54 protein-coding genes (2 of these 54 running past the window's edge) are annotated in these 56,594 nt (G+C 69.1%); 21 read left to right on the top strand and 33 right to left on the bottom strand.

The features are described from left to right. The 3 genes in view from KYX17_RS18775 to KYX17_RS18765 are tightly spaced (at most 58 nt apart) and all read right to left on the bottom strand, a layout consistent with a single transcriptional unit that may run on beyond the window. A protein-coding gene (locus KYX17_RS18775) for a carbohydrate ABC transporter permease (RefSeq protein WP_243228479.1) crosses the window boundary here: on the bottom strand, positions 1–758 show its 5' portion. 58 nt of this gene lie to the left of the window's left edge; 758 of the gene's 816 nt are visible here — the first part of the coding sequence; the start codon lies at positions 756–758; its stop codon lies off the left edge, out of view. Further along, a complete protein-coding gene (locus tag KYX17_RS18770; RefSeq protein ID WP_243228478.1) occupies positions 755–1,735 on the bottom strand; it encodes a carbohydrate ABC transporter permease in 981 nt (326 codons plus the stop codon). Before KYX17_RS18770 ends, KYX17_RS18775 begins: the two co-directional genes overlap by 4 nt. A gap of 58 nt (positions 1,736–1,793) precedes the next feature. Beyond that, on the bottom strand, positions 1,794–3,173 hold the full coding sequence (locus KYX17_RS18765) for an extracellular solute-binding protein (RefSeq protein WP_243228477.1): 1,380 nt from the start codon (positions 3,171–3,173) through the stop codon (positions 1,794–1,796). Between the two features lie 112 nt (positions 3,174–3,285). On the opposite strand from KYX17_RS18765, the gene KYX17_RS18760 reads away from it, so the two are divergent. After that, positions 3,286–4,317, top strand: coding sequence for a LacI family DNA-binding transcriptional regulator (locus tag KYX17_RS18760; RefSeq protein ID WP_243228476.1), 1,032 nt, complete (start codon positions 3,286–3,288; stop codon positions 4,315–4,317). Positions 4,318–4,968: 651 nt separating this feature from the next. On the opposite strand, the gene KYX17_RS18755 is transcribed toward KYX17_RS18760, so the two are convergent. Next, positions 4,969–5,568, bottom strand: coding sequence for a dihydrofolate reductase family protein (locus KYX17_RS18755; protein ID WP_243228475.1), 600 nt, complete (start codon positions 5,566–5,568; stop codon positions 4,969–4,971). Between the two features lie 310 nt (positions 5,569–5,878). Here KYX17_RS18755 and KYX17_RS18750 point away from each other — a divergent pair, with 310 nt between their 5' ends. Both KYX17_RS18750 and KYX17_RS18745 read left to right on the top strand, forming a co-directional pair. Further along, positions 5,879–6,391: a hypothetical protein gene (locus KYX17_RS18750; protein ID WP_243228474.1), complete on the top strand. Its 513-nt coding sequence runs from the start codon at positions 5,879–5,881 to the stop codon at positions 6,389–6,391. A 136-nt stretch (positions 6,392–6,527) separates the two neighbouring features. Next, positions 6,528–6,992: a hypothetical protein gene (locus tag KYX17_RS18745; RefSeq protein WP_243228473.1), complete on the top strand. Its 465-nt coding sequence runs from the start codon at positions 6,528–6,530 to the stop codon at positions 6,990–6,992. 24 nt (positions 6,993–7,016) lie between these two features. Here the strand turns inward: KYX17_RS18745 and dnaB are convergent, their stop codons facing one another. Then, a complete protein-coding gene (gene dnaB, locus KYX17_RS18740; protein WP_243228472.1) occupies positions 7,017–8,408 on the bottom strand; it encodes a replicative DNA helicase in 1,392 nt (463 codons plus the stop codon). A gap of 503 nt (positions 8,409–8,911) precedes the next feature. Between dnaB and KYX17_RS18735 the strand changes: the two genes are divergently transcribed. From KYX17_RS18735 to KYX17_RS18725, 3 genes are all read left to right on the top strand, one after another. Continuing rightward, positions 8,912–9,985 (top strand): hypothetical protein, encoded by a 1,074-nt coding sequence (locus KYX17_RS18735; protein ID WP_243228471.1) that lies wholly within the window; start codon positions 8,912–8,914, stop codon positions 9,983–9,985. Positions 9,986–10,085: 100 nt separating this feature from the next. Beyond that, the gene (locus KYX17_RS18730; protein ID WP_243228470.1) at positions 10,086–11,603 is read left to right on the top strand and encodes a hypothetical protein; all 1,518 of its coding nucleotides are present in this window, start codon (positions 10,086–10,088) and stop codon (positions 11,601–11,603) included. Between the two features lie 237 nt (positions 11,604–11,840). After that, complete coding sequence (locus KYX17_RS18725) at positions 11,841–12,797, top strand: DNA topoisomerase IB (protein WP_243228469.1); 957 nt, start codon at positions 11,841–11,843, stop codon at positions 12,795–12,797. 138 nt (positions 12,798–12,935) lie between these two features. Here the strand turns inward: KYX17_RS18725 and rplI are convergent, their stop codons facing one another. From rplI to KYX17_RS18680, 9 genes are all read right to left on the bottom strand, one after another. Further along, positions 12,936–13,388: a 50S ribosomal protein L9 gene (gene rplI, locus KYX17_RS18720; protein ID WP_243228468.1), complete on the bottom strand. Its 453-nt coding sequence runs from the start codon at positions 13,386–13,388 to the stop codon at positions 12,936–12,938. 11 nt (positions 13,389–13,399) lie between these two features. Beyond that, complete coding sequence (gene rpsR / locus KYX17_RS18715; RefSeq protein ID WP_040168021.1) at positions 13,400–13,654, bottom strand: 30S ribosomal protein S18; 255 nt, start codon at positions 13,652–13,654, stop codon at positions 13,400–13,402. Positions 13,655–13,798: 144 nt separating this feature from the next. Beyond that, complete coding sequence (locus KYX17_RS18710) at positions 13,799–14,293, bottom strand: single-stranded DNA-binding protein (protein WP_243228467.1); 495 nt, start codon at positions 14,291–14,293, stop codon at positions 13,799–13,801. A 5-nt stretch (positions 14,294–14,298) separates the two neighbouring features. Then, entirely contained in the window at positions 14,299–14,664 is a 366-nt protein-coding gene (gene rpsF, locus KYX17_RS18705) for a 30S ribosomal protein S6 (RefSeq protein ID WP_120227097.1), read from the bottom strand. A 173-nt stretch (positions 14,665–14,837) separates the two neighbouring features. Next, entirely contained in the window at positions 14,838–16,430 is a 1,593-nt protein-coding gene (locus KYX17_RS18700; protein ID WP_243228466.1) for a DUF6716 putative glycosyltransferase, read from the bottom strand. Next, entirely contained in the window at positions 16,427–17,299 is an 873-nt protein-coding gene (locus KYX17_RS18695) for an N-acetylneuraminate synthase family protein (protein ID WP_243228465.1), read from the bottom strand. The genes KYX17_RS18700 and KYX17_RS18695 overlap by 4 nt, the downstream gene beginning before the upstream one ends. Before the next feature lie 334 nt (positions 17,300–17,633). Beyond that, a complete protein-coding gene (locus KYX17_RS18690) occupies positions 17,634–18,830 on the bottom strand; it encodes an acylneuraminate cytidylyltransferase (protein ID WP_243228464.1) in 1,197 nt (398 codons plus the stop codon). Next, a complete protein-coding gene (locus KYX17_RS18685) occupies positions 18,827–20,176 on the bottom strand; it encodes an alpha-2,8-polysialyltransferase family protein (RefSeq protein ID WP_243228463.1) in 1,350 nt (449 codons plus the stop codon). The genes KYX17_RS18690 and KYX17_RS18685 overlap by 4 nt, the downstream gene beginning before the upstream one ends. Next, a complete protein-coding gene (locus KYX17_RS18680; protein WP_243228462.1) occupies positions 20,173–21,162 on the bottom strand; it encodes a glycosyltransferase family 2 protein in 990 nt (329 codons plus the stop codon). The genes KYX17_RS18685 and KYX17_RS18680 overlap by 4 nt, the downstream gene beginning before the upstream one ends. A gap of 118 nt (positions 21,163–21,280) precedes the next feature. On the opposite strand from KYX17_RS18680, the gene KYX17_RS18675 reads away from it, so the two are divergent. Beyond that, positions 21,281–22,240, top strand: a complete 960-nt coding sequence (locus tag KYX17_RS18675; protein WP_243228461.1) for a hypothetical protein — start codon at positions 21,281–21,283, stop codon at positions 22,238–22,240. After that, the gene (locus tag KYX17_RS18670) at positions 22,237–23,391 is read left to right on the top strand and encodes a DUF3137 domain-containing protein (RefSeq protein ID WP_243228460.1); all 1,155 of its coding nucleotides are present in this window, start codon (positions 22,237–22,239) and stop codon (positions 23,389–23,391) included. The genes KYX17_RS18675 and KYX17_RS18670 overlap by 4 nt, the downstream gene beginning before the upstream one ends. A gap of 213 nt (positions 23,392–23,604) precedes the next feature. Here KYX17_RS18670 and KYX17_RS18665 read toward each other — a convergent pair whose 3' ends face one another. Further along, positions 23,605–24,921, bottom strand: coding sequence for a GAF domain-containing protein (locus KYX17_RS18665; protein ID WP_243228459.1), 1,317 nt, complete (start codon positions 24,919–24,921; stop codon positions 23,605–23,607). 154 nt (positions 24,922–25,075) lie between these two features. Between KYX17_RS18665 and KYX17_RS18660 the strand changes: the two genes are divergently transcribed. Genes KYX17_RS18660 through KYX17_RS18650 form a run of 3 tightly spaced genes read left to right on the top strand, consistent with a single transcriptional unit; the run spans position 25,076 to position 26,606 of the window. Beyond that, positions 25,076–25,423, top strand: a complete 348-nt coding sequence (locus tag KYX17_RS18660) for a PadR family transcriptional regulator (RefSeq protein ID WP_243228458.1) — start codon at positions 25,076–25,078, stop codon at positions 25,421–25,423. Next, a complete protein-coding gene (locus tag KYX17_RS18655) occupies positions 25,423–26,430 on the top strand; it encodes a hypothetical protein (RefSeq protein ID WP_243228457.1) in 1,008 nt (335 codons plus the stop codon). The genes KYX17_RS18660 and KYX17_RS18655 overlap by 1 nt, the downstream gene beginning before the upstream one ends. 14 nt (positions 26,431–26,444) lie before the next feature. Beyond that, on the top strand, positions 26,445–26,606 hold the full coding sequence (locus KYX17_RS18650) for a hypothetical protein (RefSeq protein ID WP_243228456.1): 162 nt from the start codon (positions 26,445–26,447) through the stop codon (positions 26,604–26,606). On the opposite strand, the gene KYX17_RS18645 is transcribed toward KYX17_RS18650, so the two are convergent. The 3 genes from KYX17_RS18645 to KYX17_RS18635 are packed head-to-tail and all read right to left on the bottom strand — an operon-like array spanning position 26,552 to position 29,782. Then, complete coding sequence (locus tag KYX17_RS18645) at positions 26,552–27,895, bottom strand: sugar ABC transporter substrate-binding protein (protein WP_243228455.1); 1,344 nt, start codon at positions 27,893–27,895, stop codon at positions 26,552–26,554. The genes KYX17_RS18650 and KYX17_RS18645 overlap by 55 nt on opposite strands. A gap of 17 nt (positions 27,896–27,912) precedes the next feature. Beyond that, positions 27,913–28,830 (bottom strand): carbohydrate ABC transporter permease, encoded by a 918-nt coding sequence (locus KYX17_RS18640; protein ID WP_243228454.1) that lies wholly within the window; start codon positions 28,828–28,830, stop codon positions 27,913–27,915. A gap of 10 nt (positions 28,831–28,840) precedes the next feature. Next, positions 28,841–29,782 carry a carbohydrate ABC transporter permease gene (locus KYX17_RS18635; protein WP_243228453.1) on the bottom strand — a complete coding sequence of 314 codons (942 nt, stop codon included), beginning with the start codon at positions 29,780–29,782 and terminating at the stop codon, positions 28,841–28,843. A gap of 145 nt (positions 29,783–29,927) precedes the next feature. On the opposite strand from KYX17_RS18635, the gene KYX17_RS18630 reads away from it, so the two are divergent. Both KYX17_RS18630 and KYX17_RS18625 read left to right on the top strand, forming a co-directional pair. Continuing rightward, positions 29,928–31,187 carry a Gfo/Idh/MocA family protein gene (locus KYX17_RS18630; RefSeq protein WP_243228452.1) on the top strand — a complete coding sequence of 420 codons (1,260 nt, stop codon included), beginning with the start codon at positions 29,928–29,930 and terminating at the stop codon, positions 31,185–31,187. Between the two features lie 9 nt (positions 31,188–31,196). Next, positions 31,197–32,201, top strand: a complete 1,005-nt coding sequence (locus KYX17_RS18625; RefSeq protein WP_243228451.1) for a LacI family DNA-binding transcriptional regulator — start codon at positions 31,197–31,199, stop codon at positions 32,199–32,201. Between the two features lie 9 nt (positions 32,202–32,210). Here KYX17_RS18625 and KYX17_RS18620 read toward each other — a convergent pair whose 3' ends face one another. Together KYX17_RS18620 and KYX17_RS18615 are read right to left on the bottom strand one after the other, a co-directional pair. Then, positions 32,211–33,638: a CCA tRNA nucleotidyltransferase gene (locus KYX17_RS18620; protein ID WP_243228450.1), complete on the bottom strand. Its 1,428-nt coding sequence runs from the start codon at positions 33,636–33,638 to the stop codon at positions 32,211–32,213. Positions 33,639–33,661: 23 nt separating this feature from the next. After that, positions 33,662–34,381, bottom strand: coding sequence for a TetR/AcrR family transcriptional regulator (locus KYX17_RS18615; RefSeq protein WP_243228449.1), 720 nt, complete (start codon positions 34,379–34,381; stop codon positions 33,662–33,664). A gap of 76 nt (positions 34,382–34,457) precedes the next feature. Between KYX17_RS18615 and KYX17_RS18610 the strand changes: the two genes are divergently transcribed. Beyond that, positions 34,458–35,696: an NAD(P)/FAD-dependent oxidoreductase gene (locus tag KYX17_RS18610; protein WP_243228448.1), complete on the top strand. Its 1,239-nt coding sequence runs from the start codon at positions 34,458–34,460 to the stop codon at positions 35,694–35,696. A 3-nt stretch (positions 35,697–35,699) separates the two neighbouring features. Here the strand turns inward: KYX17_RS18610 and KYX17_RS18605 are convergent, their stop codons facing one another. The 3 genes from KYX17_RS18605 to KYX17_RS18595 are packed head-to-tail and all read right to left on the bottom strand — an operon-like array spanning position 35,700 to position 38,654. After that, entirely contained in the window at positions 35,700–36,014 is a 315-nt protein-coding gene (locus KYX17_RS18605; RefSeq protein ID WP_243228447.1) for a hypothetical protein, read from the bottom strand. 25 nt (positions 36,015–36,039) lie between these two features. Beyond that, complete coding sequence (locus KYX17_RS18600; protein ID WP_243228446.1) at positions 36,040–37,095, bottom strand: LLM class flavin-dependent oxidoreductase; 1,056 nt, start codon at positions 37,093–37,095, stop codon at positions 36,040–36,042. 29 nt (positions 37,096–37,124) lie between these two features. After that, positions 37,125–38,654 (bottom strand): methyltransferase, encoded by a 1,530-nt coding sequence (locus tag KYX17_RS18595; protein ID WP_243228445.1) that lies wholly within the window; start codon positions 38,652–38,654, stop codon positions 37,125–37,127. 96 nt (positions 38,655–38,750) lie between these two features. Here KYX17_RS18595 and KYX17_RS18590 point away from each other — a divergent pair, with 96 nt between their 5' ends. From KYX17_RS18590 to trxA, 4 genes are all read left to right on the top strand, one after another. Further along, positions 38,751–40,883, top strand: a complete 2,133-nt coding sequence (locus KYX17_RS18590; protein ID WP_243228444.1) for a DUF6049 family protein — start codon at positions 38,751–38,753, stop codon at positions 40,881–40,883. Beyond that, on the top strand, positions 40,880–42,496 hold the full coding sequence (murJ, locus tag KYX17_RS18585; protein WP_243228443.1) for a murein biosynthesis integral membrane protein MurJ: 1,617 nt from the start codon (positions 40,880–40,882) through the stop codon (positions 42,494–42,496). Before KYX17_RS18590 ends, murJ begins: the two co-directional genes overlap by 4 nt. Positions 42,497–42,566: 70 nt before the next feature. After that, on the top strand, positions 42,567–43,541 hold the full coding sequence (trxB, locus tag KYX17_RS18580) for a thioredoxin-disulfide reductase (protein WP_243228442.1): 975 nt from the start codon (positions 42,567–42,569) through the stop codon (positions 43,539–43,541). A gap of 65 nt (positions 43,542–43,606) precedes the next feature. After that, positions 43,607–43,930, top strand: coding sequence for a thioredoxin (trxA, locus tag KYX17_RS18575; RefSeq protein WP_243228441.1), 324 nt, complete (start codon positions 43,607–43,609; stop codon positions 43,928–43,930). A gap of 386 nt (positions 43,931–44,316) precedes the next feature. On the opposite strand, the gene KYX17_RS18570 is transcribed toward trxA, so the two are convergent. The 10 genes from KYX17_RS18570 to rpmH form a co-directional block, all read right to left on the bottom strand. Continuing rightward, a complete protein-coding gene (locus tag KYX17_RS18570) occupies positions 44,317–44,652 on the bottom strand; it encodes a tryptophan synthase subunit alpha (protein WP_243228440.1) in 336 nt (111 codons plus the stop codon). 9 nt (positions 44,653–44,661) lie between these two features. Next, a complete protein-coding gene (locus tag KYX17_RS18565; RefSeq protein WP_243228439.1) occupies positions 44,662–46,101 on the bottom strand; it encodes a sugar porter family MFS transporter in 1,440 nt (479 codons plus the stop codon). A gap of 70 nt (positions 46,102–46,171) precedes the next feature. Beyond that, the gene (locus KYX17_RS18560; RefSeq protein ID WP_243228438.1) at positions 46,172–47,131 is read right to left on the bottom strand and encodes a ParB/RepB/Spo0J family partition protein; all 960 of its coding nucleotides are present in this window, start codon (positions 47,129–47,131) and stop codon (positions 46,172–46,174) included. Next, positions 47,131–48,072, bottom strand: a complete 942-nt coding sequence (locus KYX17_RS18555) for a ParA family protein (RefSeq protein ID WP_243228437.1) — start codon at positions 48,070–48,072, stop codon at positions 47,131–47,133. Before KYX17_RS18555 ends, KYX17_RS18560 begins: the two co-directional genes overlap by 1 nt. Positions 48,073–49,831: 1,759 nt before the next feature. Further along, positions 49,832–50,458 (bottom strand): 16S rRNA (guanine(527)-N(7))-methyltransferase RsmG, encoded by a 627-nt coding sequence (gene rsmG / locus KYX17_RS18550; RefSeq protein ID WP_243228436.1) that lies wholly within the window; start codon positions 50,456–50,458, stop codon positions 49,832–49,834. Positions 50,459–50,488: 30 nt separating this feature from the next. Then, a complete protein-coding gene (locus tag KYX17_RS18545; protein WP_243228435.1) occupies positions 50,489–50,983 on the bottom strand; it encodes a R3H domain-containing nucleic acid-binding protein in 495 nt (164 codons plus the stop codon). Then, a complete protein-coding gene (gene yidC / locus KYX17_RS18540; protein ID WP_243228434.1) occupies positions 50,983–52,050 on the bottom strand; it encodes a membrane protein insertase YidC in 1,068 nt (355 codons plus the stop codon). The genes KYX17_RS18545 and yidC overlap by 1 nt, the downstream gene beginning before the upstream one ends. 3 nt (positions 52,051–52,053) lie before the next feature. After that, entirely contained in the window at positions 52,054–52,404 is a 351-nt protein-coding gene (gene yidD, locus KYX17_RS18535) for a membrane protein insertion efficiency factor YidD (protein WP_243228433.1), read from the bottom strand. Further along, a complete protein-coding gene (gene rnpA / locus KYX17_RS18530) occupies positions 52,401–52,706 on the bottom strand; it encodes a ribonuclease P protein component (protein ID WP_249223810.1) in 306 nt (101 codons plus the stop codon). Before rnpA ends, yidD begins: the two co-directional genes overlap by 4 nt. 51 nt (positions 52,707–52,757) lie before the next feature. Then, positions 52,758–52,895, bottom strand: coding sequence for a 50S ribosomal protein L34 (gene rpmH, locus KYX17_RS18525; RefSeq protein WP_005054680.1), 138 nt, complete (start codon positions 52,893–52,895; stop codon positions 52,758–52,760). A gap of 318 nt (positions 52,896–53,213) precedes the next feature. On the opposite strand from rpmH, the gene dnaA reads away from it, so the two are divergent. From dnaA to KYX17_RS18510, 3 genes are all read left to right on the top strand, one after another. Further along, positions 53,214–54,605, top strand: a complete 1,392-nt coding sequence (dnaA, locus tag KYX17_RS18520) for a chromosomal replication initiator protein DnaA (protein WP_243228431.1) — start codon at positions 53,214–53,216, stop codon at positions 54,603–54,605. Between the two features lie 769 nt (positions 54,606–55,374). Beyond that, positions 55,375–56,517, top strand: a complete 1,143-nt coding sequence (gene dnaN / locus KYX17_RS18515) for a DNA polymerase III subunit beta (RefSeq protein ID WP_243228430.1) — start codon at positions 55,375–55,377, stop codon at positions 56,515–56,517. Next, a protein-coding gene (locus KYX17_RS18510) for a GNAT family N-acetyltransferase (RefSeq protein ID WP_243228429.1) crosses the window boundary here: on the top strand, positions 56,518–56,594 show its 5' portion. It continues 388 nt past the right edge of the window; 77 of the gene's 465 nt are visible here — the first part of the coding sequence; its start codon is at positions 56,518–56,520; its stop codon lies off the right edge, out of view.

Here is a 56,594-nt window from a genome sequence, read left to right as displayed (position 1 = left end):
TAGACGATCATCACCGGCACGATCGCCAGCGTCGTGGCGGCGAACAACCCGCCGTAGTCGGTGCTGTACTGCCCATTGAACGTGGTCAGGCCGACGGCCAGCACCTGCTTCTCCTCGGACGAGATCATGAGGTACGGCCAGAGGTAGTCCTCCCACACCCAGAGGAACACGAAGATCGACAGCGCTGAGATGGCGTTCACGCTCATCGGGGCGACGATGCGGTGGAAGATGAACCACTCGGATGCTCCGTCGATGCGCGCGGCCTCGAGGATCTCGTCGGGAACGGCGTCCATGCTCTGGCGCATCATGAAGATGCCGAACGCGCTGATCACGGCGGGGATGATGATCGACGCCCAGCTGTCCGTGAGGCCGGCGGCGCGGAACATGGTGTACCGCGGAATGATGACGACCGCCCACGTGACCATCATGGTCGACAGGATGACCGCGAACAGCGCCCCTCGGCCCCGGAAGCGGTACTTGGAGAACACGAAGCCGCCGACGAGGCTGGTGTAGACGGACAGCGCAGTGATCGTCACCGACAGGAAGACGCTGTTGAAGAACAGCCGGAAGAAGTCGAGCTTGGTCTGGATCGAGACGAAGTTCTCCAGCGTCCAGTCTCGCGGCCAGAACGTCTGCTCGAATCCGACGATCTCGGCGTTGGACTTGAAGGCCGACAGGATCATCCAGAAGAACGGCAGCACGATGATGAGGCCGACGACGAGCAGCACGGCGTTCAGAGCGAAGACGCGCACCTTCATGAGGGGCTCCCTTCGGTCTTCGCGGCGCGACGGCGTCGACGCGGGACGTCCAGTGCGGACTGGTTCATTCGCCAGGAGGCGGCGGTCAGCAGGGCCGTGACGACCAGCAGCACGAACGCGATGGCGGAGGCGTAGCCGAAGTCGTACTTCACGAACGCCTGCTCGTAGATCATGAACGAGATGAGCTGCGTCGAGGTCCCGGGGCCCCCGTTCGTCATCACCAGGACCTGCACGAAGGCCTGCAGATAGCCGATCATCGATGTGATGACGACGAAGAAGAGCATCGGCCGCAGCAGGGGCAGGGTCACGTGCCAGAACGTCCGCCAGGCGCTCGCCCCGTCGACGGATGCCGCCTCGAGCACGTCCTCGGGGATCGCGTAGAGACCGGCGAGGAAGAGGATGACGGCAAAGCCGAAGTCCTTCCAGATCGTCATGATGACGATCGCGAGCAGCGAGTATCGCGGATCGAACAGCCAGTTGATGTCGAGGCCGAAGACGGTGTTGATGGCGCCGAACTGCGGGTTGTACATCAGCTTCCACAGGAACGCGACGGCCACGAGGGGCATCACGGTCGGCAGGTAGAAGACGGTGCGGAAGAACGTGCGCCACCGGCTCAGCTTCGAGAACAGCGCGTAGGCGATGGCGAGGCCGAGCACGATGCGCCCGACGATCGCGAGGACGCCGAACACGAGGGTGTTCACGGAGGCGCGCCAGAACGTCGCATCGGCGAACAGCTCGGTGTAGTTGTCGACTCCGGTGAAGTCGAAGGTGCCGTTGAGCGGGTTCCAGTCGTGGAAGCTGCCGACGAACGCGATGCCGATGGGGATCAGCAGCAGCACCACGATGGCGGCCATGATGACGCCGACGGTGAGGTTGCGCAGCCACAGCTCGCTCGCGGGCTTCTTGATGCGCCGCGTCGTCTGCGGCACCGGGGCCGTGTCCGGCACGGCGGGACGCGTGGAGGTCTGGGTGGTCATTGCCGGTGCCGCTCCCGGCCGCCGTCGAGACGGCCGGGAGCGCTCCTTCCTGCGAGGTTCAGTCGGCGGTGTAGAACGGGTAGAGACTCTCGGCCGAGCTGAAGTCCTTGCCGTCCAGGTCCTTCTCGATCGTCTGCTGCGCCGTCGCCAGCGCGTCCTCGGGGGCGACGCCGTTGAAGAGTATCTCCTCCCACATGGTCGCCGTCGAGGTCTCGAAGGTCGCGGGGATCGGACCCGGCCAGATGTACCGCTCGATGTCGCCGAATGCGGCGAGCGCCGGATCTTCCGTGAAGGCGGGGTCGTCCGCGATCGGCTTGTAGGCCGGGAAGATGCTGAAGCTCAGCGCCAGCTCCTTCATGGACTCCGCGTCGGTGAGGTAGTAGCGCAGGAAGTCCTGGGCCACCTCCTTCTCGGCGTCGTCCGCACCCGCGTTGATGCCGAAGGTCGACTCGCCGTTGTAGCGGTCGAACGCGTACGGCGTCTCCCCTGCCGTCGGGACCGGCGTCTGGAACGCGCTCCAGGGCAGGTCAGGGTAGTCGTTGCGCAGCGTTCCGGAGAACCAGCCCCACGCGTAGATCATCGCCGACTGACCCTGGCCGAAGCTCTCGGTGGCCGAGGCGCCGAAGTTCGCGTCGCCCGATCCGTCCGCGTAGATGTCGAGGAAGCGGTTGATGACCTCGAGGTTCGCCTCGTTGTCGACCGTTGGCGTGCTGCCGTCGGCGGCGAAGAGGTTCTGGCCGAGCTGGTAGGCCATGCCCATCTGCAGCGCCTGGCCGGTCCCGTTGAAGTTGAAGCCCGCCTGGCGCAGCTCGTCGCCCTCGCGGACGGTGAGCTTCTTCGCGACCTCGCGCAGCTCGTCCCACGTCTCGGGGATGTCGGCGTCGGTCAGCCCCGCCGCCTCCCACATGTCGGTGTTGTAGTAGATCGACCCGCTCATGAGACCGAGGTCGACGTAGTAGGTCTCCCCGTCGATGACGTGGGCGGCGGCGCCCGTGTAGTCGGCCTCGAGGTCGGCCGCGTCGATGTCGTACGGCTCCATGTTCGCGATGAGGTTGTCGTGCTGGGAGTTGTGCACGTTGAAGATCGCAGGTCCCCCGCCGGACTGCAGCTCGAGAGGGAGCTTGGTCCAGTAGTCCTCCCACGGCTGGTTCACGACCGTGATCGTGACGTTCGGGTGGATCTCCTGGTACGCGTCCGCGATGGCCTGGAACTGCTCGATGTTGCTCCACGCCCACCATTCGAGCTCGATGGGCTTGCCGTCGTTGACGAGGGTGTTCGGGTCGTACGTGACGTTGACGCCCGCGACGGGCAGGCCCTTGTCGGCCTCGGTGTCCTCGACACCGGCGCTGCCGCTCGTGCACGCGGTCAACGACACTGCGACGACGGCGGCCGCGCCGATCGCCACCGTCCCGCGTGCGCGCCTCGCTGATCGAATCATCAGGACTCCTTTGTCTGGTTTACCGGTATACCTTTACCGGTAAACTATGATGCATCAGGAGACGACGGCCCGTCAAGGGCAGGATGTCCGGAGATGACGAGGGGGATCCGACATGGTGACGATCGCGGACATCGCCCGCGTGTGCGGGGTGTCGAAGATGACCGTGTCGAACGTGCTCAACGGCCGGGACGAACGGGTCTCCGCGGCGACGAAGAAGAAGGTCCTGGATGCCGCAGCCGAGCTGAACTATCAGCCCAGCGCCGCCGCCCGATCGCTCTCCGTCGCCCGGAGCGAGATCATCTCGCTCGTGTACTACGCGGCGGCCGAGGGAGATCTCGGCCTGTCGAACCCGCATGACGCGATGCTGCTCGGCGAGATCGAGCGGCACGTCAGTGCGGCCGGCAAGCATCTCATGATCCACGCGGCGACGGATGCGGCCGACACGGCGCGGCGCCTGCGATCGTGGAACGTGGACGGCGCCGTCTTCCTCGGCGTGCTCGCGGACGAGGTCGAGCAACTGCGGAGCCATCAGGACGTCCCGATGGTGTTCATCGACGCGTACACGGATGCCGCCGTCTCGACGGTCGGCATCGACGACGCTCTCGGCAGTCACGAGGCGACCCGGCACCTGCTCGCGGCGGGTCACCGATCGATCGCCTTCGTCGGCCCGGGGGCGACGAGCGCGGGCGTCATCAACGCGCGGTTCGCCGGCTTCTCGCGCGCGCTGGCGGGCGAAGGCATCGACCCGGACGGGATGCGCGTGATCGCGAATCTCACGTTCGCGGATGCGGATGCCGCGGCCGACGACCTGCTCGAGCATTCCGCGGGGTTCACCGCTGCCGTGGTGACGGCCGACATCCTCGCGATCGGCCTCATCAAGGCCTTCGCACGCCGCGGCATCCGCGTCCCGGAGGACTTCTCGCTCGTCGGCTTCGACGACCTGCCCATGGCCGACATGGTGACGCCGTCTCTCACGACCGTGCGTCAGGACATCGCCGAGAAGGCGCGCGCCACCGTCGAACTCCTGATGGAGCAGCTCGACGGGCGACGCGATCCTCGACGGATCGTTCTCGACCCGGTGCTGGTGACGCGGGAGTCGGTGGCGTCTCCGCGAGACGGAGGGGCACCGGCGCGTCGACCGTGAACCGCGGGTGAACGTCCGGGGAAGCCTGCCTCCATCCTGCAGCGTCCTCCCCCGGAGCCGTGATCGGTAGTTCGACGGCGTGCTCTGATGGAGTCATGAGCCTCACCGATCCGGACGCGGAACGACGGCGACGGGATGCCGAGGTGCCGACCGCGGGTCGTCTCGTCCTCCCCGCTCTCGTCGCCTTCCTGCAGCCCGCGCTCGCGACGATCGCCATGAGCGGGATGGTGGCCAACGCGATGGACGACGTCTTCGACGGCACCAGCGTCGTCGCGCTCGTGATCGCCTTCCCCGGCACCGGGGCGACCGTCTTCGCGATCATGCGATGGGCGGCGCTCTCCCTCCGCAACCCCGGCCTGCCGGGCCTCATGGCACCTCTGGGGCTGGCGGCGCTCGGCGCGGCGGCCGGCCTCAGCGTGGCGGCTCCGCCACCGGCGTGGGTTCAGGCTCCCGCCGCGAACCTGGGCGTCGTGCTGCTCGGCATCCTGGGCGTGCTGCTCCTCGGCCTCGCCCTGTTCGCGCGCGGCTCCCGGCTGCGGCGCCGGGCCCTCGACGACGAGATCATGCGCACCTCCCGCCCCGTGACCGGCGTGGTCACGAACAAGGGGTACACCCTGCCGGCGACCGAGGCGAGTGCGATCCTGACGACGGTCACGTACGCGTTCCCGGATGCCGCGGGCACGCGCCGATTCGTCCGCAAGAGCGAGAGCATCCCGATGACGGACCCCCTCGTGGACGGCGCCCGTCGAAGGTGCGCGATTCGACGAGCTCGAGGCGCACATCGGGGTAGCCGTCGAAGATGCGATCGCGTCCGGTCGCGCCGGTGATGACGGGGAAGATCACGACGCGGTACCGATCGACGAGGCCTGCCTCCAGCAGCGAACGGCACAGCGCCACGCTGCCGAGCGTGCGCAGCGGGCGGTCCGATTCGCGCTTGAGGTTCCGCACGAACTCGATCGCGTCCGTGCGGACCAGCGTGGAGTTCTCCCAGGACAGAGGCTCCTCGAGCGAGGAGGAGAACACGTACTTCCGGATCGGATCGAGCACATCCGTTCCCGGCTCGCCGCTCGCGGTCAGCTCCGACATGAGGCGATAGGTCGTCGCTCCCATGAGGAGAGGATCATCCTTCTCCGGTGAGGTGTCGAGCCACGACAGGTACTCGGGACCCTCGATGCCCCACAGCCCCGGCCATCCCTCGGCCGCGCCGTACCCGTCGAGGGAGCAGATGAAGTCGATCGTCAGCTTCGCCATCGTTGCCTCCTTGGCCCCGCGCAGGAGTCTAGGTCGGCGTCGGGTGGGAGCGGAAGGCCACCCGGCATCCCGGCCTCCGACAGGGCGGCGCTTCCACGGCGGCCCGGGGCGGCCGTGAAAGACTGAGGGCCCACCGCTTCCCAGGAGTACCGATGACACGCGCCCCGTCGAGGAGTCGGCGCCGAGCCGCACTCGTGATCGCCGCCGCATGCGGGCTCGCGGCTGTCGGCTTCGGTCTCATGACCGCGGGACGATCGCCCGCGTCGACGCCGAGCTCATCCGCCTCACCGCGATCGGCCCGGATTCGCGCGTGACCGACGAGGTCCCCATAGACGCCGACACCGCCATCCGGATTCCCGGCGAGGAACTGCCCGCGGGCCGAGTCGTGCGTGGCGCGGGCGCGGATGCCACCGGCGAGGTCGTCGAGTTCCACGATCCCATCGCTTTCTACCGCGAGTACGAGGGCGGCGGCGCGCTGCCGGAGACCACGGACAGCTTCGGACACCGCACGGCGGCTCAGGGCACCTCCGACGAGGTCGTGAAGGTCGATGACGCCACCGTGTCGCGGATCTTCCCCGCCTACAACCAGAACACCTCCACCGACGAGCGGGTGCCGGCCTGGGACCTCCGGTTCGACCTCGCTGCCGCGCACGCCCAGGGTCGCACCAACCTTCCGCTGCCCCTGTCCTGGTACGCCTCGCCGTTCGCCCACACGCTCGACGCGGCGGCGCCCTGGCTGCTGGGAGCGAGCATCGTGACGGGCGCGGTCGCGCTCGTCATCGCCCGTCGGAACCGCAGCGACGACGGGCTGCTGCGCACCTGACAGCGATGCGGCTCGGTCCGGGGCGTTTCGCCTCGAGTGCGGGCCGGTTCGAGCGGGCGCGGGCGCAGGGTGCGTTGATCAAGGTGGTACTGCGGGGCTGAAGTTGTTGCGGTCCATCCCCGATAGAGTCTTGGACGTGCGCGAGGAGCATCTGTTCGGTATCCGCCTGTACCCGGCGACAGTGAGCGCAGACGTCGTTTCCGGAACGCGCGAGATCGGCAGTGTCCACGATGGAGAGTTCCTGGTCATGGAGGACAGTGACGGGACGACATCGGTGTATGACGTTGCGACAGGCGAGTGCTTACCGCTCAACCGCGACCGGCGAGCCACCGAAGGCTTCCTTGAGGCTTTCGCGGAGTATCTGAGCTCCGGGCCGCCTGCCCCGACGCCGGTGACGATGACGGCTGAACAGGCCGCTGAGCGTCTTCGTGCTTTCCGGGAGGGGCAGGTTCGTCCTCGCATCCTCGCAGGCAATGGGCTCTCTCACCGCACACGGCTGAGGAGGCTCCGAAAGCGGCTGCACGCCATCGACAGCACCGCGACCGGGCCGGACTCATGGTGGAGCGGCCTCATCGAAGAAGCGGAGAACGACCTGCTCTGAGCGGCGTCAAACTGAGCTGGTGCCCTAGTTGAAGTCGCCGCCACCGCCGCCGAAGTCGCCGGGTGCCATGTCCGCGAAGCGCGAGTAGTGGCCCTGGAACGCCACCTGGATCGTCGCGGTCGGGCCGTTGCGGTGCTTGGCGACGATCAGGTCGGCCTCGCCGGGGCGCACATCCTTGTCGTAGACGGAGTCGCGGTGCAGCAGGATGACCATGTCGGCGTCCTGCTCGATCGAGCCCGATTCGCGCAGATCGCTGATCGCGGGCTTCTTGTCCTGGCGCTGCTCCGGTCCTCGGTTCAGCTGGGACAGGGCGATCACGGGAACCTGCAGCTCCTTGGCGATGAGCTTCAGGCTTCGCGAGAATTCCGAGACCTCCTGCTGACGCGATTCGACGCGCTTGCCGCTCGTCATGAGCTGGAGGTAGTCGATGATCACCATCTTGAGGCCGGCGCGCTGCTTGAGGCGTCGGCACTTGGCGCGGATCTCGACGAGCGTCATGTTCGGGCTGTCGTCGATGTACAGCGGCGCGTCGTTGATGCGGCCGCGGGTCGCGGCGACGGTGGTCCAGTCGCGGGGGTCGAGCGTGCCCTTGCGGAGGTTCTGCAGCGGCACCGCGCCCTCGGCGCTGAGCAGGCGCATCGCGATCTCGGCCTTGCCCATCTCGAGCGAGAAGAAGATCGACGGCTCGTTGTGCCCGATCGACGCGGCGCGGGCGAAGTCCAGGGCCAGCGTCGACTTGCCCATGGCGGGCCGCGCCGCGACGACGATCATCTGCCCGCCGTGCAGGCCGTTGGTGAGCTCGTCCAGTTCCTTGAAGCCGGTCGGGATGCCGGTCATCGACCCGTCTCGGCCGCTGGCCGCCTCGATCTCCTCGACCGCGGCATCCACCGCGACGGTCAGCGGGACGTAGTCCTCGGCCGTCTCGGATCCGGTCACCGAGTAGATCTCGGCCTGCGCGTTGTTCACGAGGTCCGTGGCGTCGCCCTGGCCGTCGTAGCCGAGTTGGACGATCCGCGTTCCGGCGTCGACCAGGCGGCGCAGGATCGCACGCTCCGAGACGATGCCGGCGTAGTACCCGGCGTTCGCCGCGGTCGGCACGATCGAGGTGAGCGTGTGCAGGTAGTCGGCACCGCCGGCCCGGCCGAGCTCGCCGGTCTTGATGAGCTCGTCCGTCACCGCGACGACGTCGGTCGGCTCGCCGTGGGAGTACAGCGAGAGGATGGCCTCGTAGATCAGCTCGTGCTTGGGAACGTAGAAGTCGGCGCCTTTGAGCGTCTCGATGACGTCGGCCACAGCATCCTTCGACAGGAGCATGCCGCCCAGAGCGCTCTGCTCGGCGAGCAGGTCATGAGGCGGCGTCCGCTCCGGCGGCCGCTGTGCCCCGAGGCGCTCTTCCGAGATGTCGGCGATCGACACAGGGCTCCCTTCGGTGCGGTGGACGGTGCGGGCCCGAAGCCCTGCGGCGACGGCATCCGCCGGCGGAACACAGCGAACCACCCACCTCGGACATCGCGTCGCCCGATAACGCTAGAAGCGCCGTTGTCCACATGCAAGACGCCCTGTGGATAACTCTGTGGAGAGCTTGCGGAGAACGTCGGAGTGTCTGTGTAGAACGATTGTGGATAAGCCTGTGAAACACAGTTTCAGGGCACTTTTTTATGCGCCTGGACCGGGACTTTTCGCAGTCCCCAGCCTGTGGATGAGATTCAGTTTCAAGAGCCGGTTTAAGGTTTCCCCTCCGCGGTCGACATGTGTACAACCTGGGGAAAGTCAAGTCCGGATCCTGCCGGGCGCGTCACCGCGCGACACGCCGCGAAACACACGAAGACGCTCTGGACACGCATCCGACCCTCGGAGTAGTCTCGGCGCATCGGCGCAGGGTGCGTCGACAGCGTTTTCCTTCGGAGGGGGAGGTGAACGTGCCCGCGACATCAGCTCGACGCCGCCTGTCTTCCGGCGTCCTGTGGGGTGCGTTCGGCGTCCTCGCGTGGGCGGGCATCACCCTCCTGACCGGCACCGGGACCGCACACGCTGCGGATGAGGAGCCGGATGCTCCCCGCGCGCCCCTCACGTCGCTCGTGACCGGCGTCGCTGACACGCTCGGCACGGTCACCGAACCGGTCGCCGCGGCCGTCGAGCCGGTTGTCACCCAGGTCGTGAAGCCGGTCGTCACCCAGGTCGTCAAGCCCGTGGTCACTCAGGTGGTCAAGCCCGCGGTGGAGGACGTCGCGGAACCCGTCACGTCCAGCGTGCCCGAAGTCGTCGACACCGTCACCGACACCGTCGCAGAGGTTCCCGTCGCCGGCGACGTCGCCGCCCCCGTGCTCGAGACCGCCGGGGACGCCGTGACCGCCGTGACCGCGCCGGTCACGGATCTGGTGCAGGACGACCCGGTGTCGCGGATCACGGAACCCGTCCTCGACCTCGTCACCGGGTTGCCGATCGTCGGGGGCATCGTGGCGGAATCCGGCCTCGGCGGCCTCCTGGACGAGGTCGTGTCGGTCGTGGACGAGACGACCGACGTGGTCGGCGGCGTCCTGGATGACACGGTTCCCGGCGTGGTCGACGGTCTCATGCCCGCGCACCCGACCGTTCCGGGCCCGTCACCCGAGACGCCCGTCGTCGTGCCGGCATCTCCGCGCACCCACCCGCTTCCCGCTGTCGTGCTGTCGTCTGCGACTTCCTCCCGGGCGACGGCGCCGGTGGCGGATGCCGCGGCGTCCGCCGCTCTGCCTGCCGAGATCTCCGGCGTCGCCGCCGCGCCCGCCGAGGCCGGCACCGACGGGCCCGCGAGCCTTCCCTCCGCTTCTCCGCCGGGTTCCGCCCCGGCACCGACGTCCTCCGCCGGTCACGGCGGGGGATCCCCTACGGACGGCGCGCGCGTGAGCGATGCCGTCTCCGAGCTGCTTCGTGCCGGGAAGCAGCTCCACCCCGCCCCGGCTGACGACCTGCCGTCGTCTCCGGTCGCGGAGACCGACGTCTCTCCTGACTGATCGGTGATCACGTCGTCCCCCGCGGACGGCGATGCGGTGCTGCGCGCACACCCCACATTGCGCGCGTCATCCCGATCACTTTTCCGTCAGGAGTTTCATCATGCGCACTATCACCAGGCATGCCCTCTGGGGCGTGCTCATCGCCGGGGGGATCACCCTGCTCGGCGCGACAGCCGCCAACGCGGCTGAGACGGACGGAGACGACGGTCTCCTCTCCGGAACGCAGGCCGTCGCGCCCGTCACGGCGCCTGTCACGATCGCCGACAATGCGATCTCGGTGCTCGGCACCGCCACAGTCCAAGAATCCGAGGCGTCCCCGCCCGCACCGGCACCCGCCCCGGAGCCCGCCGCCACGACCGACGGCGCATCCGGCACGGCATCCGGTTCGCAGGCCGTCGTGACGGTGAACGTCCCGGTCACCGTGCAGAACGTCGCGGTGAGCGTCCTCGGATCCTCCGAAGCCGGCACCTCCGCCGCCGTACCCCAGCAAGAGACGCCCCAGGTCTCAGAGCAGAGCCCGGCCCCCCAAGCCGACCCGGCTCCGGCGGCGGAGGAGCCCCTCGTCGAGACGAGCGGCAGCGACGCTCTCCTCGGCGGCACCCAGGGGCTGATCCAGGTCAACGCCCCCATCACGGTGAGCGGAAACGCGGTCTCGGTGCTCGGCACCAGCGAGGCCGAGCAGGGCGGAGACGAGGATGCTGCGGCACCGGCATCCCCGTCTCCGGATGTCTCGGCCGAGACGGACGGCACGGACTCCACGGCCGGCGGGACACAGGTCGTGGCGCCGATCACGGCACCGGTCACGATCGGCGGCAACGCCGTCGCCGTCCTCGGTGACAGCACCGCGGAAGGACCGGCGCCTGCCGCCTCGGCGGCCGCGCCGCAGGCGGAGGCGACCACGAATGGCGGGGACGCGATCCTGGGCGGCAGCCAGGTCGTCGCACCGATCACGGCACCCGTCACGGCCTCCGGCAACGCCATCGGCGTCCTCGGAACCGCGACCGTCGACGACAGCGCCGAATCGACGCCCGCCGCACCGTCGACGGCCCCCGCCACGACCACCGACGGCGAAGGATCGCTCGGAGGCGGCACGCAGGTCGTCGCACCGGTCACCGCACCCGTGACGGTGGCCGGCAACGCGGCCGGCGTCCTCGGGACCGGCACGGTCACGGCAGGCAGCGGCGCGCCGCCTGCAGGCGGCCAGAGCACGGATGCCGTCACCACCGGACTCGAATCGATCCTCGGCGGCACCCAGGTCGTGGCACCGATCACCGCGCCCGTCACGATCGGCGGGAACGCCATCGGCGTCATCGGCGAGGCAGAGGTCGTCGACCCGGGAACAGACCCCGGCACGGACCCGGGAACGGATCCCGGGACAGACCCTGGCACGGACCCCGGAACGGATCCCGGGACAGACCCTGGGACAGATCCGGGCACGACTCCGGACGCCGGCGCGAGCACGCCTCCGCACTCCGGCGGCCAGGCGGCTCCGGTGAGCGCGATCTCCGGCGCTGAGGCGCTGGCCTCCACCGGGGCGGGTTCCGTGCTGCCGGCGATCTCGATCGGGTTGCTCTTCCTGCTTCTCGGAGCCTGCCTGCTGCGCCGCCGTACGGCGTAGCGCCCGACCCCGGACCGGGTTCGGCGTCCTCGGGGGAGGAGCCGTCGGACCCCGTCCGGAGCGTGCGCGCCCGTGCGGCCGGCTTCCCACCGGTCCCCGCCGTTTCTCGGCGCAGCGCGCACGCGCCCGGGCGGATGTCCCGAGTTCGTTCTCGGGGCATCCGTCACGCGCCCGTATCGTCAAGGGGTTGACGATACGGGCGCGAACCGGTCTCCTGGCAGCAGAACAGGAGGCCGCATGGCACGCATCCACCGGGTCGATCCCGCGACCGCTCCCGGGATCCGCCGGCAGCGCGCACGTGGCCGCTTCCGATATCTGGACGCCGACGGGCGACCGGTCGATGAGGCCACCCGCCGACGGATCGCCGACCTCGTCATCCCGCCGGCGTGGACGCACGTCTGGATCAGCCCGGACCCGGACGGACACATCCAGGCGGTCGGCACGGACGTCGCCGGTCGTCGCCAGTACCTCTACCACGAGCGCTGGCGGACCCGACGGGACGGAGAGAAGTTCGACCGGGCGCTGGACCTCGCCGCGGCTCTGCCCACCGCCCGCGCGCTCGTGACGCGGGATCTCCGCGGCGACGACCCCCGCCGACGGACCCTCGCCGCCGCGTTCCGGATGCTCGATCGCGGAGCGGTGCGCATCGGTTCCCCCGGGTACCTGCGGCGATACGGCAGCCGCGGACTGCTGACGCTGCGCTGGGGCGACCTGCACCTGCGCGGGGCGACGATCTCCCTGCGGTTCACCGGCAAGCTCGGGCAGCCTCAGCTCGTCGAGTTCGAGGACGACGATCTCCGGGTCTGGATCCGCGCTCAGCCGGCGCGGCCGCTGCGCGCCCTCATCCTGCGCTATCGGGCGGGGCGCCGCATGCGGTCCGTCACGCCGGGCGAGCTCAATGCCTACATCGCCTCGGTCACCGGCAATGCGTTCACCGCCAAGGACCTGCGCACCCTGCGCGGCACGATCATCGCCGCGCTCGCCCTGGCCGATCCGGCGGAGGACGGCGGGGGCGCGGAGGAGCGGGAGCGGCGCGCCGTGGATGCCGTCGCCGCGGCCCTCGGCAACACCCGGGCCGTCGCCCGCGCCAGTTATGTCGATCCCCGGGTGCTGCGGGCCGCTCGCGCGGGCCGCGTCCTGGACCGAACCGTGTCCCCCGAGACGGCTCTGCTCCGCCTGCTGCGCGCCTCGTGACCGCGAGCGCACGGCATCCCGTCGAGTGCACGATCCGGCGACGCCGACACGTCGAGCACTCGGTCCGACCGGTGCGACCTGCCCACACGCACGAACGCCGCCCTCCGAGCGGAGGACGGCGTTCGTCGGTGTCGCGCCTTACTTGGCGGCGACGACCTGCAGCGTGATGACAGCGGTCACGTCGTCGTGCAGACGAACCGTGGCCTCGTGCTCACCGGTCGCCTTGATGGCGTTGGTGATGTGCACCTTGCGCTTGTCGATCGAGCCGAGACCGGCGGCCTCGACGGCATCCGCGATGTCGGCGGTCTTGACCGAGCCGAACAGGCGACCGGCAGCGCCGGCCTTGACGGCCAGGCGGACCTTGGTGCCCTCGAGCTTGTCCTTGAGCGCCACGGCCTCGTCGCGGTCGTGGATCGCGCGCGCCTTGCGGGCGGCCTGGATCTGCTCGACCTGCTTTTCGCCACCGCGGGTCCACGCCGTAGCGAAGCCCTGCGGGATGAGGTAGTTGCGGGCGTACCCGTTCTTGACCTCGACCACGTCACCGGCGCTTCCGAGCCCGGCGACCTCGTTCGTGAGAATCAGCTTTGCCATGTCGGTACCCCTCAGCGGCCAGCGCCGGCGTAGGGCAGGAGAGCCATCTCGCGAGCGTTCTTGATCGCCTTGGCGATCAGACGCTGCTCCTGCACGGAGACACCGGTGATACGACGGGCACGGATCTTGCCGCGCTCCGAGATGAACTTGCGAAGGGTCGCGACGTCCTTGTAGTCAATGACGCCGACCCGGATCGACTTCGCGGGGGCGGCGTTCTTCGCGCCCTTCCGCGGCTTGCGGCGGTCGCCGCTCGACTTTCCAGCCATGAATATTCCTTAGTGATGAAGACGGATGCCTCGGCATCCGGAGGTTTTGTGACGAGGGTTTCGACTCGATCGCCTTCGGCGGTCTCGCTCAACCTTGAGCCGCTGGCGCGTCAAGGTCGCTTCGCGACCGTGACCCGCCCCGGCTCAAAAGGGGGTGTCGTCGCCGAAGCTGCCCGGAGTGCTCCAGGCATCGGCGCTGGTCGACGAACCGGGCGTGGACCACGGCTCCTCGGACACCTGCTGCTGCGGGCGGGACTGCCCACCGCCGCCACCGGAGGCCGCACGCGTGACCTGCGCCGTCGCGTACCGCAGCGACGGGCCGATCTCATCGACCTCGAGCTCGATGGCCGTGCGGTTGTTGCCCTCACGGTCCTGGTAGGAACGCTGACGGAGGCGACCCTGCGCGATGACGCGCATGCCCTTCGTCAGCGAACCCGCCACGTGCTCGGCGAACTCGCGCCACACGGACGCGCGGAGGAACAGCGCTTCGCCGTCCTTCCACTCGTTCGCCTGGCGATCGAAGGTGCGCGGCGTCGATGCGATGGTGAAGTTCGCCACCGGCAGCCCGTTCTGCGTGTACCGCAGCTCGGGGTCGGCCGTGAGGTTTCCCACCACGGTGATGACGGTTTCGCCGGCCATGAGACTTACGCCTTCGCAGCCTTGGGCTTGCGGGCGGCCTTCTCCTCGGCGCGCTTGGCCTCAGCGGCGACCATCGCCTGCGCCTCTTCGGCGCGCAGGACCTTGGTGCGCATGATCTGCTCGTTCAGGCCCAGCTGACGGTCGAGCTCCTGCGTGGCCTCGCTGGTCGCGGTGAAGTTGACGACGGCGTAGATGCCCTCGCTCTTCTTCTGGATCTCGTAGGCCAGACGGCGCTTGCCCCAGATGTCGACCTTGTCCACCGTGCCACCATCGTTGGTGATGACCTTGAGGAACTTGTCCAGCGTCGGGGCGACCTGGCGCTCGTCGATCTCGGGGGTCAGAATGACCATGAGTTCGTACTGGTGCGTCACTTACCCACCTCCTTCGGACTAGAACGGCTTCCGGGACTTTCCCGGAAGCAGGAGGGTGTGTTGCACGTGTCTGTCCCGGCACCCGATGGATGCCGACGGGCAGACAACCACAGCAGTCTACCGGAGATCCGGGCGTGTCGCGAACGGATGCCGCGGCTTCGCGCGGAGCGACGTCAGCGACGGATCGGGTCGACGTGCGGAGTCGGCTCGAGCGTGTAGTCCGTCCCGGTCTCGGACCAGGTGTCGGCGAGCGCGCGGCGACGGGACAGGATGCCGCGCACGAGCGGAGTCCCGACGGCGAGCGCGACGGCGCCGGCGACGCTGCGATCGGCCGAGCCGAGCACGCTCTTTCGGTGCCATGCGGCATGCAGTCGTCCGCCGCGCGCCGCGGGCACCGGACGCGCGGGAAGCTCACCTGCCCGCCGCCGCGCGATGAGATCCTCGACGTCCTCCCACCACGTCGACTCGGATGCCGGGTGGAAGTAGTTGTCCCACAGCCAGCCCGGGTGCGGGTGGCGGAAGCGGCGCCGGATCACCTCTTCGGCGCCGCCGAGCAGTCCGCTGCCGATGAACACGGTGTTCAGCAGCGACTTGTGCACGCCGAAGGTGTCCAGCGCGATGACCGGCACACCGAGGGCGAGCGCCTCGATCGCCGCGGTCGAGCTCAGGGTCACCAGTCCCTGTGCGCGCTCGAGCGCCACCGTCATGGGCTGGTACGAGAACACCAGGTTCGGTGGCCGGTTCGTCAGCAGGTCGACGTACGTGTCCCGCTCGAGGTGCGTCTCGGTCTCGCCCGGACGCGAGCGCAGCTTCACGACGACGCGGCGCCGCGGGTCCGCCTTGGCGGCGCGGATGAGGATGTCGGCGATCGCCGCGCGCTCGTGCCGCTGGGCCGGAACCATCGCCTGCGCGGCGAACACGAGATCGTTCGCCTGCGGATGCCGGGTCGGCGGCGGTGTCGCCGGTGGGGTTGCGGACGGGGTTGCGGACGGGCGGGTGAGGACGGCCGTGGCGGTGCCTGTCGCGTGCCGGGTGTCTGCGGCGGGGGCGAGATCGGCGTGCGGGGCGGGACGCGTTTCGACTCCTCGCTCCGCTCGTCGCTCAACGAGCGAACGGGGGGCGGTCGCTCGGTGCTCAGCGAGCGAACGGGGGGCGGCCGCCCGTCGCTCAACGAGCGGATGGGGGGCGGCCGCCCCGTGCTCAGCGAGCGATCGGCGAGAGGCCGCGCGGTGCTCGAGGACCTCGTCGGGAACGCCCGCGCGACGCGGCTCGACGGCGTATGGGAGCGTCGCCAGCGCGAGCGGCACGTCGAGGCCGATGCGTCGGCCGAGCTCCGCGAACGCCCGCTTCTCCCGATGCGAATGGAGCACCAGCAGATCGCAGTACCGGCGATAGTCCAGCGCTCCGCACTGCGCCGGGATCGACATGCCGGGGAGCCCGCCGATCACGACCGGGCGTCGCTCGAGCCGGTCGATCACGCCTCCGAGAAGGCGCACGAACGGGCCGCGGCCGGCCAGCACCACGGCGTCCGGCTCGTGGCCCGCCAGCCATCCGCGCACCTCGTCGAACGACAGGCGGGTGACCTCGGCATCCGTGAAGCTCGTGCCGGCGAGCGCCGTCCGCTCCTGCTCACGGCTCACCGTCAGGGGCGTCGTCACGAGCAGCAGGTGCCGCCGGATGCCGTCGACACCGGACAACAGCGAGGCCGACCACTTGACGAACGAGTCGGCATCCGCGATCGCGACGACGCGCAGGCGTGCACTCATGCGGGAACGCGACGCAGCTTCGCCATCGGCGCCAGCTCGCCGGGGAAGACGCGCTTGATGCCGTCGCCCAGGGCCGTCTCGATGACGCGGATGTCGCGCACGAGGTGGTGGAGTCCGCCGGGCTCGAGCGATGCGGCGTGATCCGAGCCCCACATCGTCCGGTCCAACGTGATGTGCCGCTCGACGGCGACCGCGCCGATGGCGACGGCCGCCAGGGAGATCTGCAGTCCGCGCTCGTGCCCGGAGTAGCCGACCGGGATGCCGGGGTAGCGGTCGCGCAGCGAGGCGATGACCCGCAGGTTCGCCTCCTCCGGCTCCATCGGGTAGGTCGAGGTGGCGTGCATGAGCACCACGCGGTCCGTTCCGAGCACTTCCAGAGCGCGATCGATCTGCTCCAGCGTCGACATCCCGGTGGAGAGGATGACCGGCTTGCCGGTCTCGCGCAGCGCCTCAAGCAGTTCGAGGTCGGTGAGGCTCGCCGAGGCGACCTTGTGCGCCGCGACGTTCAGGTCCTCGAGGAAGTGCACGCTCGGCACGTCCCACGGCGAGGCGAACCAGTCCAGGCCCTGCATCGTCGCGTGGTCGCCGATCTCGATGTACTGCTCGCGGTCGAACTCGACGCGACGGCGGTACTCGAGATAGGTCATGGTGCCCCAGGGCGTCTCACGGGGGACGTCTCGCATGTGCTCGGGGGTGGAGATCTCCGGCGTGCGCTTCTGGAACTTCACCGCGTCCGCGCCGCTGCGCGCGGCCACGTCGATGAGTCGCTTGGCGAGCTCGACGTCGCCGTTGTGGTTCAGGCCGATCTCGGCGATCACGTAGACGGGCCGGCCGCCTCCGATCACGTGCGATCCGATGCTCACGGTCATGTCGTCCTCCAGTCGTGGAACCCCCGTCCCTCCTGGGTACGCCGCGGGGGTGAACGTCACGCGACCGGCGGGTTACCCGCGGTGGTCCGTCTGCTGTCGGGTGGGCGGCCCCGCTCCGGTCGCAGTTCCGGTCGGCATCCGGCATCCGTAGGCGCTCAGGTCGCACTTCGTGTCGGTATCCGACACCCACCCACGCTCAGGTCGCACTTCCTGCCGGAATCCCGGGCGCGAAGCGGCACGGATCGCGACCGGAGATCCGTCGCGGCGCTCTGAGCGGCACGGATTGCGGCCAGAGACCACTCGCCAGGACGCCAGGCCCCGGACACCGCCCCGGTCAGCGCGGGAGCACCCGCTCGACGAGCTCGCGCACCGCGCCGGCTCCGCCGCGGCGGGACAGCACGATCCTCGCCTGCTCCCGGACCAGCGGATGGGCGTTCGCGACCGCGACGGGCCAGCCGACGATCGCCATGGCGCCGAGGTCGTTGACGTCGTTGCCGAGGTACGCGATGTCGGCGAGATCGATGCCCTCGCCCTCCGCCCATGCGGCGAGCGCGGCCGCCTTGTCGTCGATGCCGTGCAGGACGGGAACGCGCAGCTTGTCGGCGCGGGCGCGGACGACCGTGTTGGTCTCGGTCGACAGGATCAGCATCGGGATGCCGGCGCGGCGGAGCAGCGAGACGCCCATGCCGTCCTCACGGCTGACGCGCACGTGCTCGCGGCCCTCGGCGTCGACGAGCGCCGTGTCGTCGGTGTGCACGCCGTCGAAGTCGGTGACGACCGCGCGCACGGGGACGTGCTCGGCCGGTGCATCGTCCACGATCCCGGCGACCGCGGACGCCACCGCCAACTGGTGCGCGTCGTCGATCTCGACGGCGGTCCGCTCCGGGACCTCGACGATCCCGATGCGGCCGAAGAACCGGTGTCCGGCCTCCCGGAAACCGTCGGCACCGAAGGCGTAGAACGCGCCGGTCTCCAGGTAGTGCGGTTCCCGGTCCTGCCGGCGCGGCCGGTGCGCGGCGTCGTGGTTGATCGCGGCGGCCGCGCCGGCCTCGTCGCGTCGCCAGAAGAACCCGTACGTCTCGTGCGCCGAGAACACGCTGTCGAAGCGGCCCGTCCGCAGCAGCGCGATCGCCTCGTCGATCCCGGATGCCGGGATGAACGGAGACGTCGCCTGCACGAACACGACGATCCCGACGCGGACGCCGCTCCGCTCGAGCTCGTCCAGCGCATGCAGGATCGCGCTCTCCGAGGACGCCGTGTCGCCGGAGATCTCGGCCGGCCGGGAGATGACGCGGGCGCCTGCCGAGCCGGCGACGGCGGCGATCTCGGCGTCGTCGGTGGACACCACGACGAGGTCGATGTCTGATGCCGCGGCGGCCGCCCGCACGGCGCGCTCGACGAGCGGGCGACCGCCGACCCGCCGGAGGTTCTTGCGCGGCACCTGCTTGGAACCGCCGCGAGCCGGGATGATCGCGACGGTCAGGGGTGCGTCCGACGCCTCACCGTCCGGAGTGGATGCGCTGTCGTTCATCGTCCTCGGACCGCCTTCCACGCGCGCCCCGCGCGCCGTCTCGCCCCGGCGATGGTGAGTCGCAGCTCCTCGACGCGGCCCACGCCGCCTCCGGATCGCAGCGCGCGACGGATCATCCGCTCGCGGGGAGCACCGGGCAGTGCGAGGGCCGACAGCCGTGCCGGGCTGAAGTACCGGTCCCGCTCCGCGGCATCCAGGCCTTCGAGGAGCTGCACCGCGCGAGGACGCAGGTGCTCGGCGATGCGCGGCTGCATGGCATACCCGACCGCGTCGACGAGCAGCTGCAACTGCGCGGGCTCGCGGTACGGGGAATGCTCCCTGGTCAGCGCGTCCACGATCGTCGCCGGCACGCGATTGCTGTTCTCGTAGGGCTCCAGCCGCCGCAGCACGGAGGCGAGGCCGGCCGAAGCGATCGGCCGCCCGTAGAGGGTGCTCACCGTGGGGAGCGCGGTCGAGAATCCCGCCACGACGACCGCCGCATCCAGACGTTCTGCGACGAGCTCAGCCGCAGTCGGCCCCCGGTGCTCCGCGAACGCGACGCCACGACGGCGCACCCGTTGCCGCAGGGCGTCCGTGACGGCAGGCGGCGCCGACGGATGCGGCTTGAAGACGATGCGCTCGGGATCGGCCGCCATCGCGCGATCGATCATCTCCTGCTGCATCGCGATCTCCTCGGCCGGCGAGACGAGACCGAGCGCGGCGAGGTACTGCCCGAGCACGAGCGCCGTGCGCGTGCCGTCGGCCAGCATGTCGAGTTGCGGGTCCTCCGCGGCGGTCTCCTCGAGAGCGGCGCGAAAGCGCGCGGGAAGCACGGGCACCCGTGCGGCTCCCGCCTCGGTGAACACGAGCGGCGCGACACCCGGTGCGACGTCCGCATACACGACGCGTCCCACCCGCTCGACCGTGGTCCGTCCGAGAGCGACCCGGATCGGCGAGTACGTCATCAGTCCGTCGCCCACCACGGTGATGCGCGCGTCGGGGAACAGCCCCAGCAGGGTGCGCGCGGGCGCCACCTGCGGACTCTGCACGCAGAGCTCGACGTCGTCGTCCAGACCCCACACGCGCGTGAGCAGTCGGCGGAGCAGGGGTGCGTCGGCGGAGGGCGGCTTCCAGGAGCTCGGATGCCGCGGCGACAGCAGCTCGTCGAGGGATTCCACCCGCGCGAACCGGGCGCGCAGCCCTGCGAGTCCGGGGAGGACGTCGATTCCGGTGGTCGTCTCGGGCACGCGGGCGGTGTTGACCGCGAGGAGCACGTTCTCCTGCTCGCCGTCGAAGATCCCTTCGTCGATCGCCGCCGCAGCGGTGGCGAGGCCGTAGGCGCTGTGCAGCAGGAACAGCCGGGTCATGCGGCACGTCCCGCCCGTCGCAGGCTGCGCGCCAGCACCCGCCGACGCGGTCCGTCCAATCGCGCCAGCGCCTCGGACGCCTGCCCCTGCGGCAGCCGGGCGAGCAGGTCGCGGATCGCCAGACGCATGTCCCGTCGCAGCGGCGGGGCCATCCGGCGCGACCGGACCAGGTGGTGCGAGCTCAGCGCGAGCACCGTCCACACCGCCTTGGGAAGGAACCGGTCCGCCTCGGCATCCTGCTCCACGGTGTCGAGCACGGCCGACAGCGCGCGGGTGAAGTCGAGCTGGCGCCGGTCGCGCACCTGGCTGAGCGAGGTGGAGAGTCCGCGGCGGTACAGCAGCGCCGGGGCGTCGACGACCGAGAAGCTCTTCGCGTGCAGGTGCAGGCGCCAGATCCAGGGGCGGTCCTCGGCCGTGAACAGCCCGTCGTCGAACACGGCGAGACCGCGGTCGATGACGCGGCGGTGGAAGATGCCGGCCCAGGCGTACGGATAGTCGACCATGGTGGTGTCGTCGGCGGGGAGGATCGCGTCGCGCGGGGAGACCACGGCGCCGCGCCACGCGAAGGGCGCGCGCACGAGGGACCGCTTGGCCCCGGTGACGCGCACGTGGTCGGTGCGCAGGAAGTCGCAGTCGAGGTCGCGCAGCCGCTCGGCGAGTACCTCCAACCGCCGCGGCTGCATCCAGTCGTCGCCGTCGATGAAGCAGAAGGCCTCGCCCTCCACGTGGCCGAGTCCCTGGTTGCGGGCGGTGGCGAGGCCGACCGGCCGCGGGTTCGACAGCACCTCGGCGTGCGCGAACCGCTCGGCGTGCGCGCGCATGATCTCGCCGGTGCCGTCGGTCGATCCGTCATCGATCGCGACGAGCTTGAGCGCGGCGCGATCGGCGAACTGCCGCGTCAGGGTCTCCAGCGTCGTGCCGATGTACGGCGCGGCATCCTTCGCCGGCAGGATCACGGTGACGAGGGGCGTGCGCACGGCGGGCATGCTGACACGCCCGTGTTGCCGGGAGGCGACCGCCGGGTGAACAGGCGGTGCCGGTCTCGACCGCGCAGCCGCGGCCCGGCGGCGCCCGCTCAGGGGGCCGCCGGGTAGCGTGAACAGCATGGAGTGGATCGCGGACCCTGAGCGCGCGGGCGGCTGGCTGCGGGAGCGGCTGGATGAGAACCTCGGCGTCGTGCCGCACGGCTTCCCCGCCTATGCCCGGGTGTTCCACCCGGCGCAGGTGCGCGCGCTGCCGGACCGACCCGTCCCGGAGATGGAGGAATGGGTCCGGATGCCGGATGCCGAGCAGCAGCGTCTGATGGCGCTGTTCGACGACCGCCCGGCGACGTGGGCCGAGACGGCGGCGGCCTTCGGCACCGTCATGCATCCGCTGGCGCAGTGGTCACGGCTCGTGCGCACACCGGAGGGCGGCGACTGGCAGGTGCGCAACGCCCCGGACGGACGTGAGTTCACCTCGCCGGACGAGGGCAGCATGGCAGCGGATCTGTTCGCGCGGCTGGCCGCCCACCTCGTCGCGCACACCACGACACCGGATGCCGGGGTCGCCGCGCTCTGGGAGGGACACGGCGGGCTCCTGGGATTCCACGGACCGACGCCCTCGCGCACCTTCCTCTCCTTCTCCGACGACCCGCAGCATCAGGCGATGCTGAACGAGAGCATCCACGACCGGTTCAACAACCCGTTCGCGAAACCCGTCTGGCAACCCGGCATCCTGTCGGACGAGATCTCCCACGGTCCGCGCCTGCGGCTGCCGGGACGCGACCACGTGCTGTTCTCCGCCGCACCGAGCGCCTTCGCGGACCCGGACTGGGTCCTCGGCGCACCCTGGCGCGACCGCCCCGCGGAAGAGCGCGGCTTCGCCCCCGCGGCGCAGCACCCCAGCATCCTGTGGCCGGCCGACCGCGCATGGGTGATGGTCAGCGAGATCGACTTCGACTCCACCATCGTCGCCGGATCCGGTGCTCTCGTGGCCGAGATCTGCGCCGATCCCCACCTCGAGGCGCACACCGTCGCGGACGGCGCCGACCTGTCCTGGGACGGCGACGAGGTCAACGGATGAGCCGGCCTGCGGTCGCGTTCGACGCGAGTCCGCTCACCAACCCGGTCGACCCGAAGGCCGTGAGCGCGTTCGTCGCGGAGATGCGAGCACGCCGCCCCCGCCAGGGACTCGGCGCCGGAGGGGTGATCGGCATCGTCGTCGGCGTGCTCGCCCTGACGATCGCGGTGCCGATCGGGATCGGCGCGATCGCGCTGGTCGTGGCCGACGGGTTCCCGCCCGCCCTGGCGATCCCGCTGACCATCTTCCTCGCGATCTTCGTCGGGGTCGGACTCGCGAGCTTCTTCGCATACCGGCAGTCCCGCGTCACGCGCTACCGTCTGTCGCGCTTCGCGGCCGCGAACAACATGACCTACGAGGATCGCGTCGACGCCCCCGCACTGCCCGGCATGATCTTCCAGTACGGCAACGGGCGGCGCGCGAGCATGCTCGTGCGCGGCCACTCCCCTCGCTTCGTCGAGTTCGGCAACTACCAGTACACGGTCAAGCACGGAAAGAGCTCGACCACGTACCGCTGGGGGTATGTGGCGGTCAGGCTCGACGTCCCGCTTCCGAACATCGTGCTGGATGCCGTGGGCAACAACGGATTCGGCACCAACCTGCCCACCTCGTTCGACAAGGATCAGCGGCTGTCGCTCGAAGGGGACTTCGACCGCTACTTCACGCTGTACTGCCCCGAGGGCTACGAACGCGACGCGTTGTACCTGTTCACCCCCGATGTCATGGCGCGCTTCATCGACAACGCCGCGGAGCTCGACGTCGAGATCGTCGACGACTGGCTGTTCCTCTACACCAAGCGGCAGGCGTCGACACTGGATCCCGCGACCTGGGCGTGGCTGTTCGGCGCCGTGGGCGCGCTGATCACAAAGCTCGATCAGTGGGCGCGCTGGCGGGACGAGCGGCTGCGGACCGACGTGGGTCCGGATGCCGCGGCATCCGTCCTCGCCGGCGTCGGCGCTGCGCCGCCGTCCTCGGCCGGATCCGTCGCCTCCGGCGGCACGGCGAGCCTGCCGTTCGCGCCGCCGGTCGGCCTGATCACCCCGCCGGCGGGTGTCGCCCCGTCGGGACGACGACTCAAGCGCCGCACGGGATGGCTCTGGATCGTCGTCGTGCTCGCGGTGATCGGCATCAACATCTGGATGCGCGCGTTCTGACCCGAGGTGTGGGGGTGGGTGCTGTCTGGGGTTCAGCTCCCACCCCATCCCCCCTCGGGATCGGAAAGAGACGTACTCCTCCGCAGAAGCGGTCACCCGCTCCACACCGCGTATCGGCTGGGGACCGATGTCATGCGGTGTTGCCGGAACGGTATCCCATCCGAGGTTGCAAGAAGTTGCACCCCGTCGAATTACTCGACGGCCCGGCTGCGGTCACTGCTGTTCGAGGCGTTCGATCCGGGCGACGAGGCCGGCGCGACGCGGGGAGCGGGCCGGCAGCATCTCCAGGCAGAGCCGCAGGACCTCGACGTCATCGCCCTCCGGGATGTCGGCGTACGACAGCAGGACGTCGACACTGGCCTCGGTGAGCATCGCCTGGCGCAGGGCGTCGCGCACCGACTGCCGTAGGATCTCGACGCCGGGCGCGACCGAATCCGGCAGGACGGGTCCGCGGTACGCGGTCAGCGCCACCCGATGCGCACCGCGGTCCAGGAGCGACACGACGGTCTGAGCATCCGTCTCCACCGGGATGCGCAGCCGGTAGGGCCGAGATTCGGGGACGAGTTCGGGACAGACGCGCTCCAGCACGCGACGCAGGCGCACCATCTCGGGTCGTAGCGTCTCGGCCGGTGCGCCCTCGCCGTAGACGGCCTCGGCGAGTGCCGATGCCGACATGCCCTGGCCGTGCACCGCCAGCATGAGCAGGATCTCGGCGTGGCGGGCGGACACCTCGATGATCGACTCGTTCTCGGGCCCGGTCACCTCGAGCTGCGCCCGGTCGCGCCCCAGCACACGCAGCGTCGCCCGTGTGCCGAGGGAGCGCCGCGGCGGTCGCGGTCGCTCGCGCTCCTCGGCACGCGCCCGCAGGCGGGTGACGAGCAGTTCGGCCTCGACGACGCGTGCTGCGGCATCCACCAGCATGCGCGCCTGCGGCGTCGCCGTCTCCGGGCCGCCCGAGATGTCGATGACACCGAGGATCCTCCGGGTCTCGGGATCGAACACCGGAGCCGCCGAGCAGGACCAGGCCTGGACGTGCCGGTTGTAGTGCTCGCTCTCGTGGATCTGCGCCGAGCGTCCGGTCGTCAGCGCGATGCCGGGGGCCGTCGTGCCGATCGCCGACTCCGACCAGTCCGCCCCCGCCACGAGTCCAAGGTCTCCCGTCATGACCTGCGCGCGCAGATCCCCGTCGATCCAGAGCAGTCGTCCGGCATGATCCCCGATCACGACGAGGACGCCGGAGTCCTCCGGGTCACCCGGGATCAGGAGTTCGCGGATCATGTCCATGGCGCCCGCCAGAGGGTGGGCACTTCGATAGCGCTCGAGCTCATCCTCGACGAGCGACAGGGGCGGCAGCCCGTCGGCTCCGACGCGGCCGCGCAGCGAGCGCTCCCACGATTCGCGCACGACGGGTCGCACCTGCAGCAGCCGCTGGTCGTCGAGGTTTCCGGCGACGAACTCCTCCTGCGCGCGCTCGATGAGCAGGCGCGAGGCCGGTGATGCGTCGCGCGGACCGGACCAGGGCGATGGCATGTCGTCTCCGATCATCCGTGACGGAGTCACTGTCAGTTTAGGGCGATTCCTCCCGCCCGGCGGGTGCTGTTCCGCCCACGACATGCCGTCCGGAATCACGTTTCCAACACTACTGTGCAATGCGTGGTAGCGTGCACTGCGACAGAGGAGTTCGATGGATACCACCCAGTTGCTCAAGGGCGTGCTCGACGTCGCCGTCCTCGCCGTCCTGCGCCAGGAGGACGGATACGGCTACGACATCGTGCGTCGCCTCCGCGATGCCGGCCTCGGGGACGTCGGCGACGCCTCCGTGTACGGCACTCTGCGGCGGCTGTATGCGGCCGGTTCTCTCTCCAGCTACGTCGTGCCTTCCGACGGAGGGCCCCACCGCAAGTACTACGCGATCAATCCGCAGGGCCGCGCGTCGCTCGACGAGCAGACTGCCACCTGGACCGAGTTCTCCGCCGCCATGAGCAGCCTGCTCAAGACTTCCCCCGTCGCCCCATCGATCGGAGCCGAGTGATGAACACCATCGACGCATCGCTGGACGAGCGCATCCGCGCCTTCGCGACCGCCGTCCGCGCGCAGCTGGACGATCTGCCGGCCGAGGATGCCGAGGACATCGCGGTCGGGCTCGTCGCCGACCTCGTCGAGAAGGCCGCCGACAACGACGGGGCGATCGACCTCGACGATCCGGCCGGCTACGCCGAGGAGCTGCGCACCGCGGCAGGTCTTCCGCCTCGTTCCGAGCACGGTCATCGGATTCCCCTCCGCGCGAGAGTGCGCTCGCGCGCCGTGGCGACGGTCACGGCGATCCGCGGCAGCCGGTTCGGCGCGTGGGTCCTCGACCTGCTGATCGCGCTGCGCCCCGTGTGGTGGGTGCTCAGAGGTGCCTCGCTCTACGGGCTCCTCCTCTGGTTCACGGGCAACGGACATGCGGGGTTCTGGCCGACCGGGCTTCCGGGATGGATGATCCTGGCGGCGCTGACGCTCATCAGCGTCCAGTGGGGCCGGGGACGATGGCTGCCCCGGAACGCGCTGCGCCACATCCGGACGATCGTCAGCATCGTCGCGGCGGTCGCCCTGCCGTTCATGTTCGTCTGGATGGTGAGCGCCCAGACGCAGTACGTCGACGAGGGCTACTATCCGCCGGCCGGGCTGCTGCTCGACGGAGTGCAGGTCGGGAACATCTTCGCCTACGACGCGGAGGGCAATCCGCTGCAGGACGTCCAGCTCTTCACCGGCAAGGGGACGCCGCTGAACCTCCACGGCGCCGACACCAGCGACTACGGATGGCAGGACGACCGCGAGGAGGTGACGGTGCCGCTGCGCGACTTCCGCGATCAGCCGATCTGGAACGTCTACCCCCTGCGCGAGGCGCACCTGAACGACAGGGGCGAGGTCGACGAGGATTCCCTCGCTCCGGCCCCGGCTCCGTTCGGAAAGGCGACGGCGATCGAGTCCGGGCATCCGACGCCCGAGCCGACGCCGAGCACGTCACCGGAGCCGGCCGAGACGCCGACGCCCTGAGCCGGGAGCACATCGTGGATCCGCACATCTTCCGCCCTCAGGCGGTCTCGGATGCCGAGGAGGGCATCGTGAGCATCCCCATCGACATCACGGCATGGCTGGATGCCGCGGCGATCTCCCGTCAGTCGTCCGACGCATCCTCCTCATCCGCTCGATCGAACAACGCGTTGACCTGATCGTTCGCCCCCGTGAGGGAGGCGACATCGGCCTGGCCGGTCAGCACCGAGTCCATCGCCGGCTTCATGATGCCGTCGACCTGGGCCGCGTTGGCGGTGATCGGGAACAGGAACGTCGTGCCGTCGGTCACGTGATCCGTGAATGGGGAGACATCGATGCCGCGCTCCTCGTAGGCCGCGACCGCGCGATCGGCCGACGACAGGATCGCGGGAAAGACCACGCCCTGGTCGCCGATGACGTCCTGGCAGGCGGGCGACCCGAGATACTCGACCCACTTCTGCGAGCCTTCGAGGTTGTCGGTTCCCACCCAGATCGAGTCGGCGAGGCCGTTGAACATGGACGCGCGCCGACCCTCGGGACCGATGGGAGTCGGAGCGATCCCCAGGTCGATGCCGTCGTAGCCCGCGTACTGCCCGATCATCCAGGATCCGTGTGCGTTGATGGCGGCGCGTCCGGCACCGAAGTTGTCCGGCATGGACGCGCCGATCGTCGTCTCGAGCCGCGGCATGTACCCCTTGTCGATGAGACCCGCCCACCAGGCGATCGCACTCTGGAAGCGCTCATCGTCGTAGTTGTAGTGGTCTCCCCATGGGTTCTCGTTCGTGTGCGTCCAGCCCGTCGTCCCAGTGAACCAGCTCCACTCCGCCTGTCCCATGCCCGATCCGGAGTTCGCCAGGCCCAGGCCGTAGACCTCGACGTCGTCCTTGTCGAAGCCCTCCTCGTCGCCGCGCACGCCCGCCGAGTCGATGGTCAGATGGGCGATCACGTCCTCGAGGGTCCCGCCGTCCTCCGGGTTCCAGGTCAGCTCCGCCATCTCGTCCTCGCCGATGCCGGCATCCGCGAGCATGTCACGGTTGTAGAACAGCGCGATCGTGTCCCAGTCCTTCGGCACGCCGTACCGCTGCCCGTCCTGCCCGACCCAGAGGTCCGCGAGGCCGTCCGCGTAGCGGTCGAAGGCGACGCCGGTGTCGTCCAGCGGGACGAGCTGCTCGAAGCGCAGGTAGTCGGGGTACTTCGACAGGTGGTTCGTGAAGACGTCCGGCGCGTTCTCGGCGACCATGCCGTTGGTGAGTTTGCTCCAGTAGTCGTCCCAGCCGAGCTGGGTGACCCGCACCGTCAGATCCGGGTTCGCGGCGTTGAAGTCCTCGGCGCACTGCCGGTACCCGGGCAGCTGATTGGCGTCCCAGAGCCAGTAGTCGATGGTGCCCTCCTCGCTTCCCGCGGCGCACCCGCCGAGAACGAGCGTGCAGGCGACGGCGACCCCGCCGGCGACGATCTTCTTCCTCATGCTCCGTCCCTTCCCGGTCACTTCAGCCCGCTGAAGCCGATGGAGTTCACGATCCGCTTGCCGAAGACGGCGAACAGGATCAGCACGGGCACGGCGGACACCAGCGTCGCCGCCATCAGTCCCGACCAGTCCGGAGCTCCCTGCGGGGATTGCGATTTGAACGTGCCGAGACCGACCGTCAGCACACGGGTGCTCTCGTCCGAGACCAGCAGCGGCCAGAAGTACTCGTTCCACTGCCCCATGAACGTCAGGAGAGCCAGGGTCGCCAGCGGCGCCGCGGCGTTCGGCATCACGACCTGCGTGAAGATGCGCCACTGCGAGGCGCCGTCGATCATCGCCGCTTCCTCGACCTCCCGCGACATGTTCAGGAAGAACTGCCGCATGAAGAAGATGGCGAAGGGCGTCATGAAGACGTACGGCAGGATCATGCCGAACATCGTCCCGAGCAGGCCGAGGTTCTTGATCAGCAGGAAGTTCGGCAGCGCGGTGAAGATCGGCGGCACCAGCACGGTCGCCAGGAACAGGCCGAACACGAGGTCGCGGTGCTTCCAGCGCAGCCGCGCGAACGCGTACGCCGCCATCGAGCTGAAGAACACCGCTCCCGCGGTGGTCAGGGTGGCGAAGACGGCGGAGTTCACCAGGTACTGCCAGAAGTTGATCTCCGCCCCGGATCCGCCCTGCGCGAGCGCCTCTTCGGTCGACTGCAGTCCGAAGACGCGGGCGAAGGCGCCGAGGTTGAACTCGACCGGGAGCAGACTCGACGAGTTCGCGGCGAGTCCGCTGTTCATCGAGAGCGAGGTGCGCAGCACCCAGTAGAACGGCAGGATGCTGATCGCGATCGCGATGCCCAGGCAGATCCAGCCGAAGACGGAGCCCCAGGTCACGCGACGGCGGATGCGACGCCCCTGGGTGACGATGGTCGTTGTCGTGGTCATGGCCTCTTCCTCACGCCGACGCCAGGTCGGACTCGTTGCCGCGGAGGAGCTTCATCTGCACGAAGGCGACGATGCCCAGGATGATGAAGAGGATCATCGCCAGCGCGGATGCATATCCGAACTCGAGCTGCGTGAACGCCTTCTGGAAGATGTAGTACTGGATCACGCGGCTCGCGTTGACCGGTCCGCCCTGCGTGGTGACGGCGACGGTGTCGAACACCTGGAACGAGCCGGTCACGGTCAGCACGAGCACCAGCGCGAGCACCGGTCGCAGGAGCGGCAGCGTGATGCGTCCGAACGTCTGGAACGGGTTCGCGCCGTCGAGCTTCGCGGCCTCATACAGCGTGCCGGGGATCGCCTGCAGTCCCGCGAACAGCAGGAGGGCGGTGTAGCCCATGTGCCGCCACGTGTTGATCAGCGCCTGCGTCGGGATGGCCCACTCGGCGCTGCCGAAGAACGCCACGCGGGGCAGCCCCAGCCACTCGATGATGTTGTTCACGATGCCGAGCTGATAGTCCAGCATCCAGAACCACAGCAGGGCGGCGATGACGTTCGCCATGAGGTACGGCATCAGCAGCATCCCGCGCACCGCTGTCGAACGGGCCACGTGCTGCATGAGGAGGGCCAGCCCGAGGGCGATGATCGTCTGCAGCACGATGTTGATGACGACGTACTGCACCGTGACGCCCAGCGCGTTCCAGAACAGCGGGTCCTGGGCGAGGCGCTCGTAGTTCGCCGTGCCGATCCAGGTCGGGTCGTCCAGGACGCTGTACTCGGTGAAGCTGAGGTACAGACCCCGGATGGTCGGAACGACGTAGAACAGCACCAGGCCGATCAGCGCCGGGGCGATGAAGAGCAGGGCGGTCCTGAGGTCACTGCGCGTTCTTCGCGCTCTCACTCCCCCGTCGCGCGCCGCTCCGCGACGCCCGAGGACGATCGTGCTCGTTGTCATCTTCACACTCCGTCGTCATGCGATGATCAGGTTGCCCGTGAAGTTACACGAGTCACTTCACGGGTGCAAGGGTTAGTTATCATCGCAATTCAGGCGGCTTAGTCGTTGTTGACTCGTGTAACTACGGCGTGGCAGACTCTCGCGCATGACACACCAGACCTTCTCCCTCGGCATCGTGGGCGCGGGGCAGTTCGCGGGCCAGTTCGCGAAGCTCTTCAACGCTCACCCCCTCGTCTCGTCGGTCGTCGTGACCGACGTCATCCCTGAGCGCGCGGCGGAGCTCGCCGGCCGCGAGCACCTCGACGGCACCGTCCGGAGCTTCGACCACCTGCTCGCCTCCGACGTCGACGCCGTCGCGATCTTCACGCAGCGGTGGACGCACGGCCCTCTCGTGGTGCGCGCCCTGCGCGCCGGCAAGCACGTGTACTCCGCCGTCCCGATGGCCATCACCGAGGACGAGATCGCCGCGATCATCGAGGCCGTCCGCGAGACCGGGCTCACCTACATGATGGGCGAGACCAGCTACTACAACCCGGCGACCGTCTATGCCAGGGGCCGCAGGGCCGAGGGCGCGTTCGGTCGCATCTTCTACGCCGAAGGCGACTACGTCCACGACATGGATCTCGGCTTCTACGCCGCGTACCAGTACAGCGGCGGCGAGGAGTGGAAGCGCACGGCCAGCTACCCGCCCATGCTGTACCCGACGCATTCGGTCGGCGGCGTGATCGGGGCCATCGGCTCGCACGCCGTGAGCGTGAGCTGCATCGGTGTGCGCGACGACCGCGGCGACGGCGTGTTCGATCGCGAGGTCAGCATGTTCGACAACGACTTCTCGAACGCGACCGCACTGTTCGAGCTCGCCGGCGGCGGCAGCATGCGCATCAACGAGTTCCGTCGCGTCGGGTACCCGTCGCACCTGCGCGAGTCGCGATTCCGCTACTTCGGCACGGAGGGCAGCTTCGAGCAGCTCGTCTCGAGCGCCGTGTGGCAGGACAAGGAGGGCTTCGAGGATGTCACCGAGCTCCTCGAGACCAAGCCGTCGATGTCCGCGGACGACCCCTCGCTCGCGGATGTGGATCCGGCGCTGCGCGATGCGTTCATCTCCGGCCTCGCGCCCGTGCACGACGCCTCGCGGCTTCCGGAGTCGCTGCGGCGCCTGCCGAGCGGGCACGAGGGCAGCCACCACTTCCTCGTCGACGACTTCGTCACGGCCGTCGCCACGCGCACGCTGCCTCCGGTGAACGCGTGGGAGGCCGCCCGGTACACGCTTCCGGGCATCGTGGCGCACCGTTCCGCGCTGCGCGGCGGCGAGCGCCTGCCGATCCCGGACTTCGGCGACGCGCCGGTGGGAGTCGGTGAGCCGACCGTGATCGGGGAGCCGGTCGGGGACACCGCCCACGGCTAGGATGGCGCCGTGTCCCGCTCTTCACCCGCCTCCGCGAGCCGGGCCACGCGGAGCGACGTCGCGAGGCTCGCCGGTGTGAGCCCCGCGGTGGTCAGCTACGTCGTGAACGGGACGAAGCGCGTGGCCCCGGCGACCGAGGAACGGGTGCGGGATGCCGTGGCGAAGCTCGGATACCGGGCGAATCCCTCCGCGCGTGCCCTCCGCCTCGGATCCACCGAGATGCTCGGCATGCTCACCCCGACATCGATGAACCCGTACTTCGCGCAGCTGGCGCACGAAGTCGAGGTGGCCGCGGCCCGGCGCGGCTACCTCGTCATCACCTCGAGCTCGGACTCCTCCATCGCGACCGAGCGCGTCCAGCTCGAGCAGCTCGCCGGACGGCTCGTGGACGGCATCTTCCTGTGCAGCACCGTGTCCGAGCCGGATCTGCGCGGCCTGGACATCGCCGGCATCCCGATCGTGATGCTGAACAACAGCGCCGGCGTCCCGGATCGCGACTCGGTGGGCGTCGACCTCCTGCACGGCGCGCACCTCGCCGTCGAGCACCTCGCCGGGCACGGGTACGAGGAGATCGGCATCGTCATCGGGGGGACGACCGGTGACGAGGAGGACGGCCGCGAGACGGGGTGGCGCGAGAGCCTCGATCGGCTCGGCCTCCCGCCGGGTCCGATCGTGCGGGGCTCGTTCACCCCGGAGGGCGGCTACGACGCGATGCGCCGCCTGATCCGGTCGGGTGCCGTCCCGCGCGCGCTCTTCGTCAGCTCGGACCAGATGGGTCGCGGGGTCCTGAAGGCCGCGCACGAGGCGAACGTCCGCGTACCCGAGGACGTCGCGATCGTCTCGTTCGACGGGTCGCTGGATGCCGCGTACAGCTGGCCGACCCTCACCACCGTCGCCCAGCCGCTGGACGAGATGGCCGAGGCCGCGGTCGAGGCTCTGCTCGGCGCGCCCCACGAGCGCGTGCACCGGGTCGTCGAGGCGCACCTGGTCATCGGCCGCTCCTGCGGCTGCTGAGCGGACGGCTCAGCCGCGCTGCGCCCACCAGTCGCGCAGGCGCTGCTCTGCGGCATCCGTCCCGATGACCCCCTCGTCGAGACGCAGGTCGAGGAGGAAGCGATACGCCTCGCCGACTTCGCGTCCCGGGGAGATGCCCAGGATCTCCTGGATGCGATTGCCGTCGAGCTCGGGGCGGATCGCGTCGAGCTCCTCCTGCTCGCGCAGCGCCGCGATGCGCGACTCGATGTCGTCGTAGGCGCCGGCGAGACGAGCGGCCTTGCGACGGTTGCGCGTGGTCACGTCCGCGCGGGTGAGGATGTGCAGGCGTTCCAGCAGCTCCCCCGCGTCGCGCACGTACCGGCGCACGGCGCTGTCGGTCCACGCGCCCTCCGCGTATCCGAAGAAGCGCAAGTGCAGCTCGATCAGGCGCGCCACGGCATCCGTCGTCTCTCCGTCGAAGCGCAGGGCCTGCAGGCGCTTGCGCGCCATCCGCGAGCCGACCACGTCGTGGTGGTGGAACGACACCGCTCCGCCGGGCTCGAGCTTGCGGGTGCGGGGCTTGCCGATGTCGTGCAGCAGGGCGGCGAGGCGCAGCGCCACGTCGGGTTCGGAACCCGGATGCCGGGACTGCTCGAGCTCGATCGCCTGCTCGAGCACGGTCAGCGAGTGCTCGTAGACGTCCTTGTGGTGATGGTGCTCGTCGACCTCGAGGCGCAGCGCGCTGACCTCCGGCAGGAACTCCTCGATCAGCCCGGTCTCGACCAGTACGCGGATGCCGCGGACCGGGTCACCGGTCTGCATGAGCCGGATCAGCTCGCCCTGGATGCGTTCGGGGCTGACGATCTCGAGCGTCCCCCGCAGCTCGCCGATCGCCGCGAGTGTCCCGGGGTCGATGTCGAATCCCAACTGGGCGCTGAAGCGCGCCGCCCGCAGCATCCGCAGCGGGTCGTCTCCGAACGACACCCGGGGATCGGCCGGCGTGCGCAGGATCCCGGCCACGAGGTCCTCGACGCCGCCGGTCGGATCGATCAGCTTGACGGCCGGAACCTGCAGAGCCATGGCGTTGACGGTGAAGTCGCGGCGGACGAGGTCGCCCTCGATCGTGTCGCCGAACTCGACCGTCGGCTTGCGTGTCACGCCGTCGTAGCTGTCGGCGCGGTACGTGGTGATCTCGACCTGCGCTCCCTGCACGCGGGCGCCGATGGTGCCGAAGGCGCGGCCGATGTCCCAGTGCGCCGTCGCGATCGGCGCGACGAGCGCGAGGATCTCGTCCGGCGAGGCGTTCGTGGTGAAGTCCAGGTCGTGCGTCGTGCGTCCGAGAAGCGCGTCGCGCACGGGGCCGCCGACGACGGCGAGCTCGAAGCCGCCTGCCGCGAAGGCGTCGGCGAGGGTGCGGACGACCGGGGCGGCGGCGAGCGCGCCGAGTCGAGCGAGGCCATCGGCCATGTTGAGCATGGGTTCCAGGGTACCGGGCGCCCTCAGGTGCCGAGCAGCCGCCGCAGCAGGATGCCGGGAGCCGCCGCTTCCCTTTCGACGCCGCCCAGGATCTCCGCGCCGTGGCCGACCGCCGCGTCGCCGTCGAGACCTCTCGTTCCCGACGAGACCCCATCTGATTCACGCGGATACCGGGAGGTCTCGTCAACACCGAGAGGTCTCGACGCGCCGGCCGGCGCAAGAGGCCCGGCTCCGAGCGCCCATTCGTCGACGCCCCGCAGCATCCCGAACGCCGCCGCGGCCTGGAGGTCGATCGGCATGTCGTCGCGGACGGCGCCGGCCGCGCGACCGGCGCTGATCACGGCGGTCACCCACGCGCCGACGGCCGCGAGCAGGTCGGCGCGGCCGTCCGCCGCACCCGTCGCCGGCAGGTAGAAGATCCGTCCCAGCAGGGGCAGGGCCCTGCCCCGACCGAGCTCGGCGAAGGCGGCGAGGACGGCGTCCACACGCTCCCAGAAATCCGGCGCTGCGAACTCGGCGGGCGCCGGCGGCGTCCACTGCGCGCGGACATCGTCCACCAGCATCCTGACGACCGCGTCGAACAACTCGCCCTTGGAGCCGACGGCGTTGTAGAACGAGCTCTTGCTGATGCCGGCGGACCGGATGATCCGGTTCAGCGACGCGCGCTCGTAGCCCACCGCCGCGAACTCCGCGACGGTGGCCTCGATCAGCGCCTCCCGGTGGGCACCGCGCAGTTCCGTCATGCGGGAAAGTCTAGTGGACCGGGTGGTCCACTCTGGGCGTAGGATGGAAGTGGACCAGCTGGTCCAGAGGAGGACCATGCTCGACCCCACCCCGCTCGACACCCAGCTCGCCGCTCAGACGGAGGACCGCTTGCGCGTCCTCGTGGTCGGTGCCGGAATGGCCGGACTCACGGTGGCGCAGCTGCTGCGCCACAACGGCCTGCACCCGGTCCTGGTCGACCGGATGCCGCGGATGGAGCACCCCGGTTACATGCTGGCGCTCATGCCGCTCGTCGACCAGGTGTTCATCGACCTCGGCATCCGCGAGCGGTATCGCGAGGAGAGCACGCCGCTGCGGAGCTACCGCTTCCGCGCGCACCGCGGGAAGCCGCTGCGCACGGATTCCCTGGGCGAGCTGCTCAGCGTCTACGGGGACTACAACGGGATCGGCCGGGGTGAGCTCGTCCACGTGCTGACCGCGAACGGCTGCCCGATCACCTACGGCACGACGGTGGGATCCGCGCAGCCGGACGGCGCAGGCGGGTCGCGGGTGGAGTTCGTCGACCGCGACGGCGCGGTGGTGGGGACCGGCGAGTTCGATCTCGTCATCGGCGCGGACGGCATGCACTCCCGCATGCGCGATCTGCTCTCCTCGACGCCCGCACAGCGCCTGGACACCGGGTGGGCGGGCTGGGTCGCGTGGGCGGACGACCTCGGCTCCGCGGATCTCGGCGAGGAGCTGTGGGGAGACGGGTTCTTCCTCGGCGTCTATCCGGTCAAGGACCGTCTCGGCGTGTTCCTCGGCGGGCCGATCCCCGACCTCCGCGTCGGCCCGTCCGCCTTCGTCGACGACGTGCGCGAGCGACTCGACGAGGTCGGGCCGCGGCTGTCCGCGGCCCTGGACGCCGTCACAGACGACCCGGCTCCGTGCTTCTGGCACCTCGAGGACGTGCGTTCGGAGCGCTGGGTGCTGCCCGGCGGCGTCCTCATCGGTGACGCCGCAGCCGGCTTCCTGCCCACGGCCGGCATCGGTGCGGGCATGGCGATGGAGGCGGCCTGGATGCTGGCGCGCATGCTCTCGCACGCCGACCGCGAGAGCCTCACCGCGGTCCTGGCGGAGTGGGAGCGCATTGAGAAGCCGCGCGTCGAGTCGGCGCAGTCCAACTCCCGGATGCTGGCGAAGCTCATGTTCCGGCGCGGCCGCGCGGTCGCCTGGCTGCGCGAGACGGTCATGCGACTTCTCAGCGTGCGGGCGGCGCTGGGCCCGATCGTGAAGCTCGTCGCGGCGCGTCCGGATCCGGATGCCGCGGCGGAGCGGGTCGTCCGAGCGGGCTGAGAGTCAGCCGGCGTTGTTGGGATCCCCCGGCGCGGGTCCGGGCGGCACGCCCAGGTCGCGCAGTTGCTGCAGGTTGCGGCGGGACATCGAGAGCAGGGACGCGCTGAGCACGACTCCGCCGATCGCCGCGATCGCCACGAGCAGCCACACGCCCTGGTCGGGATCGACGATCTCGAAGCCGTACACGAGGACGGCCGCGGCCAGGAGCAGTCCGCCCTCGATGAGCGCGAACGCCACGAAGAAGCGGGACTGGCGTCGCTGCTGCTCCTGGCGCGCCGCCACCACGCGCGGGTCGTCGTATCCGCCGTCGTAGGTCATGCCGCCAGCGTAGCGGCCCCTCGCCCTAGACCGGGTCGCCCTGGACGGGACCCTCGGTGTTCGGCTTCCAGCCCAGCGCCGGCGCGACGTGCTCCGCGAACGCCTGCAGCACGTGCAGGTTGTAGGCAGGACCGAGCTGGTTCGGGATGGTGAGCATGAGGGTGTCCGCGGCCATGACCGCCTCGTCCTGCTTCAGCTGCGAGATGAGCACGTCCGGTTCGGCCGCGTAGGTCTTGCCGAACGTGGAGCGCAGGCCGTCGATGATGCCGATCTGGTCGTCGCTGTCCTCGCTGCGCAGTCCGAAGTACGCGCGATCCATGTCGCTCACCAGCGGGAACACGCTGCGGCTCACGGACACCCGCGGGGACCCGGTGTGCCCGGCATCCCGGTAGGCCGCGCGGAAGATGTCGATCTGCTCGCGCTGGAGCTCGTGGAACGGCTGTCCGGTGGCTTCGGTGACGAGGGTCGAGCTCATCATGTTCAGGCCCATGCGTCCGGTGCTCTCGGCCGTCGCGCGTGACCCGGAACCCCACCAGATGCGGTCGCGCAGACCGGGCGAGTGCGGTTCTATCGCCAGGTACCGGCCCTCGCCGACCATGCGCGGGTCGCCGGGAGCGACGCGCTCGCCCTCGATCGCGCGAAGGAACAGGTCGAACTTGTCGCGTGCGAGCACGCTGCCGCGCTCCGGGTCCTGGTCATCGACGTAGCCGAAGGTCTCGTAGCCGCGCAGCGCGGTCTCGGGCGACCCGCGGCTCACGCCGAGGGCGATGCGACCGTCCGCGATGAAGTCGAGCGCGGCCGCCTCCTCGGCGAACTGATACGGGTTCTCGTAGCGCATGTCGATGACGCCGGTTCCGACCTCGATGCGCTTCGTCCGTGCCGCCATCGCGGTCAGCAGGGGCATCGGCGACGCCGCCTGCCTGGCCCAGTGGTGCACACGGACGTACGCGCCGTTCACGCCGATCTCGTCTGCACCCTCGGCGATCTCGATGGTCTGGCGGAGCATGTCGCCCGCGGTGCGCGTCGACGAACCGGGGACGTCGGCGTAGTGACCGAACGAGAGGAATCCGAAAGCCTTCATGATCCATTCGAACGCATGGAACGCGCCCGCTATTCCTGTTCCGTCGAGGTCAGCAGGAACCCGTCCAGCACCAGCTGCCGGATGCGGGGTTCCAGGTCCGTCCAGAGATCCGCCAGCGGCACCTCGAAGAGGTCCGCGAGCGCCGCGACGATCTGGGCCACCGTGAGGTCGCCGTCGCAGGCGCCGACGAACGCCGCGAGTGCGGGATCCACCGGGACCGTGCGGCCGAACCCCCCGCCCTGGCGCAGCTCGATCACGCTGGGGTCGTCGTTGCCCGGCAGGAGATGACGCGCCTCGGTGACGTCGGCGGAGACGAGCAGCGTCTGAGGGATCCCTCCGGCGAGCGCGTCGTGGGCCGCGAGGCCGCCCTGCAGAGCGCGCCCGGGCTGCGAGATCGGCTGTGCGACGTGCTCGAACCGGCGCAGCGGTGGGGCACCCGACATGCTGCGCCGCAACAGCACGTAGCCGAAGCCCACCGCGGTCACTCCCCGTGCGGCGAAGTCTTCGAGCCAGGCCTCCAGCAAGGGCGTGAACGCGGCATCCCGCGGCGTCGTCCCGCCGTCGCGGATCCACAGCTCGGCGTACCCGAGAGGCGACAGCTCCTCGCGCTCGATCGCCCATGCGTCGAGGTCCGACGGGACCCACGAGGCCAGGCGATCCAGTCCCGCCGCCCCCGCACGGGATTCCCAGTTGCCGAGCAGCTGCGCGACGCCCCCGGCCGTCAGATGCGCGGGTACGGCCCGCACGAACTCCTCGACGAGGGCGTCGCCGACGAGTCCGCCGTCGCGGTATTCGTAGGCGGGAACGCCGTCGACGCGCGGGGTGATGACGAACGGCGGGTTGGACACCACCAGATCGAAGGCCTCTCCGGCCACCGGCTCGAACAGGCTGCCGTGCCGGAACTCGATGTTGCGGACGCCGTTGAGCTGCGCGTTCAGCTCCGCGAAGGCGAGAGCCCGCGCGGAGATGTCGGTCGCGACGACCGTTCCCGCGTGGCGCGCGACCAGGAGGGCCTGGATGCCGCAGCCGGTGCCGAGGTCGAGCGCGCGGCCGACGGGCTGGGGGATGACGAGTTCGGCGAGCGTCCGCGACGCCCCGCCGACGCCGAGCACGTGATCGGCGGGCAGGGCCGTTCCGAGGGCGACCTCGTCGAGGTCACTGGCGATCCACCATTCCCCCACGCCGTCCGCGTCGACGAAGGACTGCGGGCGCACCAGCGCCAGCGGTCGGACGACGGAGGCCTCGGCATCCGTCCTGGCGAGGCCGAGCGTCGCGAGGCCGTCGATTCCGATCCGCGCGAGCGCCTCGGCCACGTCGGCGATGGGCTGGGGGATGCCGAGGACGAACAGGCGCCCGAGGGTCGCGAGCGGCGAGCGATCCCCGTCGATCGCGCGCAGGATCGGGGCTCGCAGCCCGCGGCCGAGCGCGTCATCCGCCTCCTCTCCCCACAGGCGACGCAACGGTTCGGATCGGAAGTCGGCGGCATCGAGGTCGGCGGCGAGGAGCGCAGCGAACCGGGGATCCGGTGCGGGGGCGGGGGTGTCGGACACGGCCGTCACTCTACGCGCCTTCAGGGTTCGGATCACCGCCGCGCCTAGAATCACAGGGTCCGCACTCACGAACCGCTCGCCGCGTTCGAGGAAGACCCCGAGACCGTGATCATCCCCTCTGCAGCTCCGCGCGCGCGTCGGCGTCTCTCCGTCCGCGTTGTCGCGGCGCTCGTCGTCGCCGCCCTCGCCGTGGTGCTCGGCGTCCTCGGCAGCCCGGGTCCGGCCGTGGCGGACACGGCGGACGACCCGGCCACGGGCGGCACGGTGACCCTGGGCCTCGAACTCGGCGGACATGGGGCGATCACCGCGGGAGCGCCGCTGTCGGGCACCGTCACGATCGAGAACGGCACCGCTCAGGAGCTCTCGGCCGCACGCGTCTCCCTCGAGCTCGGAACGACGCCGCTCGCGGATTCCGCGGCCGTCACGTCCTGGCTGAACTCCGGCGTCTCCTCGGGGGCGCCGACCACACTGTTCTCCGCTCCGACGGCCCCGGTCGCCTCGCAGGCCTCCCTCGAGACCCCCGTCGCCGCCACCTCGGACCTCGTGCAGCGACTCGCCCCCGGGGTCTATCCGGTCAGCTCCGAGCTCTCCGGCGCGACGACGACCAACGGCACCGGATGGGCGCTCACCGTGCGGTCGGTGCTCACCGTGCGTGCCGGCGCCGCGCCGCAGATCTCCGTCGTCGTCCCGATCACTGCCACACCGGCGTCCGGCGGCCTGCTCAGCGTCGACGAGCTGACGGCGCTCACGGCGGCGGACGGCGCCCTCGCGGCGCAACTGGACGGTGTGACGGGCACGGCGGCCGTGCTCGCGGTGGACCCCGCGATCCCCGCCGCGATCCGCGCTCTCGGCGACAGCGCTCCCGCCACGGCGATCGCCTGGCTGGAGAAGCTCGAGAGGCTTCCGAACGAGACCTTCGCGCTCCAGTTCGGCGATGCGGATGCCGCGACGCAGGCGCACGCCGGCCTGCCGGCGCTGCTGGGACCGACGACTCTCGACACCTTCATGGACGTCGCCGACTTCCCCGTGGCCGAGGATCCGACACCGACGCCCACCCCGTCGCCCACCCCGGGAACCGAGGTGCAGCTTCCCGAGCTCGCCGACCTCACGGCGATGCGCGGCGAGCTCGACGGGATCCTGTGGCCCCGCGGCGACGTCACGACGGCCGATCTCGCGACCTTCGATGCGTACCTCGGCACCGCCGCGACGACGATCCTGCCGTCGACCTCGGTCGCCGACCCGGGTGCCGGAGCGCACGCGCGCGTCGGGGACGCCGCCGTGCTCGTGACGCATGCCGAGGTGTCCGCCGCGATGTCCGCGGCAGCGGCGGAACCCGACGCGGACGTCCGGGAGGAACTCCTGGCGGAGGCGAACGCGGCGCTGTCCTTCGCGGGCGCACCGGCCTCCGGCATCCTGATCGGCCTGGACCGCGACGAGACGCGCTCCGCCGAGGCGCTGCGCGCCGTCATCGAGACCAGCAGTGCCGTGCCGCTGCACGCGCTGCAGGCGACACCCCCCGCCGAGACCTCCCTGCAGGCGGAACCCGACGCGGATCGGGCCTCGAAGCTCACGACGCTGCTGGCGGACGAGGACGCCCTCGAGGCGTTCGCGACGATTCTCGCCGATCCCCAGGTGCTGCTCGCACCGGAGCGCATCCGGATCCTGCGGCTCATCGGCGTCGGACTGAGCGACGCCGCCTTCGACGCCGAGTACGCCGACCACCGGGCGGCCACGGTGGGCACGCTGGACTCGGTCGCGGTGCAGGAGCCGGCCCCCATCCAGCTGGTCAGCGCCAATGTGTCGCTGCCCGTGTGGATCCGCAACGACCTGCCCTGGCCCGTGCAGCTCGAGCTCGAGGTGCGGCCCTCTGATTCGCGCATCGCGATCGAACCGTACACGCAGGTCGAAGCCCTCGCCCAGAACAGCACCCGGGTGCTCGTGCCGGTGGAGTCCCGCGTCGCGAGCGGCGAGCTGCAGGTGCGCTTCTCGTTGACCAGTCCCACCGGTGTCCCGATCGGGGAGCCGCAGACCGCCGACGTCACGGTGCGCGCCGAGTGGGAGAACATCGGACTCGGCATCCTCGCGACCGTCATCGTCCTGCTTCTCGTCTTCGGGGTGGTGCGCACGGTGCGCCGGAGGCGCCGCACGCGGGCGGAGGAGAGCGCGGCAACGGAGTCCGCTCCCGAGCCCTCGGATACGCACGATGCCGCCTCGGCATCCGACGAAGGAGATCGATGACCAGCCTCGGCCGGGCCAGCGCGCTGCTGGGCGCGGGAACCCTCGTCTCCCGTCTGACGGGACTCCTGCGGACCATCGTCCTCGTGGGCGTGATCGGCTCCGTCGGGTCGCAGGCCGCCGACGCGTTCGCGATCGCCAATCAGCTGCCCAACAGCGTGTTCAACCTCATCTCCGTCGGGGTCCTGACCGCGGTGATCGTGCCGCAGATCGTCAAGGCGAGTGCGGACGCCGACGGCGGCAACGCCTTCATCTCCAAGCTCTTCACGCTCGGCACCGTGGTGCTCGTCGTCGCGACCGCCGCGGCGACGGTGGCAGCGCCCTGGCTGGTGACCCTGCAGCTGAAGGCCGACAACGTCGAGCAGCTCGCCCTGGCCACCGCCTTCGCGTACTGGTGCCTGCCGCAGATCCTGTTCTACGGGCTGTACGCGCTCGTGGGCGAGACGCTGAACGCGAAGCGGATCTTCGGCCCGTTCACGTGGGCGCCGATCGCGAACAACATCATCTCGATCATCGGTTTCCTCCTGATCGGAGCGATCTTCGGCGGCGATCTCGTCGACGTCGCCGCCTGGACGCCCGACATGGTCGCCTGGCTGGGCGGGACGGCCACCGTCGGGATCGCCGTGCAGGCCGGCATCCTGCTGCTGTTCTGGCGCCGGACCGGCCTCGCTCTGAAGGTGGACTTCCGCTGGCGCGGCGTGGGCCTCGGCAACGTGGGACGGGTCGCCGGGTGGACGCTGCTCATGGCGCTGTCGAGCATGGCGGCCGGGTTCTATCAGAACTGGGTGGCCAACGAGGCATCCGGCGAGGGCGCGGCCGTCACGGTGATGAACAACGCCTGGCTCATCTTCATGCTGCCGTACTCGATCATCGTGCACTCGATCGGCACCCCCTACTTCACGCAGCTGTCCGAGCACGCGGCGGCCGGACGGGACGACGACGTCCGGGCGGACGTCTCGCGCAGCATCCGGACCCTCGGGTTCTTCCTCGTGGGCGCACTGGCGGCCGTCGTGGCGGCCGCCGTGCCGGCGTCGCGCGTGTTCACGAACTCGTCCTCGGATGCCGTCGACGCCGCGGTCGTGCTGATCTGCTATCTCGTCGGTCTGCTGCCGTTGGCCGTGCTGTTCATCGTGCAGCGCACGTTCTACGCGTACGGCGACACCCGGACCCCGTTCTTCTTCACGCTGTTCCAGTGCGTCCTCGTGGCGCTGACGGCGACGATCGCCTGGTGGCTGTCGGCGAGCGACGTCCTCCCGATCACGCTGCTCGCGGCGGCGGTCGCGCTCGGCCAGTCGGTGGCCGGCACGGTGCAGACCGTCGTCGCGACGATCCTGCTGCGGCGCCGCCTCGGCTCGCTCGAGACTGGACGGTGGATGCTGTCGATCGGTCGGTTCGTGCTCGCAGGCGTTCCCGCCGCAGCCGCCGGGTGGGGCGTCTTCGTGCTGCTGGGCGGCGTCGGCGGATGGACGACGGCGGACAAGATCCTGGGCGTGCTCGGGGCGGGGATCATCGCCGCGGTCAGCGTCGCGGTCTACGTCGTGTTTCTGTGGGTCCTGCGCGCGCCGGAGCTGCAGGTCGCGAGGTCTCTGGTGAAGCGGATCCTGCCCGGGCGGTGAGCCGCGGCTTCCGGCCAGGGGGAATGTCCCGCCGTTACCATGGGTTGAAGCAGTGGAACGAGGAGAGCACATGCGTCAGGTCATCATCATCGGGTCCGGCCCGGCAGGTTTCACGGCCGCCATCTACGCGGCTCGCGCCAATCTCGAGCCCCTGCTCATCGCCAGCTCGGTCGAGGTCGGCGGAGAGCTGATGAACACCACCGAGGTGGAGAACTTCCCGGGCTTCCCGGAGGGCATCCAGGGCCCGGACCTCATGGCGAAGCTGCAGCAGCAGGCCGAGCGCTTCGGCACGGAGGTCGTCTACGACGACGTCACCTCGCTGGAACTCGACGGTCCGGTCAAGAAGGTGACGCTCGGTTCGGGCACCGAGCACGAGACGAGGGCTCTGATCTACGCGACCGGCTCCGCGTACCGCAAGCTCGGCATCGAGGGCGAGGAGCGCCTGTCCGGCTACGGCGTCTCCTGGTGCGCCACGTGCGACGGCTTCTTCTTCCGCGAGAAGACGATCGCGGTCGTCGGCGGCGGCGACTCCGCGATGGAGGAGGCGACCTTCCTCACGCGCTTCGCGGACAAGGTCTACGTGATCCACCGCAAGGACACGCTGCGCGCCTCGAAGATCATGCAGGAGCGCGCGTTCGCGAACGAGAAGATCGAGTTCGTCTGGAACAGCGAGGTGACCGAGATCCTCGGCGGCGATTCTGTCTCGGGCGTGCAGCTGCGTTCCACGGTGGACGGGTCGATGCGCGACCTGGCGCTCGACGGCCTGTTCATCGCGATCGGCAACGACCCGCGCACGCATCTCGTGCACGGCAAGCTGGACCTCACCGACGAAGGCACGATCTGGGTCGACGGCCGTTCGTCCGTGACGTCGAAGCCCGGGGTCTTTGCCGCGGGTGATGTCATCGACCCGCACTACCGCCAGGCGGTCACCGCCGCGGGCTCCGGTACCGTCGCGGCTCTGGACGCCGAGCACTTCCTCGCGGATCTCGAGGATGCCTCGGTCGAGGTGCCGGCTGCGGAGGCCGCCGAGATCATCGTCGGCTGACCCGGGAACACTTTCCCTCTGCCTGCTGTTGGTGCAGGTGAGACCTCGAATCAAGGAGAAGGCTGATGACTGCTAAGGCGACGAGCCAGGCGACGTGGGATCAGGATGTGCTGCAGGCCGAGGGCACCGTTCTGGTGGACTTCTGGGCGGAGTGGTGCGGTCCGTGCCGCATGGTCGCACCGGTGCTCGACCAGATCCAGTCCGAGCATCCCGAGAAGATCACGATCCTCAAGCTCAACGTGGACGAGAACCCCGAGCTGGCGATGAAGTACCAGATCACCTCGATCCCGGCGATGAAGGTGTTCTCCGCCGGCGAGGAGCGCAAGACGATCATCGGCGCCAAGCCGAAGTTCGCCCTCGAGCAGGACCTCGCCGAGTTCATCGGCTGATCGTCCCCGAAGACCCTGAAGGCCCGCCCTCCCCGGAGGCGCGGGCCTTCGTCATTTGTCGAAGACCGGCGCTCTTCGCGCTCATTCGCAAAACATGCCGCTTCCGGCATGAACCCCGGCCTGCACCTTCCCCTCTCCCTTTCTCCTCCCCCTCTCCGATGGATCGCGAACGATCCGTTCCTCTCCCAGAGAGGGCGCAGGGATGCTCCCCGGAGAGAGCATCGGGAGGGCCCCAGCGAAGCTGGGAGCGACCCTCCGCGAACGAGGGGAGCATCCCGGAGCCCGGCGTGTGTCCCGCGATGGCGAAGCCGAGTCCCGTGTCTCTCTCCCCCGCGATGGCGAAGCCGAGCTCCCCGCTCATTCATTCAGCGATCGCGAAACGCCCCCTACGAGGCGTCGGCGATCGACGCATCCCACCGCCGGTACTTCGGCCCATCGCCCAGGAGCTTCCACACCGCCGGCGTCAGCTGCGGATACTCCAGCGCGATCTGCCGCAGCACACGGTAATGCCGGGCCGCGTTCGGCCGCACGCCGTCGTTCGCCGCGATGTTGTCGGCGCGCAGCAGATACACGACGAGTTCATCGACGCTGGGGAGGTCCTCCATGAAGTCCCACGGATCCTCACCGCCGAGCAGCCGTTCCTGAATGAGCACGGCCAGTTCGTCGGCGGCTTCTGCGCGCAGGACTTCGAGGCTGGCTCGGCGGGGAATGGCTTCGGTCACTGAACAAGCCTACGCGCGCTTGGGATGTCCTCGGCGCGTGATCTCCACGACATCCGTCATGGTCTCCAGCTCGCGGCCCTTCGTCTCGGGAACCTGGAAGTACACGAAGAAGAACGACAGGGCCGCGAAGAACGCGTAGAAGCCGTAGGCGAAAGTCAGCCCGATCTCGGCGAAGGCGGGGAAGGTCGTCGAGATGAAGAAGTTCGCGATCCACTGGGCGGCGGCGGCGACCGCGAGAGCGCCGGCGCGGATCGAGTTCGGGAACATCTCCCCCAGGAGCACCCACACGAGCGGTCCCCATGTCGCGCCGAAGAACACCACGAATCCGTTGGCGCAGACGAGTGCGATCAGCGACCAGGGCTGGGGCAGGACGACACTGCCGTTCTCGAGGGTCCCGAACGAGAAAGCGACGGCCATGAGGCCGAGCGTGATGGTCATGCCGATCGAGCCGATCAGGAGCATGGGGCGACGGCCGACCTTGTCGACGAGCAGGATCGCGACGATCGTCACGACGATGTTCGTGATCGAGGTGATGACCGAGGTGAGCAGGGCGTTGGATTCGTCGAATCCCACGGACAGCCACAGGGTCGTCGAGTAGTAGAAGATGACGTTGATGCCGACGAACTGCTGGAAGACGCTCAGCAGGATGCCCACCCACACGATCGGCTTCAGACCGAGCCGGTTGCCGCGGAGGTCTCGGAGGGACTCGTGCTTCTCGGTGTTGATCGTCGCCTTGATCTCCTGGATCTTGAGATTCACGTCGGTCTCACCGGTGAAGTCGTACAGGACCTGCGAGGCCTTGTCGAGTTGTCCTCGGGCGACGAGGAAGCGCGGGGACTCGGGAAGACGCAGCGCCATCACGCCGTAGACGATCGCCGGCACGGCCTCCGCCATGAACATCCATCTCCAGGCATCCAGCCCCCACCAGAGGACGGAGGATGCTCCGCCGGCGACATTGGCAAGGATCGCGTTGGAGACCAGTGCGGCGAAGATGCCGAGCACGATCGCGAGCTGCTGGAGCGATCCGAGCCTGCCACGGATGCGGGCCGGCGAGACTTCAGCGATGTAGGCGGGCGCGATGACGGATGCCGCCCCGACGCCGAGTCCGCCGATGACGCGCCACACGATCAGGTCGATGACGCCGAACGCGAGTCCCGAGCCGATCGAGGAGGCCAGGAACATGATGGCCGCGATCACCATGACCGGGATACGGCCCCACTTGTTCGCCAGTGATCCGGCGAACCACGCGCCGACCGCGCATCCGAGGAGCGCCGACGAGACGGCGAATCCCTGGAGAGCGGGACCCAGGTCGAACGCTCCGGCCAAGGCGTCGACGGCGCCGTTGATCACCGCCGTGTCGAATCCGAAGAGGAAGCCGCCCAGGGCCGCCGCGATGCTGATTCCGATGACCCGTCCGCTGATGCGACCGGGTGCTCTCTGCTCCGACATGTCGATTCCCCCCGTTCCCGGCCGAGTCTATTGCGCCGCGGGGCGATCGGTGCGGGTTGGCGCGGATCCGTCAGGAACCGTAGCCGTCCTCCCCCAGCTCGGCCAGGATGCGGTTGAGATCCTGAATCGAAGCGAAATCGATGACGACCTGGCCTTTTCGCGATCCGAGGTTCACCTTGACGCGCGTGTTCAGGCGGTCGCCGAGCTTGCTGCCGACCTCGTCGAGATAGGCGCGCCGCGCGCCTGGCTGGGGCTTCGGAGCCTTCGTCCCGGCATCCCTCGGGGTCGCCTTGGCGGCCTCCTCCGCGGCGCGGACAGACAGGTCCTCGTTGATGATCTTGTCGGCGAGGCGCTGCATGGCCTCGGGCGAGTCCAGGCTCAGGATCGCCCGCGCGTGGCCGGCCGAGAGGACGCCGGCCGCCACGCGCTGCTGCACCGGAACGGGCAGCTTCAGCAGACGGATGGTGTTGCTGATCCGCGGTCGCGAGCGTCCGATCCTACCGGCGAGCTCCTCCTGGGTGATGCCGAAGTCCTCCAGGAGCTGCTGATAGGCGGATGCCTCTTCCAGGGGGTTCAGCTCGGACCGGTGCAGGTTCTCGAGCAGGGCGTCGCGGAGCAGATCCTCGTCGGTGGTGTCTCGGACGATCGCGGGGATCGTCTCGAGCCCGGCCTCGCGGGCGGCTCGTGTGCGCCGCTCCCCCATGATGAGCTCGTACGCGCCGTCCGCGTTCGTGCGGACCACGACCGGCTGCAGCACGCCGAACTCCCGCACGCTGTGGACGAGCTCGGCGAGATGTTCGGGGTCGAAGTGGCTGCGCGGCTGCCGCGGGTTCGGGACGATCTGGTGAGGGTCCACCTGGATCAGACGCACGCCGGGGATCGCGGCGAGCTCGGGGGTCTCCTCCGTCTCGACCGGGGCCGCGGGTGTGATCTTCGCGCCGGGGAAGAAGACGTCGACGGGCCGCTCGGTCTGCTCCGTCGTGGGGATCAGAGCGCCGATCCCCCGTCCGAGTCCGGTTCGCTTCGCCATCAGTTCTCCTTGCTCTGTGTGCTGCTGGTGCGCGCTGCGGTGCGCTGCGCGATCTCGACGGCCGCCTCGCGGTACGCGATGGCGCCGGCCGAGGTCCCGTCGTAGCCGATCACCGTCTGCCCGAAGCTCGGCGCCTCGGAGACCCGGACCGACCGGGGGATGACGGTGTGGAGCACCTGCTCCGGGAAGTGACCACGGACCTCGTCCGCGACCTGCTGCGCGAGACGGGTACGACCGTCGTACATCGTGAGCAGGATCGTGGACAGATGCAGCTTAGGGTTCAGATGCTTCTGGATCATCTGGATGCTGCCGAGAAGCTGGCTGAGTCCCTCCAGGGCGTAGTACTCGCACTGGATCGGGATGAACACCTCGGAGGCCGCGGTGAACGCGTTGATCGTCAGCAGTCCGAGGGACGGCGGGCAGTCGATGATCACGAAGTCGAGTGGGTTCTCGGCGATGTACGCCTCGAGCGCACGTCCGAGCCGATGCTCGCGCGCGACCTGCGCCACGAGCTCGATCTCGGCGCCGGCGAGGTGGATCGTGCTGGGCGCGCAGAACAGGTTCTCGGACTCCGGGCTCGGCTGCACGATCTCGGCGAGGGGGACGTCGTTGATCAGCACGTCGTAGATGCTCGTGACATCAGCGCTGTGCGGGATGCCGAGGGCCGTCGACGCGTTGCCCTGCGGGTCCAGATCGATCACGAGGACGCGGGCGCCGAGGTTCGCCAGGGCGGATGCGATGTTCACCGCCGTGGTCGTCTTGCCGACTCCGCCCTTCTGATTCGAGATCGTCAGGACGCGGGTCTGGGAGCCGTCGAAGTCGAGGGAGATGTCCTCCAGGGCCCGCCGGCGCGCGCTCAGATCGGCGATTTCGCGGGCGAGTGGGGTGTCCATCCCGAAGCCATCGTTCGGTGCCTGTTCGGGTTGTTTCACGTGAAACATCCACTCCTTTCGGGGCCGCGTTCCACTCTAATCGAGGCGAGGGACGTTGATGTTCAGCCTGACGGGGGCCGTTCCGGGATGGTGCCGGGCTCCGGGGTGTCGTCGTGTTCGCGGAGGGTCCCTCCCAGCTTCGCTGGGGCCCTCCCGATGCTCTCACGACGACACCCCTGCGCCCTTTCAGGACGAAGCCGGGGGTCGCGGCGGGACAGCGAAGAGGGGAGGGAGAGGGGAGGCAGCGTCGGCTTCGCCGACGACTGCGGGGGGTGTTTCACGTGAAACGGTAGGTGTGGGGGATCGAGCGCGCGTTGGTGGAGTGGATCCTCAGAGCAGAACTCGAGGGCGGGTTCGGTACGGGCCACCTTGCGCTCCCCCGGCTGGCGAATCGCACAAGTCGGGGTGGAGGTGTGGGTTCGACGGTGTGTTTCACGTGAAACGGTCGAGGTGACTTCCGGGGCACACCCACGGCAACAGGGCGGCTCGCCCGCGAGATTGATCACACCGCAGCGGGAGGCGGACGACAACGACCAGATCAACCCGGTGGCGCCTTGGGGTGAGGCGGGCGGGACCCTGCGGCGGGTGACCACGTTTTCTCGGATGGCCGGCGGGCAACATGGGAACGAGCTAAATCCCCCGCACTGACCTGCCGTTCCACTCACGCGAACCGAGGACGTACCGTTGAGTGCACCAAAGGGAGAGGCCGTGCAGCGGTGTCGATTCGGCCAGGCGGGCCTTCTCTTCTCGGCGGTACTGCAACAGCCGAAACGAACCGGCCTCAGGCACAGATCCCACGACGTTTCACGTGGAACGGCTCTCAAGGTCGAGCTGCTGACGAATGAGTCTCACGAGCTCCCCGTCCTCACCCCTAGACGATGACCACCGTCGCAACCGAGAATGCAGCCAGACCCATTGCTCACGCCCAAGGACGATCGGCAACTGGCGAGCAGGTGGAGGCCAACCGTGCACGCCGCGCTCTCCCGCATGCTCTGTGGAAGCGCGCCATCCCGCATCTACACACAGACCCCGTTCATCAAACGCGATGACGTCTCCCCCGACAGCTTCCACGGCCATGCTGTTGTCGACGGCGCCGTCCACCTGCCACAGCTTCACCGGCACGCGAACTCTCCGGTAGTCCACTGTCGCCCCTGCTCTCGGTCATCCTGACCCTGAGGTCAGCAATCCGTTTCACGTGAAACACTCTCGCACCACCATCGCACGACATGCCCACACCGATCGTCCGTGCGATGCGGCATCGCGCGACGAATCGAGCGCCGACTGGGACCACCCGTCCCGCGCCCCAGACTCGTAGTCCGCGATGCCGTGGCCCGAAGCCGGGTGATCCTGTTCCACGTGAAACATCCACCCCGCCATCACGCGATCGCTCGCCCGTCACCGCCAGATCGCCGCGTGATCATGACCGCCCACCGCAGGTCCACCCCACGCCCATCCATATTCAACGACGTCGTCGGCATCGCTCCGGCCGTTTCACGTGAAACATCCGCCGAAGCCTCCCCCGCTCATGCCGCAGCCGTCGGCGAAGCCGACGCTGCCCCTCCCCTCCCGCCCCAACGCCACGCGCGCGTGTACAGGCGCGTGTCCATCCCGGAAGAGGGCGGTGGAATGCTCCGAGAGTGAGCATCGGGAGGGCCCCAGCGAAGCTGGGAGGGACCCTCCGCGAACGAACGGAGCATCCCTCCGCCCGCCACCAATCACTCATCAATTCCTCAGCCACATCAATCAACGACCGAAGACACCGACCGAGCTACCCCCGAACGACAGCCCGAACGACGCGCGTCGTCTCCGACAGCACGCCCTCCCCCAGCACCTCGACGCGCACGTCCGAGAGCAGGTACTTCTTGACGGGCTTCTGAGCGGCCTCGATCTCGTTGGTGGCGTTGGCGCCCTTGAGCAGCACGAGCTCTCCGCCATCGCGCGCAAGCGGTGCGGTCAGGGGGATCAACGCACGCAGCGCACTGACCGCGCGAGCTGTGACGACGTCGAACTCACGCTGCCGCCGTGCTTCCTCGGCGCGTGCGCGCACCACCTCGACGTTCGTCAGCGCCAGGGATGCCACCTGCTCGTCGAGCCAGGCAACGCGTCGCTCCATCGGCTCGATGAGCGTGAAGCGGACGTCCGGCCGTGCGATCGCGAGCACGATGCCCGGCAGGCCGGCGCCGGAACCGATGTCTGCGACCGAACCATGCATGAGGGGAGCGGCGATCGCCGAGTTCAGGATGTGGCGTGTCCAGATCCGCGGGAGCTCCAGCGGGCCGATGAGTCCGCGCTCCTCGCCCTGCTCGACCAGCGCAGCCGTGAAGGCTCGTGCGACCTCGATTCCTTCGCCGAAGAGGTCCGCGGCGACAGCCGGCTCGATCTCGACGTCACTCATCGACGGCTCCCCGATGTTTCACGTGAAACATCAGTGCCGGCGAATGACGGTGTGGCGGTCCGCGCCTTCACCGTACGACTCCGAGGTGAGTCCGCGATCCGCGACGATGTCATGGACGAGCTTGCGCTCGTAACTGGACATCGAGGGCAGAGATGCCTGCGATGCACCTTCGTCGAGCTTCACGACGGCGGCATCGACCAGCTTCTCGAGCTGACGACGACGGGCGTCGCGCGAGCCTCCGATGTCCAGGATGAGCCGGGAGAATGCACCGGTCTTGCTCTGGACCGCCAGACGTGTGAGCTCCTGCAGAGCCTGGACCGTGTCCGGCGCGGAGAGCAGTTCGATGCCCTCACCCTCCGCCTCCACCGAGACGTAGGCGCGTCCCTGTCGGACATCCAGCGTGAGGTCGCCGTCGATGTCCGCGATGTCGAGCAGCTCCTCCAGGAAGTCGGCTGCGACATCGCCCTCCGCCTCGAGGTCGGCGACGCTCGGGGCCGTGCGCTCGGTGACGTTCTCGACGCTCATCAGTTGTTGCCCTTCTTCTTGGCGCGCTTCTTGCCGACCGGCTGCTGCCGCTTGGGTGCTTCCGCCTTGGCCTTCTCGGCTTCCTCGAGCATCCGCTTCTGCTCCGCCTCGTAGGCGGCCATCGGGACGACCTTGCCCTCGGAGTTGATGGCCTTGCCCTTGCGCGCCAGGCGCTCCTCGCGGGCCTTGGCCGCCTCAGAACCCGGGGTCGGCATCTCGCGGATCACGAGGAACTGCTGTCCCATGGTCCACAGGTTCGAGACGAACCAGTACACGACGACACCGAGCGGGAAGAAGACGCCGGAGAAGATGAAGCCCAGCGGCAGGATGTAGAGCATGATCTTCTGCATCTGATACGCCTGGCCGGTCTTGGCCTCGGGCGACAGGTTCTTCGAGATGATCTGCAGCTGCGTGAAGAACTGGGAGGCGATCATCAGCACGACGAGGATCACCAGCAGGACGATCGCCGTGACGTTCTGGGTCTCGATCGCGTTGCCCAGCGTGCCGTGCAGCGACACCGACCCGAAGATCGTGGCGTCGTAGAACTCCTTGGTGAGCTCCGGACTCAGGAGCCCGACGCCGCCCTGACCCGCGACGGCGTGCTTCGTCACATCGTTGAGCACGCTGAACAGGGCGAAGAAGATCGGCATCTGCACCAGCAGCGGAAGACAGCTCGACATCGGCGTCGTGCCGTGCTTCTTGTACAGCGCCATGGTCTCGCGGCTCATCGCCTCGCGAGAGAGCTGATCCTTCTTGCCCTTGTACTTCTCCTGAACTTTCCGCAGATCAGGAGCGATTTCCATCATCTTCCGCTGACTCTTGATCTGTCGGACGAACAGCGGGAACACCGCGGCACGCACGACGATCACCAGACCGACGATCGACAGGATCCAGGTGAGGCCGGCGGCGGCCGGAAGGCCGACGGCGGTGAAGAGCCAGTGCCAGAAGACGAGCACGGCCTCGACCGCCCACTTCAGGGGCCACAGGATCGTGCCGAGCAGATCGAATCCGGTGTTCGCGGGAGCGTCCGTCGGTGTCGCGGAGGCGAGCAGAAGGTCAAGACCCACTGTTCAGTCCTTTCGAAGAGGAACGACGAAACCGCTTGCGGTCAGGTCGTAGCGGAAATGCTTGTGCGGGCGGACGTCGTCGACGCCGCCCCGAGTCCAGGGATTGCAGCGGAGGATGCGCCATGCCGAGAGCATCGCTCCCTTCACCGCACCGTGCTGCTGCACCGCACCTACAGCGTAGGCGGAACAGGAGGGGTAGTACGCGCACACATCCCCGTACAGCGGGGAGATGACCTTGCGATATCCGGCGAGGAAACCGAGCACGAGGTTACGGGGGATCAGCGGGATGCTCCGCACGATGTCCTCGGCGTGCAGATGCCCGTGCCCGGTGGCGTACGACGGCAGCGCGCTCACGCCGTCACCGGTGGGGAGAGTCGACGGACGCAGCGCTCGACATCGGCGCGCAGCTCCGAGAACGAGGCGGTCGCGGATGCAGGAAGGGCACGGATGACGACATCCGTGCCCTGAGGGATCTCGCTGAGCAACTGCGCGCACACGGCTTTCAGCCGACGTCGCACGGTGTTGCGGATCACAGCGTTACCCACCTGCTTGCTGATGATGAACCCGAACCGGGCCGCTCGCTCCGCATCGCCGGTCGTCAACAGAGACGTGACGACGCGCGCGCCACCGCACCGGGAACCGCGTCGGACCACCATCCGGTAGTCATCGCCGCGGGTCAGACGGTGCGGGCGGGCGAGCACGGCGGGTTACGCCGAGAGCTCGGTGCGGCCCTTCGCACGGCGGGCCGACAGGATGCTGCGGCCGGCGCGCGTGCGCATGCGGGCGCGGAAGCCGTGCTTCTTGGCGCGGCGACGGTTGTTGGGCTGGAAGGTGCGCTTGCTCATGGATCACTCCGGGAAGTCAGTCACCGGATACGGATCGACCGGAGACATGGGGAACTGCCCAAATGGGCATAAGTCAACCGATTTAGGGTACGTCAGTCAGACACGCAGGGCAAATCCCCGCGTGCCGGCTCCCACCGTGGCACCCGATCCGCACAGCCATTATCCACAAGGCCGTGCACCCGGGCTCGTCCAACACGCCCGCCGGATTTCCGCGGCAGGTTGCCCTTCTCAGCCGCGATGACTACCGTGGCATCCGAAGTTATCCACAGGGGGGCCGGCCGCTCGGCGACTCTCCGACCGTCCCCCGCACGGAGCGCCATGTCCTCGCCTGTCCATCCCGACGTCCCGGTCTGGAACGAGGTGCTCGAGGTCCTGGCGGACGATGATCGTGTCACGCCGCAGTTGCACGGCTTCCTCTCCCTGGCCGTGCCGGCCGGCGTCATGGGGACCACGCTCTATCTGGACGTGCCCAACGATCTCACCGCGGCGCAGATCAACAAGCGGCTCCGCATCCCCCTCATGGAGGGTCTCGCGCAGGCGGGGGGAGAGGTCACCTCGTTCCGGGTCGTGGTGAACCATGAGCTCGCCGATCAGCCGACCGCACCCATCGCCGTGCCGGACTTCGCCCGCATCGAGACACCGCGCGTCGAATCGCCCATCGAGCAGCCGACCGCGATCCGCCACGAGTCGCGACTCAACCCGAAGTACACCTTCGACAACTTCGTCATCGGACAGTCCAACCGTTTCGCCCATGCCGCCGCGGTCGCCGTGGCCGAGGCACCGGCGAAGGCCTACAACCCGCTGTTCATCTACGGCGACTCCGGTCTCGGGAAGACCCACCTGCTGCACGCGATCGGGGATTATGCGCAGTCCCTCTACTCCGGAGTCAAGGTCCGGTACGTCTCGAGCGAAGAGTTCACGAACGACTTCATCAACTCGATCGCCAACAACCGCGGATCCGCGTTCCAGGCCCGCTACCGTGATGTCGACATCCTCCTCATCGACGACATCCAGTTCCTGCAGGGCCGTGCGGAGACGCAGGAGGCCTTCTTCCACACCTTCAACACGCTGCACGATCACAACAAGCAGGTCGTCATCACCAGCGATGTGGCGCCCAAGCACCTGACCGGCTTCGAGGATCGGATGCGCAGTCGCTTCGAGTGGGGACTCATCACCGATGTGCAGGCGCCCGACCTGGAGACCCGCATCGCGATCCTCCGCAAGAAGGCGCAGAGCGAGGCACTGCACATTCCGGACGAGGTACTGGAGTACATCGCGACGGTCGTGTCGTCGAACATCCGTGAGCTCGAGGGCGCTCTCATCCGCGTGTCGGCGTTCGCGAGCCTGAACCGCTCGTCTCTCGACATCGCTCTGGCCCAGACCGTGCTGCGCGACATCGTCGACACCGCCGAGGACAACATCATCTCGCCGACGGACATCATCACCGCGACGGCGCAGTACTTCAAGCTCACGGTCGACGACCTCTACGGCTCGAGCCGCTCGCAGCAGATCGCGACGGCCCGACAGATCGCGATGTATCTGTGCCGCGAGCGCACGAACCTCTCCCTGCCCAAGATCGGCCAGCTCTTCGGCAACCGCGATCACACCACCGTGATGTACGCGTACAAGAAGATCAGCGAGCTCATGAAGGAGCGCCGCTCCATCTACAACCAGGTCACCGAGATCACCACTCAACTCGGCCGCCGCTGACCTTCCCTTCCCTTCCTTCCCTCACCTTCAGCCGTCGGGCGAAGCCCGACGCTGCCCCCGGCTGACCTTCGTCGCGCAGTCGTCGGCGAAGCCGACCCTGCCCACCGCGCGCCTTCCCCGTTCCTGGCGCAGTCGTCGGCGAAGCCGACGCTGCCGCCCTTCCCTCCCCCTTCTCAGTAGTCGGATGATGCGATCTCATCCGAAGGAGGGCGGAGGGATGCTCGGGTCGAGAGAATCGGGAGGGCCCCGGCGAAGCCGGGAGGGACCCTCCGCGAACGACCCGAGCATCCCGCAGCCCGCCACCACGCCCCGCGATGTCGCAGACGAGCCCCTCGCCCCTCGGCCCCCCGTTGTCCCCCGAACGACCGACTTGACGCCCACGCGCCCCATCCGATACGCCCCTTTGCACATGTGGATAACTTGTGGATGGATCCCGAAGTTAACGGGACGAATCGATGCCGGAACCGGCATCCTGTGGATAACTAGGCCAGCATGAACAGCGGCCGATCTCCTCGAAACCCGCGGTTTCCTCAGCGATTCCACATCTCACAGCCGTGTAGTTTCCTACTCTCGACTGATATCCACCGACTTATCCACAGTATCCACAACTGTTAACACCGTTAACGAGTTAACCCGGATGAAGGGCGATTCGATCACCTCGGAGGTGTGGAAACCGGGCGTATGGCGCGGTCACGCTGTAGGGATACGATGGGAAGCCCTGACGCGGGCCCGCCCGCTCAGGTCTTGTAATCACGACGAGGGAGCGCCCGTGAGGTTCCAGGTCAACCGCGATGTCTTCAGCGAAGCAGTGTCCTTCGTCGTCAAGCTGCTGCCTCAGCGGAACCCTCAGCCGATCCTGGCGGGTGTCCTGATCGAGGCCGGAGACGCAGGGCTCACGCTGTCGGCGTTCGACTACGAGGCATCCGCGCGGACGACCATCGAGGCCACAGTCGAGACGGCCGGAACGATCCTCGTCCACGGTCGACTGCTCTCCGACATCGCCAGCCGACTGCCGAACGCTCCGATCGAGATCGCCGTCGAGGACGACGGGGGCATCGCCGTCACGTGCGGTTCGGCACGGTTCACGCTCGCCGCGATGCCGGTTGAGGAATACCCTTCGATTCCCGAGGTGTCCGGGTCCAGCGGTGTCGTCCCCGCGGAGGACTTCGGCACGGCGATCGCGCAGGTCGGTTTCGCCGCCTCGCGAGACGATGTCACTCCCGTCCTGACCGGAGTGCAGCTGGAGGTCTCCGGCACCACGCTGAGCCTCGTCGCCACCGACCGGTACCGCGTGTCGCTGCGGGACGTGCCGTGGGACGGCACGTCGTCGGATCAGACCGCGCTGGTGCCGGCTCGCACACTGCAGGAGGTCGGCAAGACCTTCGCTCACGCGGGCAACATCGAGATCGCGTTCTCGGGCGAGGGGGATCGGGAGATCATCGCCTTCACCGCCGGCAACAAGACGGTGACCTCTCTGCTGATCAAGGGCAACTTTCCGCCCGTGCGCCGTCTCTTCCCCGAGCAGACCGACCACTACGCCGTGGTCAACACGGCCGATCTCATCGAGGCCGTGCGCCGTGTTTCGCTCGTGCTGGACCGGGCGGCTCCGCTGCGCTTCACGTTCTCGACGGACAGCGTCACGATGGATGCCTCGGGCAGTGAGCAGGCTCGCGCCTCCGAGTCCGTCGACGCGCACCTCTCCGGCGGTGACGAGGTGACGCTCGGGCTGAACCCGCAGTACCTCGTCGAGGCGCTCGGCGCGGTCAAGAGCGAGTTCGTGCGGGTCACGTTCACCTCGAGCGACAATGCCAACAAGCTCAGCCCGATCCTCGTGACGAGCCAGACCTCGGTCGATCAGGCCGGCAACGACTCGTACAAGTACCTGCTTCAGCCGAACCTCCTGCTGCGCTGAGTGCGTCTCGAGCCGATCACCCCGCAGCTCGCCGCACGCATCATCGCTCGCGACGAGCAGCCCGGCGACCGCTGGCA

It is taken from the genome of Microbacterium sp. CIAB417 (genome assembly GCF_022788845.1).
Note: the sequence above shows the minus strand (reverse complement) of the source record. Positions and strands in the feature narration are given on the sequence as shown.

Excerpts from the sequence above, each read along its gene's own strand:
- KYX17_RS18770 (WP_243228478.1), bottom strand. The coding sequence starts at position 1,735 with ATGACCACCCAGACCTCCACGCGTCCCGCCGTGCCGGACACGGCCCCG.
- KYX17_RS18765 (WP_243228477.1), bottom strand. The coding sequence starts at position 3,173 with ATGATTCGATCAGCGAGGCGCGCACGCGGGACGGTGGCGATCGGCGCG.
- KYX17_RS18760 (WP_243228476.1), top strand. The coding sequence starts at position 3,286 with ATGGTGACGATCGCGGACATCGCCCGCGTGTGCGGGGTGTCGAAGATG.
- KYX17_RS18755 (WP_243228475.1), bottom strand. The coding sequence starts at position 5,568 with ATGGCGAAGCTGACGATCGACTTCATCTGCTCCCTCGACGGGTACGGC.
- KYX17_RS18730 (WP_243228470.1), top strand. The coding sequence starts at position 10,086 with ATGCGCACTATCACCAGGCATGCCCTCTGGGGCGTGCTCATCGCCGGG.
- KYX17_RS18725 (WP_243228469.1), top strand. The coding sequence starts at position 11,841 with ATGGCACGCATCCACCGGGTCGATCCCGCGACCGCTCCCGGGATCCGC.
- rplI (WP_243228468.1), bottom strand. The coding sequence starts at position 13,388 with ATGGCAAAGCTGATTCTCACGAACGAGGTCGCCGGGCTCGGAAGCGCC.
- rpsR (WP_040168021.1), bottom strand. The coding sequence starts at position 13,654 with ATGGCTGGAAAGTCGAGCGGCGACCGCCGCAAGCCGCGGAAGGGCGCG.
- KYX17_RS18710 (WP_243228467.1), bottom strand. The coding sequence starts at position 14,293 with ATGGCCGGCGAAACCGTCATCACCGTGGTGGGAAACCTCACGGCCGAC.
- KYX17_RS18700 (WP_243228466.1), bottom strand. The coding sequence starts at position 16,430 with ATGAGTGCACGCCTGCGCGTCGTCGCGATCGCGGATGCCGACTCGTTC.
- KYX17_RS18695 (WP_243228465.1), bottom strand. The coding sequence starts at position 17,299 with ATGACCGTGAGCATCGGATCGCACGTGATCGGAGGCGGCCGGCCCGTC.
- KYX17_RS18690 (WP_243228464.1), bottom strand. The coding sequence starts at position 18,830 with ATGAACGACAGCGCATCCACTCCGGACGGTGAGGCGTCGGACGCACCC.
- KYX17_RS18685 (WP_243228463.1), bottom strand. The coding sequence starts at position 20,176 with ATGACCCGGCTGTTCCTGCTGCACAGCGCCTACGGCCTCGCCACCGCT.
- KYX17_RS18680 (WP_243228462.1), bottom strand. The coding sequence starts at position 21,162 with ATGCCCGCCGTGCGCACGCCCCTCGTCACCGTGATCCTGCCGGCGAAG.
- KYX17_RS18675 (WP_243228461.1), top strand. The coding sequence starts at position 21,281 with ATGGAGTGGATCGCGGACCCTGAGCGCGCGGGCGGCTGGCTGCGGGAG.
- KYX17_RS18670 (WP_243228460.1), top strand. The coding sequence starts at position 22,237 with ATGAGCCGGCCTGCGGTCGCGTTCGACGCGAGTCCGCTCACCAACCCG.
- KYX17_RS18665 (WP_243228459.1), bottom strand. The coding sequence starts at position 24,921 with ATGCCATCGCCCTGGTCCGGTCCGCGCGACGCATCACCGGCCTCGCGC.
- KYX17_RS18660 (WP_243228458.1), top strand. The coding sequence starts at position 25,076 with ATGGATACCACCCAGTTGCTCAAGGGCGTGCTCGACGTCGCCGTCCTC.
- KYX17_RS18655 (WP_243228457.1), top strand. The coding sequence starts at position 25,423 with ATGAACACCATCGACGCATCGCTGGACGAGCGCATCCGCGCCTTCGCG.
- KYX17_RS18645 (WP_243228455.1), bottom strand. The coding sequence starts at position 27,895 with ATGAGGAAGAAGATCGTCGCCGGCGGGGTCGCCGTCGCCTGCACGCTC.
- KYX17_RS18640 (WP_243228454.1), bottom strand. The coding sequence starts at position 28,830 with ATGACCACGACAACGACCATCGTCACCCAGGGGCGTCGCATCCGCCGT.
- KYX17_RS18635 (WP_243228453.1), bottom strand. The coding sequence starts at position 29,782 with ATGACAACGAGCACGATCGTCCTCGGGCGTCGCGGAGCGGCGCGCGAC.
- KYX17_RS18630 (WP_243228452.1), top strand. The coding sequence starts at position 29,928 with ATGACACACCAGACCTTCTCCCTCGGCATCGTGGGCGCGGGGCAGTTC.
- KYX17_RS18620 (WP_243228450.1), bottom strand. The coding sequence starts at position 33,638 with ATGCTCAACATGGCCGATGGCCTCGCTCGACTCGGCGCGCTCGCCGCC.
- KYX17_RS18615 (WP_243228449.1), bottom strand. The coding sequence starts at position 34,381 with ATGACGGAACTGCGCGGTGCCCACCGGGAGGCGCTGATCGAGGCCACC.
- KYX17_RS18610 (WP_243228448.1), top strand. The coding sequence starts at position 34,458 with ATGCTCGACCCCACCCCGCTCGACACCCAGCTCGCCGCTCAGACGGAG.
- KYX17_RS18605 (WP_243228447.1), bottom strand. The coding sequence starts at position 36,014 with ATGACCTACGACGGCGGATACGACGACCCGCGCGTGGTGGCGGCGCGC.
- KYX17_RS18600 (WP_243228446.1), bottom strand. The coding sequence starts at position 37,095 with ATGAAGGCTTTCGGATTCCTCTCGTTCGGTCACTACGCCGACGTCCCC.
- murJ (WP_243228443.1), top strand. The coding sequence starts at position 40,880 with ATGACCAGCCTCGGCCGGGCCAGCGCGCTGCTGGGCGCGGGAACCCTC.
- trxB (WP_243228442.1), top strand. The coding sequence starts at position 42,567 with ATGCGTCAGGTCATCATCATCGGGTCCGGCCCGGCAGGTTTCACGGCC.
- trxA (WP_243228441.1), top strand. The coding sequence starts at position 43,607 with ATGACTGCTAAGGCGACGAGCCAGGCGACGTGGGATCAGGATGTGCTG.
- KYX17_RS18565 (WP_243228439.1), bottom strand. The coding sequence starts at position 46,101 with ATGTCGGAGCAGAGAGCACCCGGTCGCATCAGCGGACGGGTCATCGGA.
- KYX17_RS18560 (WP_243228438.1), bottom strand. The coding sequence starts at position 47,131 with ATGGCGAAGCGAACCGGACTCGGACGGGGGATCGGCGCTCTGATCCCC.
- KYX17_RS18555 (WP_243228437.1), bottom strand. The coding sequence starts at position 48,072 with ATGTTTCACGTGAAACAACCCGAACAGGCACCGAACGATGGCTTCGGG.
- rsmG (WP_243228436.1), bottom strand. The coding sequence starts at position 50,458 with ATGAGTGACGTCGAGATCGAGCCGGCTGTCGCCGCGGACCTCTTCGGC.
- KYX17_RS18545 (WP_243228435.1), bottom strand. The coding sequence starts at position 50,983 with ATGAGCGTCGAGAACGTCACCGAGCGCACGGCCCCGAGCGTCGCCGAC.
- rnpA (WP_249223810.1), bottom strand. The coding sequence starts at position 52,706 with ATGGTGGTCCGACGCGGTTCCCGGTGCGGTGGCGCGCGCGTCGTCACG.
- rpmH (WP_005054680.1), bottom strand. The coding sequence starts at position 52,895 with ATGAGCAAGCGCACCTTCCAGCCCAACAACCGTCGCCGCGCCAAGAAG.
- dnaA (WP_243228431.1), top strand. The coding sequence starts at position 53,214 with ATGTCCTCGCCTGTCCATCCCGACGTCCCGGTCTGGAACGAGGTGCTC.